Genomic DNA, 55,048 nt, shown 5'->3' with positions numbered 1-55,048 from the left:
GCGTCCATAAACCGACCAGTCAGGTTCATGTCCATCGCCTTGGACTTGCCGACAAAGCGCGTCAAACGCTGGGTGCCGCCCAACCCGGCTATGACGCCAAGGTTGATTTCAGGCTGGCCGAATTTTGCAGTGTCCGCAGCAATGATGAAATCGCAAAGCATTGCCAACTCGCATCCCCCACCCAGAGCATAGCCCGCAACCGCGGCGATGATCGGTTTGCGAATCGCCAAAACCCGGTTGTTTGCATCAGCAAAAAGATTGGTGGTGTAGACATCGACAAAGCTCATCTCGGACATTTCCCTGATGTCCGCGCCTGCGGCAAAGGCCTTGTCCGATCCGGTGATGACGATGCAACGCACCTTGTCGTTGCTGTCTGCCTCTTCCAGCGCGGTACACAACTCACCCAGCAACTGGGAGTTCAGCGCATTCAACGCATCCGGTCTGTCGAGTTTGATTAGGGCGACGTGGTCTTCGATTTCGACGATGATCGTCTCAAAAGCCATGAGAAAAAAGCTTCCGGTTGTTCCGTTCAGTTACGAGTCCTTACCACGCGAATTCTCTGGATCAAGCTATCTTTGGCATTGCGCACAGTAGAAGGATGAGCGACCGGACTGGGTGATTCTCTGGATCAGACCAGTGCAACCTTCGGTGCGGCAGGGCTTTCCTTCGCGACCGTAGACATCAAAGCTGTGCTGAAAATATCCAAGTTCTCCATCAGCTTGGCGGAAATCCCGCAGGGATGATCCGCCTGCTTCGATCGCGTCCTGCAACACCCTCCGAATGATGGGAACCAGCGATGCGACACGTGCCGCAGATATTTGCCCTGCTTTGCGACGTGGCGACACCTTGCCGCGATAAAGCGCCTCGCAAACATAGATATTCCCCAATCCGGCAACGATTCCCTGATCCAGCAGAGCTGATTTGACAGGGGTATTCCTGCCTTTAAATGCTTCAATCAGGTGTTGTTCATGGAAATCATTACCCAAGGGCTCTGGTCCCAGAACCGCCAGAAGCTTGTGATCTTCGGCCGTGGCTGTGGGCAGTAGGTCCATCGCCCCGAACCGGCGTGGGTCGTTAAAGGTGATACGCGCCCCGTTGGCCATGTGAATAACAACATGGTCATGTTTCTCAACGGCAGGATGTTCGCGCAGGAAATGACCCAGTGGGTCCCCTGACACCGTCATTCGCCCCGACATCCCCAGATGTATCAACAAGGTCTCGCCACTGCTGAGATCGGCCAGGATGTATTTTGATCGCCGCCTTAACCGATCCACCCGCTGCCCGGTCAGCCGTTCTGCCATGCGTTCGGGAAATGGCCAGCGCAGATCCGGGCGGTTCACATCGGCGCGTTCTATCACTATGCCCTCCATCGCGGGAACAAGACCCCGTCTTACTGTCTCGACCTCGGGCAATTCTGGCATTACAGGGCTCCTATTCCAAAGGGCCGCATTGTACCCCGCTTCCAGAGCCCTATAACAGAAGCGAAATTCGACAAACGGCAAGGCTTATGTCCGACAACAGCGACAACACCACTCATTTCGGGTTCGAAACCGTACGCGAGGCTGACAAGGCCGGGCGCGTGCAGGGCGTGTTCAACTCGGTCGCCTCGAAATATGACGTGATGAACGATGTCATGTCGATGGGTATCCACCGGGTCTGGAAAGATGCGATGATGGACTGGTTGGCGCCACGCCCCGGTCAGCGTTTGCTGGATGTTGCAGGCGGAACCGGTGACATTTCCTTTCGCTTTCTGAAACGCGCAGGCTATGGCCATGCCACGGTTCTTGATCTGACAGAACCCATGCTGGTCGAAGGACGGCAACGCGCCGAAGCCGACCAGATGGCCGACAGCCTGAACTGGGTGGTGGGCGACGCTATGGCCCTGCCGTTCGAAGACAACACCTTTGATGTCTACACGATCTCGTTCGGCATCCGGAACGTGACCCGCCCGCAAGAGGCCCTGAACGAAGCCTTTCGCGTGCTGAAACCCGGTGGCCGCCTGATGGTGCTTGAATTCAGCCAACTGCCCAATGAAGGGCTGCAAAAGCTCTATGACCTCTACAGCTTCAATGTCATCCCGCGCATGGGAAAGCTGATCGCGAATGATTACGACAGCTATCAGTATCTGGTGGAGTCGATCCGCAAGTTCCCCGATCAGGAAACCTTCCTGAACATGGTCCGAACCGCTGGCTTCGAAAACGCGAAATTCCGCAATCTCAGCATGGGTATCGCCGCGCTGCATTCCGGCTGGAAGATCTGACGCATGCGCGGTCCCCACAACATCATCCGCCTGATCCGAACGGGCGCCACGCTTGAGCGCACCGGTGCCATGAATGTGGTCCTCGACGCGTTCGAGGCGCCACGGGCTATTCGATTTCTTGCCCACGCTCTAGGCAAACCGTTTTGGTGGCTGGGTTACAAGGGCGACCCAAAGATGCCGCCTGCAACACGTGCGCTCACCGCACTGGGCCCGGCCTACATCAAGTTTGGTCAGGTGCTTTCGACACGCCCGGATGTTGTAGGCGATGAACTGGCTGTGCAACTTCGTGTTTTGCAAGACAAACTGCCGCCGTTCTCAAAAGCCGAGGCTTTGGCCGAAGTAGAAAGGGAACTGGGGCAACCTGTTGCCGAGATATTCAGCGAATTCAGTGAACCCATAGCTGCCGCTTCGATCGCACAGGTCCACAAGGCCAAGCTTGCGAGCACCGGAGAAGACGTGGCCGTCAAAGTCCTGCGTCCCAATATCGAACGCGCCTTTCGCAAGGATGTAGATGCATTCTACTTCGCCGCCCGCATCGTCGATTTGTTTGCGCCCGGTGCCCGCCGATTGCGCCCGATGGAGGTCATTGAACATTTCGACGGCGTTGTACGGGGTGAACTGGACCTGCGTCTGGAAAGCGCTGCTGCCTCGGAATACGCGGCCAACACAAAAGACGACACAGGGTTCTGGCTGCCGCCCGTATTGTGGTCACTGTCGGCACGACGCGTGATGACACTCAGCTGGGCCGACGGTATTCCATTGGGTGAAAACGACGCGCTCGATGCCGCCGGCCACAACCGCCGTGATCTGGCGGAACGTGTGCTGCGCCTGTTCCTTCTTCACGCCCTGCGCGACGGCTATTTCCACGCCGATATGCATCAGGGCAACCTCAAGGTCGCTGCCAACGGTGATATCATCGCTTATGATTACGGTATCATGGGCCATATCGACGAATACACGCGCCGGGTCTATGCCGAGATACTGTTCGGTTTCATCCGCCGCGACTACAAGCGCGTGGCCGAAGTGCATTTCGAAGCCGGTTACGTTCCTGCACACCAGGACGTCGATGAATTCGCCCGCGCCCTGCGTGCGGTTGGCGAACCGATCTTCGGTATGGATGCCTCGCATATTTCGATGGGCCGTTTGCTAAGCTATCTGTTCGAAGTGACAGAGCGTTTTGGCATGGAAACCCGAACCGAGCTGATCCTTCTACAGCGCACGATGGTCGTGGTTGAAGGCGTTGCCCGGTCACTGGACGACCACATCAATATCTGGGAAGTTGCCCGCCCCGTGGTCGAAGATTACATCAAACAATCCATCGGCCCGCGCGCCGCGCTTCGTGACTTTGCCAAAACCGCTATGGTTCTGGCACGCTTTGGTCCGCGCCTGCCGACATTGGTCGAAAACGCGTTGATTGCACAGACGCACAAAGAAGAACCGGAAAACTCGGGTCTGTTGCCAAAATTCCTGCCCGCCGCTCTCGGTGCGGTTGCCGGCGCAGCCGTAGTTCTGTTGATCACTACACTCGGCTGATTGTGATCCGCAGCTTCATCTGGCTAAAAATATCCTCGGGGGGAATCGCGCCTTGCGCGATGGGGGGCAGACAGCCCCCCTTTGCCCAGACCCGGATCAGAGCCGCTCGATGGCAATGGCGATCCCCTGACCACCACCAATACACATGGTGATCAACCCTTTTGATCCGCCTGTGCGCTCCAGCTCATAAAGCGTCTTCATGGTAATGATGGCGCCCGTCGCACCGACAGGATGCCCCAGCGCAATCGCACCTCCATTCGGGTTCACCTTCGCTGCATTCAACCCAAGCTCCTGGTTGACGGCCAGCGCCTGCGCGGCAAATGCTTCGTTGCTTTCGATCACTTCGAAATCTTCCGCCGACAAACCCGTCTTTTTGAACAGGTTCTGAACGGCCGGTACCGGGCCAATACCCATGACTTCGGGGCGCACGCCAGCATGTGCATATCCGATCACACGCGCTTTTGGCTTCAATCCGGCCTTTTCCGCCGCGCCCGCCGTTGCCAGAACCATCGCCGCCGCGCCGTCGTTGATGCCCGAGGCATTGCCCGCCGTCACACGCCCATCTTTTTTGAACACCGGTCGCAACCCGGCCAACGCATCGGCTGTCGTCGCTTTTGGATGCTCATCAACTTTGAAATCCACAATGTCACGCTTGACCTTCACCTGAACGGGCACGATCTGGCTTTCGAAATATCCGGCTTCAATTGCAGCTGCCGCGCGGGTCTGGCTAGTCAGGGCGAAGTCGTCCATCTGTTCACGACTGATCTGGTGTTCATCGGCAACGTTCTCGGCCGTCACGCCCATGTGCCCCGTGCCAAAGGGGCAGTTCAATGCACCCAGCATCATGTCCAGCGATGTGACATCACCCATTTTCGCGCCCCAGCGTGCCTGTGGAACAATGTAAGGGCTGCGCGACATGCTTTCTGCGCCACCTGCCACGGCGAAATCGGCATCGCCAAGCATCAAGGATTGCACTGCTGACACGATCGCCTGTGCCCCCGAACCGCACAGCCGATTTACATTCATCGCAGGGGTGCCGTTCGGAATTCCGGCCTGCATCGCGGCCACGCGCGACAGGTACATGTCCCGAGGTTCGGTGTTGATGACATGGCCAAATACAACATGCCCGATTTGCGCACCTTCTACCCCTGACCGTTCTAAGGCCGCTTCGGTGACCACCGTCGCCAGATCAATGGGTGCGGTTGACGCAAGTGCGCCACCGAAAGTTCCAATCGCGGTGCGCGCACCATCCAGCAATACGATGTCTGTCATGTCTTTCTCCTCTTGGAATCGTCGTCAGTATGCACATGCAGCATGATCCTGTCCTATAGGACGTGCCGTCACGGATGGAATTGACAAGCCGGGTCCCAACACGCATGGATTCCGTCATGACGGAGAACACAGACGATATCCTGAACCTTTTGCCTGCTCGCCTGAAAGAAGCACGCCGGGCCAAAGGACTGTCTCTGGAAGCAGTCGCAAACCTCAGTGGCGTGTCCAGGTCCATGGTTAGCCAGATCGAACGCGGGGAAAGCAGCCCGACGATCTCGACCCTCTGGAACCTGACCCGTGCATTACAGGTGGATTTTGCCGGTCTTCTGGAAGGATCAAAAGCCAGTGATCAGATCGAGGTGCTGCGCGCGTCCGAAGTGCCCAGCATCGACAATATGGGGCAGAACTGTCGCATTCGCATCCTGTCCCCACCGGAAGAGGCCGGTGGTCATGAGGTTTATGATATCGAGTTCGACACAGGCGGGGCCTTGAACAGTCAGCCCCATGCGCGCGGCGCGCACGAACAGCTGACAGTGCTGGAAGGCACCGTCAAGGTTACATCGGGCAGTGCCGTGTCGGAACTGAGCCAAGGGGACACCGCCCGCTATGCCGCGGATATCGTGCATTCCATCTCGGCCAAAGAACCAGCGCGGGTGTTCTTGATCGTAAAGAACGCCTGATGTCAGCAAATTTCCGCCTTCACGGAAAATTTTCCTGTATATTGAAATTCCCCTATTTGGGAAATTCATCCGCTATGTTAGATATGCGACTCAGTTGAACGGAGGTCGCCATGGCAGATGCATTCCTGTCCCATATCACGGACACACTCGCACAAATCGAATCCGAGGGGCTGTATAAGCGCGAACGAATGATCACCTCGCCTCAGGGCGGTGAGATTACGGTGGGCGGCAAACGGGTGATCAACCTGTGCGCCAACAACTATCTGGGTCTTGCGGATCACCCCGCGCTGATCGAGGCCGCAACAAATGCGATGGGTCCGAAGGGTTTCGGCATGGCCTCGGTCCGGTTCATTTGTGGGACGCAGGATATTCACCGTGAACTGGAACAGCGGTTGGCCAAGTTCCTGAACAAGGACGATGCGATCCTGTTCGCGGCCTGTTTTGATGCCAATGGCGGGCTGTTCGAACCGTTGCTGGGGCCTGAAGATGCCATCATTTCGGACAGTCTGAACCACGCCTCTATCATTGACGGGGTGCGGCTGTGCAAAGCCAAGCGCTATCGCTATCTGAACAATGACATGAATGACCTTGAAGCGTGGCTGAAGCAGGCGCGCGAGGATGGCGCGCGTCATATCATGATCGCAACCGATGGCGTGTTCTCGATGGATGGCTATTTGGCCAACTTGCCGAAAATTCGCGAACTGGCTGATAAATACGATGCCATCGTCATGGTCGATGATTGCCATGCAACAGGCTTCATGGGGCCGCGCGGCGCCGGAACACCGGATCACTTTGGTGTTGATGTCGACATTCTGACAGGAACTTTGGGCAAGGCACTTGGGGGGGCAATCGGCGGCTACATCGCCGGGCCGCAGCCAGTGATCGACCTGCTGCGGCAGCGGGCGCGGCCCTATCTGTTCTCGAATTCGCTGCCGCCATCCATCGTCGCCGCAGGGCTTGAGGCAATCCGCCTGGTCGAAGAGGGCGACATTCTACGCGCGCAGTTGTTCGGAAACGCAAAGTACTGGCGTGCTGGTCTGGAAAAGCTTGGTTTTGATCTGTTGCCCGGTGAACATCCGATTATCCCTATCATGCTGGGCGATGCAACGCTGGCACAAGAGATGGCCGCCAAGCTGTTTGATGAGGGCGTGTATGTCTCGGGCTTCTTCTTTCCTGTTGTTCCCCGCGGACAGGCGCGGATCAGAACGCAGATGAACGCTGCCCTGACGCGGGACGAACTGGACCGCGCGTTGGCGGCCTTTGGCAGGGTCGGCAAGGAACTGGGGGTGATTTGATGCGACCCAACACGATGAAAGCGCTGGAAAAGTCGAAACCCGAAGAGGGGTTGTGGATGGTACAGGCCCCGGTCCCGGAAATCGGGCCGGATGAGGTGCTGATCAAGATCAACAAGACCGGAATTTGCGGTACCGACATTCACATCTGGAACTGGGATGAGTGGGCCTCTCACACCGTTCCGGTTCCGATGATCACTGGTCATGAGTTCGCTGGGGAAATCGTTGAGATTGGGCGCAACGTAACCGGCCTGAACGTTGGGCAGCGCTGTTCCGGCGAAGGGCATCTGATCGGCACTGAAAGCCGTCAAAGCCGCGCAGGCAAGTTTCACCTCGACCCCGGCACGCGCGGGATCGGGGTGAATGAACAGGGCGCGTTTGCGCAATACCTGAAACTGCCTGCCTTCAATGTTGTTCCCCTACCGGATGATATCCCGGATGAGATCGGGGCAATCCTTGATCCGCTGGGCAATGCGGTACACACCGCGTTAAGCTTCGATCTTCTGGGCGAAGATGTCCTGATCACCGGCGCAGGACCCATTGGCATCATGGCCGCCGCCGTTGCCCGCCATGCAGGAGCCCGTAACGTGGTGATTACCGACATAAACGCTGAACGATTGAAACTCTCGGAACATGTCGTGCCGTCGGTGCGGACCGTCGATGTTTCCAAACAAGATTTGCACGATGTCATCGCACAGCTAGGAATGAAAGAAGGCTTTGATGTGGGGCTTGAAATGTCCGGCTCACAAGCCGCGCTTGACCAGATGGTCGAAGCGCTTGTGATGGGTGGGAAAATCGCCTTGCTGGGGATACCGCCGGGGAAATCTCCAGTCGACTGGTCGCGTATCGTTTTCAAGGCGATCACAATCAAGGGTGTCTATGGTCGCGAAATGTTCGAGACCTGGTACAAGATGATCGCCATGCTGCAAAATGGCTTGGATGTGTCCCGCGTGATCACGCATCGCTTTGCGGTTGATGATTTCGCGGATGGTTTTGCCGCGATGAAATCCGGCCTCTCAGGCAAGGTTGTCCTTGACTGGACCTAACCCGCTGGAAAGTTACGAACTCAACGCCTAGACAGGTGCAAGGATCGCACAAGGGAGGCATGAGATGGGCGCGAACAAAGACGATCGTCTGTTGCAAAGAGGTGTCGAAGACACTCTGGTCACTGATTTCGCCGAGACACATCGCAAAAGCTATGGAGATTTTCTGCAACTCAAAACACTGCTGAACCTGCAAAAGACCTTTCAGGACCCCGCGCAGCCGGACGAGATGCTGTTCATTATCATCCATCAGGTTAGCGAACTGTGGCTGAAACTGATGCATCACCAACTGGTCGAGGTGCGCCGTTTTTTGCAACAGGATGAATTTGGCCCAGCGATGAAAAACCTCGACCGCATCAAGGCCATTCAGCGGCAGCTGATTGCGGCCTGGGAAACCCTTCTGACCATGACGCCTGCCGACTATTTAACGTTTCGGCAGGCACTGGGCAGCTCGTCAGGGTTTCAGAGCTACGGGTATCGGCAGATTGAGTTCATTCTTGGCAACAAGGATGCGTCAACACTGAAGGTCCATGCGCATGACCCAGAGGTGATGGAGATGCTGAATGCCGCTCTGACCAAACCGTCGCTTTATGACGAAGTGTTGCACATGCTGGCCCGTCAAGGGTTCGACGTGCCCAAGGATCTGATCGAACGCGATTACGCCCAACCCTATTGCGGCGATTCGCGCGTGGTACAAATCTGGGTCGAGGTATTCCGCAACACTGAAAAATACTGGGATCTTTATGCTTTGGCCGAAAAACTGATGGATGTGGAAAGCCTGTTTCAACGCTGGCGCTTTGATCATGCCACCGCAGTTGAGCGCGTGATCGGGATGCAACCCGGCACTGGTGGCTCAAGCGGCGTGGCCTTTTTGCGAAAGGCGCTAGAGCTGCGGTTTTTCCACGACCTTTACGACGTGCGCACCGAATTGATGTACAGCGGGCAGACCTAAGACATGTTGTATCGAGGATTTTCGCAATCCGAGCTGGAGCGGGAGTACTCCCCCAGCACAATGATCGGCGGCGACCTAAGCCCGTATCTTGCCAGCTATAAGGCGCTAAGCGCTCAGGCGCGGGCCGACTATCCGGTACGGGAAAACCTGGCTTATGGTGACAGCCCCGTACAAGTCCTTGATTTCTTTCCCGCTCGCGATGACAAGGCACCCCTGCACGTCTTCATTCACGGCGGGTACTGGCAGGCGCTCAGCCAGAATGAATCGTCTCTGATGGCACCAGGTCTGGTAGAACACGGGCAAGCTTTTGCGACTGTAAACTACACGCTGGCACCCGATGCCCGGGTTGGCGACATGATCGACGAATGCCGTGACGCGTTGCTTTGGCTGGCGGCCCAGGCGGAGGAGCTGGGATTCGATCCGTCGCGGATCACCCTGTCAGGTCACAGTGCAGGCGCGCATCTGGCGGCGATGGTGATGGCAACCTCATCAGATGCCCTTGCCAAAGCGGGGCTTCGGGTGCGGGATGTGATTTTGATCAGCGGTATATACGACCTGGAACCGATCAGCCTGATGTCGGTGAACGATCCGCTGCAACTGACGCCGGTCGAGGTCAACGATCTGTCACCTATCCGCAATCTGCCCCGGCCCGGTCCTCGATATCATGTTTCGGTAGCCGAACGTGATACGGGTGAGTTCATTCGCCAAAGCCGCGACTATGCCGAAAGGCTGCGAAAGGCCGGACACCCGGTTAGTTTTACGCTCGCGCAAGGAATGCATCATTTCGATATAATCATGCATTCAGCTACATTTCTGCGTCGGACAAAATAAGAGCTTCGTCAAAAGAAAACAGCGGCCTGAGGGGGCCGCTGTTTTTCGTTTTCATCTTTTGCCGGGTTAGTCCAGCGTGCGGGTGACTTCTTCGCGCTCGAAAATTTCGATCACGTCGCCTGCGCGGATATCGTCGTAGTTTTCGAACGCCATACCGCATTCCTGACCCGACTGAACCTCGGCCACTTCGTCCTTGAAACGCTTTAGCGTCTTCAGCGTGCCTTCGTGAATCACCACGTTGTCGCGCAGCAAGCGGACACCGGCAGAACGACGCGCCACGCCTTCCGTGACCAGACAGCCAGCAACCTTGCCAACACCAGTAACCTTGAAGACTTCGCGAATCTCGGCGTAGCCAATGAACTTCTCGCGAATTTCGGCGCTCAACAGGCCGGATGCGGCTGCTTTCACGTCGTCTACGAGGTCATAAATCACCGAGTAATAGCGAATCTCGACGCCCTTCTGGTTTGCGGTATTCCGTGCAGAGGCATTGGCCCGCACGTTGAAGCCAAAGATTGGAGCGCCCGACGCTTCAGCCAGACCGACATCCGTTTCAGTAATGGCACCAACACCCGAATGCAGAACGCGCACGCGTACTTCTTCGTTGCCGATCTTCTCCATTGCCTGAACGATGGCTTCCGCCGAACCCTGAACGTCTGCTTTCATCAGAATGGGCAACTCGGTGACATTTTCGTCTTCCTTGGCCTTCTGCATCAACTGTTCAAGGGTCGTTGCGGCACCAGCGGCAGCGCGTTTGTCCTTGGCAGCCTGTTCACGGTAGGCGGCGATTTCACGGGCTTGTGCTTCGGTCTCGGTCACGTTCAGAACATCGCCTGCTTCAGGCGTACCGTTCAGACCAAGAACCTCAACGGGAACCGACGGACCAGCTTCCTTGACGCGCTCACCTTTGTCGTTGATCAGAGCACGGACCTTACCATACTGCTCACCCACGACAAAGATATCGCCCTGACGCAATGTACCGTTCTGAACCAGAACCGTTGCGACCGGGCCGCGGCCCACGTCCAGCTGTGCCTCGATCACGGCACCTTGGGCAGCGCGATCAGGGTTGGCTTTCAGTTCCAGAATCTCGGCCTGCAATGCGATGGCTTCCAGCAACTCGTCCAGACCCTGACCGGTGATGGCAGACACTTCTACGTCCTGAACCTCACCCGACATCTTCTCGACGATCACTTCGTGTTGCAGCAGATCGGTGCGCACCTTGTCCGGATTTGCATCATGCTTGTCGATCTTGTTGATCGCCACGATCATCGGCACCTTGGCTGCCTTCGCGTGATTGATCGCCTCAATTGTCTGCGGCATGACCGCGTCATCGGCAGCGACGACCAGAACCACGATGTCGGTCACCTGGGCACCACGCGAGCGCATCGAGGTGAAGGCCGCGTGTCCGGGAGTATCCAGGAAGGTCAGCGTCGAGCCGCCATCGGTTTTCACCTGATAGGCGCCGATATGCTGGGTGATGCCACCGGCCTCACCAGCCACAACACGCGCATCGCGGATTGCATCCAGCAGCGATGTTTTCCCGTGGTCGACGTGACCCATGATGGTGATGACGGGCGGACGAGGCTTCAGATCGGCTTCGCTGTCTTCGACCTCTTTGATGACGTCCTCAACATCCGAATCAGAGACGCGGGTGACCTTATGGCCAAACTCTTCGATAATCAGCTCGGCAGTATCAGCGTCGATGGTCTGGTTCTGCGTGACCATCATGCCCATCTGCATCAGTGATTTGACCACGTCAGCCACGCGCTCGGCCATACGGTTGGCCAGTTCCGAGACCATGATCGCCTCAGGCAGTTGTACGTCGCGGATCACCTTTTCCCGCTCGACCGAACCGCCCATGGCTTTCTGACGGGCGCGTTCCTGCTTGCGCTTCATCGCTGCCATCGACCGCTGGCGGCTGCCTTCGTCACCGGTGGCCTGACCCAATGTCAGCTTACCCGAACGACGGTTGTCTTCACGACCCTTGCCACGACCGCGCTGTTCGCGTTCGCGATCCTGCTTGCGAGGTGCGGCAGCAGGCGCAGGTTTGCTGGCCGGGCTGCGTGCAGCTTTGGCTTCTTCAGGGGCCGGCGAAGCGGCAGCAGCAACAGCGGCACGCTTGGCTTCTTCTTCAGCCTCCACGCGCTTGCGCTCTTCATCTTCGGCTTTCTGACGCGCGCGCTCTTCGGCTTCACGCTGCTCGCGCTCTTTCGCTTCCTGTTCCGCACGGCGGCGCACGCGCTCTTCTTCGCGTGCCTTTTCAGCGGCTTCGCGTTCAGCGGCCTCTTCGACCTCGCGGGCCTTGGCAGCCTGCAAAGCCTTCATACGGCGCGCCATTTCCGCGTCGGAAATACCTGCGGGACGACGCGACGGATCACCCGAAGGGGCGGCACCGCCACCCGGCTTTGCCGCGCCCGGCTTGGGGACCACCACGCGCTTGCGTTTGGTTTCCACCACGACATTCTTGGTGCGTCCGTGGCTGAAACTCTGTTTCACATTTCCGGGGCGTGCCCCGCCACGAAGACCCAATGTCTTTTTGCCGTCACTATCGCTCATAAAGCTTCTTACCCTTCCGCGCGGCCCTTGCCGCCGTCATCCGTTTCGCGCAAGCCACGCAGGCGCTGCGCTTCCTCTACAACACGTTTGGCGAGTCCGCCAGAGGCCAAGGCCGCATGAATCACCGTTTGGCGCCCAAATGCCTGCCCTAATTCGTCTGCCGTCAGCCAACCGATGTATTTTCCGAAGTGCGGCGTACTGAGCTTCGACTTGCCGCGCCCCGATCCATCAGTGGCCTGAATCAGCACCTGAGCCTCTTCCCGGTCCAGCCACGACTTGACCTTTTCATACCCGGCAACCGCGTCGCCGGACTTGCGCGCCAGACTGAGCAACTCAATCACACGGCGCGCGATCTGCTTTTCAACTTCTGTCGCCAGGTCCTGAGGCACAGTCACCTGTGCCTTGAACCCCCGCGCAAACAGTTTCTTACCAATGGCCTTGTCCAGCGCAGCACGATCCGCCGCCACATAAACGCCCCGCCCCGGCAACTTTGCCGCGACATCCGGAAAGACCTGACCGTCCGGGCCCGTCACAAAGCGGATCAAGCCAAATTTAGGCTGAACCTCGCCTGTGGCGATGCACTTGCGTTCGGGTCCGTCAGACCGATCCTTATGGACGCCACCGCGACCCATACGCGCCACCCGAGACCTGAGATCAGGCCTCGACCTCCTCGTCTGCTGCGTCGCCGTCGATGTCTTCTTCCGCCTGCTCCAACTCGGCCGGATCAACCCAACCCAATAGGATACGCGCAGTCATGACCATGTCTTGTGCTTCTTCGAGCGTGACGCCAAAGGGCTCCAGCACGCCATCATCCTTGACGCGTTCACCGTCGACCGTGGTCCAGCCACCGGCCAGTTCCCAGTCTGCACAGGTTGCGAAGTCTTCCAGCGTCTTCACATCGTCCTTGGCCAGCGCCTCTACCATCTGGGGGGTCAGGCCTTCGAATTCAATGAGGCTGTCCTCGGCACCCAGTGCGCGGGCCGCATCCAGAGCGGCTTTGGCCTGGGCTTCCAGGAACTCGCGCGCCCGGGTCTGAAGTTCCTGCGCAGTGCCTTCGTCGACGCCGTCAATGACCAGAAGTTCATCAATCTCGACATAGGCAACTTCTTCGAGGTTGGTGAAGCCTTCGGAAACCAGCAATTGCGCAAAGAACTCGTCCAGATCCAGACTGTCCATGAACAGTTTGGTACGAGATTCGAATTCCTTCTGACGACGCGCCGATTCTTCAGCTTCGGTCATGATGTCGATATCCAGCCCGGTCAGCTGGCTTGCCAGACGCACGTTCTGACCGCGACGACCGATTGCAAGAGACAACTGCTCTTCCGGAACGACAACCTCGATCTTGCCTGCTTCTTCGTCCAGAACAACCTTCGAAACCTCGGCAGGTTGCAGCGCGTTCACCAGGAAGGTCGGTTGGTCTTCGTTCCACGGGATGATGTCAATCTTCTCTCCCTGCAGTTCGTTCACAACGGCCTGCACGCGGCTGCCGCGCATACCAACGCAGGCGCCAACAGGGTCGATCGAGCCGTCATACGAGATCACGGCGATTTTGGCGCGTGAACCGGGGTCACGGGCCACGGCCTTGACCTCGATGATACCGTCATAGATTTCCGGCACTTCCATCTTGAACAGCTCGGCCATGAATTCTGGTGCGGTACGCGACAGGAAGATCTGGTGGCCACGCACTTCGCGGCGGACTTCCTTGATATACGCGCGCACACGATCATTCGGACGATAGCTTTCGCGACCGATCTTGTCATTGCGGCGCAGAACAGCCTCGGCACCGCCGAGATCGACGATAACATTGCCGAATTCCTCGCGCTTGACGGCACCGTTGATGATGGTGCCCGCACGATCCTTGAATTCTTCATACTGACGATCCCGCTCGGCTTCGCGGACCTTTTGCAGGATCACTTGCTTGGCCGACTGCGCCGCGATCCGACCCATTTCGACCGGCGGCACTTCTTCAACGAAAACGTCACCGACCTGCGGATCTTCCATGTACTGCTTGGCTTGTTCGACGGTGAACTCGGCCTGATAGTTCTCAAGCTCCTCATCCTCGACCACGGTGCGCACACGGGTGAAGGTCGCCTTGCCGGTCTTGCGGTCGATGGACACGCGGATGTCCATCTCGGCGCCGTAGCGACTCTTGGCGGCGCGGGCGAGCGATTCCTCCATCGCTTCGACAACCAGACCGGGGTCGATCATCTTTTCGCGGGCCACGGCCTCGGCAGTCTGCAGCAGCTCCAGCTGGTTGGCTGAGGTAATTGCCATCAGTTCGTCTCCTCTTCGGACCCTTCGGTCTCAATCTCGTCGAAAGCGTTTTCGTTCAGGGCACCGGCGTCCTTGCGCTGGCGCAGCATTTCCTTGATCAGGTCATCGGTCAGGACCAGCTTGGCATCACTCAGCCAGTCGAATTGCAGGCCGATGGTGATCGTCTCGGACCCTTCGGGGATATTGATCAGAACCTCTTCCCCTTCAATCCCGGCCAGTTCCCCTTTGAACCGGCGGCGGCCATCGATCAGTTCAGAAGTTTCGATCTTGGCCTCATACCCCTCGAAAGTCTCGAAATCCTTGAGGCGGGTCAGGGGGCGGTCGATACCGGGGCTGGACACCTCAAGCGTATAGGCGTCAAGGATCGGGTCCTCGACATCCAGGGTGGCGCTGACCGCATTCGAAATCTCGGCGCAGTCATCCACTTCGATGCCGCCTTCGGGTTTGTCAGCCATGATTTGCAGCGTGGTCTGCTTACCACTCATCAGCCGGACACGGACCAGCTCATACCCCAGATCTTCGATCACCGGGGTGATGATCTCGGCAAGTCGCCGGTCGATGGCAGCTTTGGCTATCAGGTCGTTTGTCATCAGGTTCTCTACCCTGTCAGTCGGGCACAAAAAAACGGGCGCGCGGCCCGTCGAATTTTCCGGTGGAGCCTTGGACCGGAAGTCCAACGCACCGCTGTTGAAACTGCATATACGCAGGATGATCCGAGTCTGCAACCCCCGACAGAAGTGTCACCCGAAATTACACGATCCACCACCGTTCAGCGATACGACCGTCGTCCAGAACCGTGCGTCCGGCAATCTGCCGCGGCAATCCCACCGCCCCAGAGACGGCCAGTGCCATATCGGTCTCGGAAGGATAGTAGCGAAGACCGCGCGTACCGCGGATCTCTGACGAATCGGGGAAGGCGGCGACATCGACATAGCCATCACGCAATGCCTCGGCGCGGACACGGGCATCGGGAATAACGATCACTTCGAATGCATCGACCCAACCGGCCTGACCGTCCTTGTAATGCCCCAAAACACGGCGACCCAGGAAATGCCGCCCGTCTTCGGCGCGTTCGACACGGTAGCAACCCGTGCCATTGGCGTTGTGTAGCGGCGTGACGCCTTCGCCATTGCGGGCAATGATAAAACGACTGTCCGCCAAAAGGAATGGAAGGCCCGGATTTGCCTCGGCCAGTTCCAGCCGCAAACGGTTGGCAGTCAATGCCTCGGTATGCCCGACCTCGGCCAATACGGCCGCAACATCTGCGATGTCCAAAAACGCGCCGTCGTGGAACACCGCATCGTTGCGCAGATCAAAGCTCCAGACCCTCGCATCGGCGTCGGTTTGCCAGCCCGTCGCAAGCTCGCCCCGCAAAGTGCCATCCGGGGCGATCTCGGTCAGCGTGTCGAAAACCGCACCGCGCGCCACCTGCTCAAGACTGTCGTCGCGCGGTACGGCCAATCGCAGCGTGCCGCCTTTCTCAGGTTTGTCCGCCAGGGACGCGCCTGTCGCGGCAAGCAGCGCGGCGGCGGCACCCGAGGCAAACAAGGCACGGCGGTCGATGCGTGTCATGCCAAACCCTCCGCTACGCGATCCATGATCCGGATGAGTTCTGCGCTGATCCCGGGTTCAGAAAGCGCATGACCGGCCTGACGTACCATCTTGATCTCGGCATTCGGCCAGCGTTCGCTCAGCGACCAGGCGGCCTGCGGCGGGCAAATCATGTCGTATCGCCCCTGCACGATGTGACCCGGGATATGAGCAATCCGGTCCATTTGATTTAGGATCTGCCCATCCGTTTCCAGGAACGCCTTATTGTAGAAATAGTGATTCTCGAGCCGGGCAAATGTACGGGCGTATTCGCCGGGGCTTTCGCCCACTGATCCGTTCGTGTGGATCGACGCCAGCGCATTTTCCCAGTGCGACCATGCCCGCGCATACAGGGTCTCGGTCGCGCGGTCCCCCGAGAACAGGCGTTTATTGTAGGCGGTGATGGTGTCCTTCAGCTCCACCTCGGGCAACAGTGAGGTAAATTTCTGCCACTGTTCCGGCCAGAAACGTCCCGCTCCGCCGCCATAAAACCAGTCAAGTTCAGCGTCAGTTGCCAGGAACACACCGCGCAGCACCAATCGGCTGACCCGGTCTGGATGCGACTGCGCGTAGATCAACGCAAGGGTCGCGCCCCAGCTGCCGCCAAAAGCAATCCATTCATCAATCTCGAACAGGTCGCGCAACCGTTCAATATCGGCCACCAAATGCCATGTCGTGTTATTTTCAACCGAAGCCGTGGGGCGAGACCGGCCACACCCACGCTGATCAAATAGAATCACCCTGTAGGCCTGTGGATCAAAATAACGCCGCATTGCGGGGCTGCAGCCACCGCCTGGGCCGCCATGCAGGATCACCACCGGTATGCCTTCGGGGTTGCCGCATTGTTCCACATAGATACGGTGCCCGTCGCCCATATCGACCATACGCTGGTCGAACGGATCGATCGGCGGGTACAGATATTGAACTGCGCGCTTTTGGTCCGGGTACTTGTCCATTATGGCCCTATATAGTCCTTAAGCGTAAAAGAGCATACGGAGACAGGAATGCAAGCGCATCCGAACACGGTGGATCCATCCGAGATCGCAAAATTCGAAGCGATGGCGGCGGAATGGTGGGATCCTCATGGGAAATTCAAACCGTTGCACATGCTGAATCCTTGCCGTTTGGATTATATCACACAGCAGATTGCCGGTGAATTCGACCGCGATCTGAAAGCGCGAAATCCGTTCGAAGGGCTGCGCCTGCTGGATATCGGTTGTGGCGGTGGTCTGCTAAGCGAACCCATGGCACGTCTGGGGGCCGAGGTCGTCGGGGCCGATGCCGCCGGAGGCAACCTGCCTGTTGCGCGTATCCATGCCGAGCAATCCGGTTTGGAGATCGACTATCGCCACACCACAGCCGAAGACATGGCCGCCGCAGGTGAGCAGTTCGACGTGGTCCTGAACATGGAAGTGGTCGAGCATGTGGCCGACCCGGAGGGCTTCCTGACCGCCTCGCAAAAATTGCTCAAGCCGGGCGGGCTGCTGATCTGCTCAACCATCAACCGCAACCCGAAATCCTATGCCATGGCCATTTTCGGGGCCGAGGTCGTCATGCGCTGGCTGCCGCGCGGCACGCATGAGTGGAACAAGTTCATCACCCCTGATGAGTTGTTCGACCTGCTGCGTCAGGCCGGGATGGACCCGGTGGACCGCAAGGGGTTCGTCTTCAACCCGATCCTCTGGAGCTGGTCGATCTCGGACCGGGACTTAAGCGTGAACTATGTGACGGCGAGTGTGAAACCGGGCTGAGGGTTATTCCCCTTCCAGCTGTTTTCTCAGATCGCGCAGCACTGGCAGTGTCGACCGAACACGGTCGTCCCCCAACTCTCCGACCACGCGGTTGATCAACGGAGCAATCGAGGAAATCGCCTGATCCCGCGCGCGTTTACCGGCGGGGCTGATCGCGACCATCTTGCGGCGGGCATCGTCCCAGTCGGGGCGGATGTGGATGTATCCGGCCCATTCCAGCTTGGCCAAGGTGTTGGTCATCGCCCCTCGGGTCACGTGGAACGTGTTGGCCAGCTGCGCCGGGCTACGCTCATCCGCGACAAAAGCCAAGTGGTTCAGAACCGAGAAATGCGAGATTTCCATGCCCTTGGGCAGCACCCGGCTAAGCCGGTTCCGCAATAGCTGGTCGGCGGTCAGGATCTCGCTGAACAGCGTGACCGCAAGGGCATTGGTGTCGTCTGTCATTGTTCCGTTCTGTCAGGGTCCGTCGAAGGAACGGCGGTGGTGCAGTGAAGGGACACGTCGCCGTGCCTCAGTCACAGAACTATCATCCAAATCGAAAATGTGAATGCCTGGATCGGTCCCTGCGTCGATCAGCACCTTTCCCCACGGGTCGACGACCATGCTGTGACCGTGAGTATAGCGTGTTTTACCGCCGGTTTTTGGATGTTCCCCTGTTTGGGCCGGGGCCAGCACCCAGCACCCGGTTTCGATTGCACGTGCGCGCAGCAAGGCTTCCCAATGCGCGGCACCTGTGACCGGCGAGAACGCGGCCGGGACGGTCAGAATGCGCGCGCCCGCCTGCGCCAGTGCCGCGTGCAAATATGGAAAGCGGATATCGTAACAGATGGTCAGACCAACCTTGCCGAAATCCGTATCTGCGATAACCGCTTTTTCGCCTGGGCGGTAATTCTTTGATTCGCGGAACGTCTCGGTCTCGGTGACCTGCACATCGAACATATGGATTTTGTCATACCGCGCCACGATCTGACCTTGCGGTCCGATCATAAAGCAACGATTGGCAAAACGACCGTCATTGTCATGAGTCTTGAGCCCCAACGAGCCGATCAGAAGCCATACACCCAGATCAGCAGCCTGTTCGCGCAGGCCCGTCAAAGTGATGTCATCTTCTTCATGTTGTAAAACCGCGCGCTGCCGTGTGGTGCTGGTCGAAACGCAATTCGTAACCTCTGGCGTCAGAACAAAGCGGGCGCCCTGTTCTGCCGCTTCGGCCATCATGCCTCGGACCATCCCGAGGTTTTCTGCCGGATCGTCCGACGAGGTGATTTGCAGCAGCGCGGTTTTCATCAGGCCGCAAGCAGACGGTCAAGCTTGCCCTGACGCTCCAACTCGTACAAATCATCGCAACCGCCGACATGCGTGGCGCCGATGAAAATCTGGGGGACCGTGCGTTTGCCTCCGGCACGTTGAATCATTTCAGGTTTGCGTTTGGGGTGCATCAGCACGTCGATCTCCTTGAACTCGACACCTTTCTGCTTCAGCAGGCGTTTGGCTGCATGACAATACCCGCACAGTGGCGATGTATAGATCTCTACCGACTTCATTTTCCGTTCCCTTCGGATTTCGCGCAATCTTGGGCGAATTAGACATCCTTGGCAACGCGCGCCAGAGCCAACACGAAAATATGATTTGCCCCCGCCGCCTGACAGGCACGAGTGCATGCGGCCAGTGTTGCCCCGGACGTCATCACATCGTCCACCAGCAAAACGTTCCGGCCCGTCAGATGGCGGGCATTTCGGGGGTGAAGGCATATCGCGTCGCCCAAAATCTGTGCCCGCTCGGCAGCTGTTTTGCCGTCCAGTACCGGCGTCTTGTTTTTGCGAATCAACAGATCGGGCACACATTCCAATCCTGTCTCGCGCGCCAGGTTCTGCGCCAACAGCGCTGACTGGTTGTATCGCCTTTTCAGCAATCGAGACCAATGCAAAGGAACCGGAACAATCACCATATCCGGTCGCAACAATGGGCGCCCTGCCTGCACCATCCACTGCGCGGCAGGGCGGGCCAGTTCGGGCCGATCACCATGTTTCAACGCCAGGATCAGTGACCGCGCCTTGCCGTCATACAAAAGCGCGGCGCGGCCTGCCCTCCAGGGGCGCGCGGTCTTCAGGCAATCATCGCACTCGGTCCGAAACTCGTCCTGCCCCCCGATCAGGGGCAGACCGCAACTTTCACAGACCGTGCCGCCAATGAATGGCGTTTCCCGCCAGCATGGACCACACAGGCCAAAATCGGACTCGGTCAGGTCGCCGCACCCCATGCAACGTGGTGGATAAATCAGCGCAAGTGCGGTTTGAATCCGTTGCGCGATGCGATACTTGCCAGCTATGAAACTGCCCGAACCCACTGCACCCTCACTTTTTGACCGTGCCGCCATTCTGCGTCATCGCAGCCGCGTGCAGGATGACGCCCTTTTTCTGCACCGCGCCGCGATGGACGAGGTTCAGGATCGGCTCTCCATGGTTAACAAAACCTTTACGGCGGCAGCGATCGTGACCGCATACCCGCAGCTTTGGACGGACGCGTTTCCCGAAGCCTCGATCATTGCGGATGACGACGTGCTGGCACTGCAACCCGGCGTACATGACCTTGTGATCCACGCCATGACACTGCACTGCGCAAACGATCCGGTGGGCCAGTTGATCCAATGCCACCGCGCGCTGAAACCCGACGGGTTGTTGCTGGTTGTTTGTCTGGGCGGCGAAACGCTGCACGAATTGCGCGCGGCGTTGGGTCAGGCCGAGATTGACGTTACCGGTGGCCTCAGCCCCCGCATCGCCCCGATGGCCGGGTTGCGAGACATGGGCGGTTTGTTGCAGCGGGCAGGTCTGGCCTTGCCAGTCGCAGACTCGGTGCCGCTCACGGCTGAGTACCGTGACATCTGGCACCTGATGCACGATCTGCGGCATATGGGTGAGGCCAATGCGTTATCCGGGCGACTGAAACACCCGACCAAACGCGCAGTATTTGAGGCCGCGCAAAACATCTACGCGTCTCATTTCACCACAGTATCGGGACGTCTGGCAGCCACGTTCGAACTGATCTGCCTGACCGGATGGTCCCCCCACGACAGTCAACCCAAACCACTGCGTCCTGGGTCGGCGCAAGCACGTTTGGCTGACGCCTTGCGCACGGACGAGGGCAAACTGCCCGATTGACGCGCGACCAAATCCCCTTATTTCAGGCCCTAACGCAAGAAATTCAGGAAGCCTCATATGTTTGATGCCACGCGACCCGCTCACGCTCCTACGGATCACCCCAAGATCAGGATGGGGCGCGTCGGCATATTGCTGGCCAATCTGGGCACGCCGGACGACTACACATATTGGCCGATGCGCCGATATCTGAATGAGTTTTTGTCGGACCAGCGTGTCATCGATTATCCAAAGTGGAAATGGCAACCGATTCTACAGGCGATCATCCTGACCAAGCGACCTTTCAGTTCCGGCGAGGCTTACAAATCGATCTGGAACCAGGAAAAAGGCGAAAGCCCGCTGATGACCATCACCAAGGACCAGACCGCCAAGCTAAGCCAGACGATGCACGCACGATACGGTGATCAGGTCATGGTCGATTTCTGTATGCGTTACGGCAACCCGTCGACCAAATCCAAAGTGCGCGCGATGGTAGCGGCAGGGTGCGATCGCATCTTGTTTTTTCCGCTTTACCCTCAATACGCTGGCGCAACGACGGCCACCGCCAACGACCAGTTCTTTCGCGCACTGATGGACGAAGCCTGGCAGCCCGCGACGCGAACCGTTCCGGCCTATTTCGATGAACCCATCTATATCGATGCGCTGGCACAGTCTGTTGAACGCGCATACGAGGCTATGGAGACAAAGCCCGACATTCTTGTCTGCTCATATCACGGGATGCCCGAGCGGTATCTTCAGCAGGGCGATCCCTATCACTGCCAATGCGCTAAAACGACGAGGCTGTTAAAGGAGCGGCTGGGCTGGACAGATGATCAATTGGTATCGACCTTCCAGTCGCGCTTCGGCCCCGAAGAATGGTTGAAACCTTACACGGTGGATCACGTGGCCGACCTGGCGAAGCAAGGCAAAAAGAACATTGCAGTTATTGCCCCGGCGTTTTCTGCTGACTGCATCGAAACGCTTGAAGAGATTAACGAAGAAATCAAAGAAAGCTTCGAAGAAGCAGGCGGGGAGGCGTTTACCTATATATCATGCCTTAACGATGACGACGCCCATATCGCGGCACTTGGAAAAGTGATCGAAGACAATCTGTGCGGGTGGCTGGAGTAAAGCGTTTACAGAACGCAACCCGCATTTCCTATGAGAACGTTAGGCTCGGCTTGATACTGGCCTGTCAGTATCCCCCGGCGCGCAACAGGCTTGAAGACCTGTTGGAATTAAAAAAGGCGGTGGATTGCTCCACCGCCTTTTTCATGAATTCCGTGTCGGATTAGCTTGCAGCAACAGCAGCAGCAACAACGACCAGCAGGATCAGCGGCAGCAGAATGCCCTGCGACGAACCCTGAGTTTCTTCAACAACAACTGGTGCTTCAACAACCGGCTCTTCCAGGTTGCCAGCATATGCAGTCGAAGCTGCTGCAGTCAGAGCTGCGGCGAGAACGAGTTTCTTCATATTAACCTCCAGAATTTGCACGGCTCCAATATCCAGAGCCGCACATCTAAGACTTACCTCGTAGTTTTTTCTAATCAGCATTAGAGCGGGAATGCAATTGCAACTTGACCGGTGAGCGGGTTCGTACACGAAAATGTCGTCAAATTAGCAACACTTGCGTGCCAACCTTCGCCATCGAAAACAGCTCGGCGATGTCTTCGTTGAAAAGGCCGATGCAGCCGTTCGAAGATCTGCGGCCGATTTTACGCGTATCATGCGTGCCGTGAATGCGATAATACTTCCAGCTCAGATATAAAGCGTGCGTTCCCAAAGGGTTATCCGGACCGGGAGGAATATAGTCCGGCCATTCCGGATTTCTCTTCTTCATCGAAGGCGTTGGAGACCAGCTTGGGCCTTCTACCTTGCGGATCACACTGGTCCGCCCGCGCCGGGTGAGTTCTTCGGTCAGCGGAACCGACGACGGGTACAATTTGTACACTGATTGATCATCCGACCAATAATGCAGCGCTCTTGAGACGGTGTCGACCAATATGGCGCCATTTCTGGTGTTCGAGAAATACGGTTGCCAATCCAATGCCCGGAACCCGGATACGTTGCGGCGAACCGCCGGTTCGGTCTCGGGTGCAGGGCGCAGCGGGTCGCCCGGGATATATTGTGCCAGCGCCGGTGTAGCCAGAGTGGCGGTAGCCCCTGCCAGAAAACCCCTGCGTGTGGGCGAATGAATGCGCTTTTTGACCATGACAACGGGTCCTGTGTTTAGGTGAGGTCTGAAATCAGAGGTATTCTATTGCCAGAATGCTTCAGTCGCAAACCAAACCGGCAGAATCACGCAAGTTGTGGCCATTGCGCGTTTGCTCAGAACAAGCAGGCACGCTATGCCCTGTTGTGATACAATAATCAGGTCGAACATGACGCGCATCGTTTCTTTACTGTTGATTTGCTTTGTCGCGCTTGCGGCATGTACCAACACTGTCTCAACCACCCTGGGATCTGATGGTCGCCCATTGCCGACCGTATATAAGATCCGCGGCAATCCGGAAAAGCTGCAGTTCCGCATGCTTGATTCGGTCAATGCCTTGCGTCAGGCCCAGGGATTGCAGCCCGTACAGCTGAACGCGCAGCTGAACGCAGCGGCGGCGACTCATTCGAAGGATATGTCGCGGCAGAACCGGCCCTGGCACTTTGGTTCAGACGGTTCATCACCAATCGACCGGGCAGTGCGTGTTGGCTATTTCGGCACGTTTCTGGGGGAAGCCATTTCCGAAACTTACGAGACCGAGACTGAAACGCTTGCCGCCTGGATGCAGGAACCCGGACCGAGGGCCGTCATAATGGACGCCAAAGCCACCCAAATGGGATTCGCCTGGCATCAGGAAGGCGGTGGTAAAATCTGGTGGACGCTGGAAATGGGAACCGGCGGCTGATCCGGCCAAACGGAAAGAAAAAAGCCCCCGGTTTTCGGGGGCTTTTTTGTTAATCAGGCGGCTTGCATAGACTGCGCCTCAGTCAGGATCGCATAGAGCTTTACCGGATCAGGGTTCGCCCGGAGCTTGGTGCAAACCGAAGTATCCCGCAATGTGCGAGACACCAGTGCCAGAGCTTTGAGGTGATCAACGCCCGCCTCTTCCGGTGCAAACAACGCGAAGGCAATGTCCACAGGCTGGCGATCAACCGAACCGAAATCGATCGGCTTCTCAAGCATGACAAAAACACCTGAAACCGAATCAAGATCGGGCAGGCGCGCATGTGGCAACGCCACACCATGGCCGACACCGGTCGGTCCAAGGCTTTCCCGCTCCAGCAGGAAATCAACCGCTTCCTGAGGATCGATACCCAGCGTCGCCGCGGCGACGTCACCGATTTCCTGAAACAGCCGCTTCTTGCTGGAAGCCGCGGACAAAACACGCACCGCTTCGGGCTTCAGTATGCTCGAAAGCTCCATGATCACGCTCCATGGCACGCACCCGCATCAGCGGGCGCGGCCCCGTATCCTTGCCTGTTACGGATCAATCCAGCCGATATTACCGTCATCGCGACGATAAACGACATTCAATCCGTCCTTGTTTTCATTTCTGAACACCAGTACTGGCGCACCGGCAAGTTCCATTTGCATAACGGCCTCTCCGACGCTCAAAGATGGGATTTTTGTTTCCATCTCGGCCACAATCATTGGCTGAAGCGATTCGGGTTCATCGGCCGACTCCGATTCGTTAGAAGCGAGGATATAAGAGGACGCCCCAAAGAGTTCAACCGGTTCGACCCGATCCTTGTGGTGGTCCTTCAGGCGACGCTTGTAACGACGCAACTGTTTTTCCATTTTATCACAGCATGCCTCAAATGCCGCGTAGATCTCGGTTGCATGGGCTTTGGCCTGAGCCGTCAGGCCAGTGGACAGGTGCACTGTTGTCTCGCATACATATTCATGCGCCGAACGGGAAAAGACGACGTTTGCATCCGTAGGCCGCTGCGCATATTTGCCCACGACCTCATTCAGTTCGGTCTGCACGTGTGTCTGCAACGCCGCACCGATGTCGATCTGTTTTCCGCTGATTTGGTAACGCATGTGATCTCCTTCACAATTCACACCCATTCTGACGCCGCGAAACGCGACGAGCTTGTTTTTATCGGGTGGGGGGTCGAGACATTTTCCGCGGTTGCCTTTTTTCCAGCCCTTCGAAGAAGGGACATCGAGATCCAGACTGGAGCCGGGTAAATGCCATAAGCCAATTGAGGCAAGAGACGAGGGAAGAGTCAATCAAAACAGATGTGTATATACGCGATTTCCGCCATGCAATTGGCACAACTCCGCGCAAGATTATGAAATGCGGAAATTCTCGCCCAGATAGACGCGGCGCACATTCTCGTTTTCGACAACCTCATCAGGTGTGCCGGACATCAAAACCTGACCGTCATGCAGGATATAGGCCCGGTCGACAATTTCCAGCGTTTCCCTGACGTTGTGATCGGTGATCAGCACACCAATACCGCGTTTTTTCAGATCCGCGACCAGATGGCGAATATCCCCGACACTGATCGGGTCAACGCCTGCAAACGGTTCATCCAGCAGCAGGTATTTGGGGTCTGCGGCCAAACAGCGCGCGATCTCGACCCGGCGGCGCTCGCCGCCTGACAACGCCAATGCCGGGGCCCGGCGCAAGTGTTCGATCGAGAAGTCCGACAGCAGCTCTTCCAAACGCTCTTTGCGCTTATGCGCATGAGAGACCGTGATATCCAGAACAGCAGCAATGTTGTCCTCGACGCTCATGCCGCGAAAGATCGACATCTCCTGCGGTAGATAGCCGATCCCCATCCGCGCCCGCCGGTACATCGGCAAAGTAGTCACATTCTGGCCGTCGATCGTGACTTTTCCCGCCTCGGGGAACACAAGGCCCGCAACTGAATAGAACGTTGTGGTTTTACCAGACCCGTTCGGCCCCAGCAGCGCCACCACTTCGGACCGACCCAACGTCATCGAAACATCGCGGATCACCGTCTTTTTTTTGTAGGACTTCCGCAGCTTTTCGATGCGCAGCCCGGAACTGCCCTCGGTCAGTTTCAGGTCGGGACGCGCCATCAGTTGTTTCCCTGCTGCAAGATCGTTTTGACCCGCCCGGTCATTGTCGCTGTGCCCGATGTCAGGTTGGCGTTCATCTGATCGCCACTGATGATGCTTGGGCCTTGTGTCAGCAGGACATTGCCCTTCATGACAATCTCACCCGCGCCGATCTTGTATTCAGCCCAGTCGCCTTCCGCTGCATCCGGCGGGCTGACCAGAACCACATTCTCGGTGGCCTCCATTCGCTCGATCGCCGAACGCTCCTGATTGTAGATAACCAGCACGCGTTCGGCTGTCAGTCGCATTTCACCCTGTACGACGATGACATTCCCGATGAACTCGGCCGATCCGTCCTCTTGATTGACGTTCAGGGTTTCCGATGTCACCTCGACCGGCAGGCTCGGATCGGCATTCGCGGACCCAAAAGCCACCTGCGCCTCTTGCGCAGTCACGGGCGCGGCGCCCGCGATCAAGGCGAGGCACAAAGGAACAAATCGAAAATCGAACACAAGTTATCTTTCTGCTTTTTCAGGCTCGTATACCAGCTTCACACCATCTGTAAAAACAATATGGACCGGCCCGTCCGTTTTTTCAGTGCCAAAGGTCATACGCCCCGCGGAAAAGTTACCGATCGGACCGGTTCCGTTCACCTGCCCCGGCGTATCGCCCCGGACTTCGTCCAACGAGGTATTGAGCAGATCCGTCGTGACCTTGAGCCCATCCGCCGTGGTGATGACCACGTCACCAACAAAGGTTGCTGTTCCACTATCCGGACGGATCAGGCCGGAATTCGAATCCAGCGTAATTGTGCCGCCATTGAGCAGCCCAAAGCGGCCGCGAAACTCGGAAGCGGTCGGAACCGACGCCTCGGTGCCCTGCGTGGCTTGCACCGCCTCGATATGCACGGTCTCTCCCTTGCGGGTCGTTCCGCGGTAATCCGGCCGCGTTACCACCTGTTGTGCCAGTCTCTCATCAATGTCTTTCTGCGCGAAAGGCACGGAAACGTTTGTTTCGATACTGCGGGACAGCAGGAATACCGTGGACAACATCACAATAGCCGCAAGCGGCAACAGCACCTTCAGGAACTGCACCATGCGGGAATACCTGTCCACTTCAGCCTCCCTCAGCCCAGACCGACGCGCAGGCAGTCGTGGATATGAAGCAGCCCCAAAGCCTGACCTGATGTCGCCTCGTCAACCACGAAGAGCGAGGTGATCTTACGGTCATTCATGATTGCTACCGCTTCTTCCGCCAACGCATCCGGGGATATGGTTGTGGGGTTGGGGGTCATGACCTGCTCGGTCGTTTTGTTCAGCAGCCCATCCATGTGGCGCCGCAAGTCACCGTCTGTAATGATCCCTGCCAATTGACCCTGCGGGTCTGTTACGCCAGCAACACCAAACCCCTTCTGGCTGATTTCGATCAGCGCATCGCTCATCGGAGTATGTGCCGCAATCAGAGGCAGGGCCTCTCCGACATGCATCAGATCCTGTACTGTGCTCAGCCGAGCACCCAGTTTGCCGCCGGGATGGAAGGCACGGAAATCCTCGGGCCGGAAATCGCGGTATTTCATGAGGGCAATCGCCAGTGCATCCCCCATGGCAAGGGTCAGCGTTGTGGAGATCGACGGCACCATACCAAAACCGCAGGCCTCGCCCATCGACGGGATCAGAAGATGTACGTCGGCCTGTTTCATCAATGTGCTGTCAGGTTTGCTGGACAATCCAATCAGCGGAATGCCAAAGCGGCGCGTAAAGGCCAGCAGATTGGCAAGTTCCGGTGCCTCGCCCGAATTCGAAATCGCCAAAACCACATCACCCTTGGAGACCATGCCAAGATCACCATGGCTGGCCTCGGCCGGATGCACGAAATAGGCAGGCGTTCCGGTGCTGGCCAGCGTGGCCGCAATCTTGTGACCTATGTGGCCTGACTTGCCGATACCGCTGATTATGATGCGCCCGGTGGCCTGAAGGATCAGCTGCACGGCTTCAGCAAAATGCGCGTCCAGACTGTCGGCAAGTACGTCCAGCGCGCGGGCTTCGTCAGTCACCACCTGACGGGCGGTTTTCAGGAATGCTTCGGTATCGGTCATGAGTGCGCAAAGATATCCGTTTCGGGCCAACCGGCGAGGTCCAGTTTCGCACGCATCGGTAGGAAGTCAAAACAGGCCTGCGCCATTTCAGTCCGATCCTCGCGAGCCAGCCGAATGTTCAGCGCATCGCGCAGCTGATGCAGATAAAGAACGTCAGACGCAGCATAATCCAATTGAGCGTCCGTTAATGAGGCTGCGCCCCAGTCGCTCATTTGTTGCTGTTTGGAAATATCGACACCGATGAGTTCCTGACACAGGTTCTTGAGCCCATGCCGGTCGGTATAGGTCCGCACCAGGCGGCTGGCGATCTTGGTGCAATAGACCGGCGCGGCCAGAGCACCAAATGTATGGTACATGGCGGCGATGTCGAAGCGCCCGAAATGGAACAGCTTCAGGATGTCAGGGTTTTCCAGCATGGCACATAGGTTCGGCGCCTCAGTCTGGCCTTTTTCCACCTGCACGATATGGCTGTTGCCGTCACCACCCGACATCTGAATCACGCACAAGCGGTCCCGATGTGGGTTCAGACCCATGGTTTCACAGTCAATGGCCACAACAGGGCCCAGATCCAGCCCGTCCGGCAGGTCGTTTTTGTACAAATGGTTCGCCACCCGACTATTCCTTTGTGCGGTATCGCCTCCGAGATAGGCGGTTTGGTCCATAAACTCAACGCCGTCCAAAAGTCACGGGCAAATCCCCGCAACAAGATTGACAATATCCTCATGGGGGGGATAGGGATACATCATGACAAATGTACCCCGCGAGTCGCATCCGCATATCACGGCAAGGCTGAAACGGGCCCACGGGCATCTGGCAAAGGTCATTGCCATGCTTGAAGGTCAGGCGCCCTGTTCTGACATCGCCCAACAGCTGTTTGCCGTTGAAAAAGCGGTCACCAACGCCAAGCGCGCCTTGATCCATGATCACATCGACCATTGCCTGTCTTCCGATGGCGATAGCGGCGGGATCGAGGATTTCAAAGCCATTACGAAATACCTCTGAACCATGCTGAGCATTCTAAAAAACCGGACCTACCGCCACCTGTTTGCTGCCCAGATCGTCGCCCTGACCGGAACCGGGCTGGCCACAGTCGCGCTTGGGCTGCTGGCCTTTGATCTGGCCGGAGACGCTGCTGGCCTTGTGCTGGGCACCGCGCTAACGATCAAGATGGTGGCCTATGTCACCGTGGCCCCCCTGGCCGCTGCATTTGCCGAGCGGCTGGACCGTCGGAAAATGCTGGTTCTTCTGGACCTGATCCGCGCCGCAGTCGCTGTATGCCTGCCTTTCGTGACCGAGGTCTGGCAAATCTATGTGCTGATCTTCGTGCTACAATCCGCCTCGGCGGGCTTTACGCCCGCCTTTCAGGCAACGATCCCGGACGTGTTGCCGGACGAAAACGAATATACCCGCGCTTTGTCACTGTCACGTCTTGCCTACGACATGGAAAGCCTGCTGAGCCCGATGTTTGCCGCGGCTCTTCTGTTGCTGGTCAGCTTCAACAGCCTGTTCTGGGGCACAGCGCTGGGATTTGTTGCTTCGGCATTGCTGGTGGTCTCGGTCGTCCTGCCCTCGCCCAAGCCCAGCAAACCACGCGGAATCTATGACCGCACGACACGCGGAATTCGCATCTATCTGAAAACGCCCCGGCTGAGGGGGCTGCTTGCGCTTAATTGGAGCGCCGCAGCGCTGAGTTCGATGGTAATCGTCAACACAGTGGTCATCGTGCGGGCCACCCTTGGCCTGTCAGAAAGCGCCGTGGCCATTGCACTGGCCGGATTTGGCGGCGGGTCGATGCTGGCGGCGTTTACTCTGCCCCGACTGCTGAATCGGATTGAGGATCGCAAGGTTATGCTGTCCGGAGCCATTCTTGCGTCGGGCGCTATGGCCGTCGCCTCGGTTCTGACCGCGACGATCCCGCTTACGCTGGGTGTCCTTGCCGTTTTTTGGGCTTTTACTGGCTTTGGATATTCTACAACCCTTACGCCTTCGGGTCGTTTGTTGACCCGTTCCGCCCATCCCGAAGACCGCCCCGCTGTCTTTGCTGCACAGTTTACTCTGTCACACGGCTGCTGGCTGGTGCTGTATCCGCTGGCTGGGTGGATAATGACCGTTTATGGGCCGACTGTTGCGCTCGGCAGTATGTCTATTCTGTCCGTGGCAGGCGTGATTGTGGCAGTCAGCCTTTGGCCGCGTGACGATCAGGAACCGGTTGTTCACACTCACCCCGATCTGCCAGCCGATCATCCGCATCTGGCCGGGGCGGGCCCGCACGCGCACCCGATCATAATCGACGACCTGCACCCACGCATACCGCGTGAGCCTTGAGAAAGGATGTCCATCTGATCTAAACCCGGACTTACCGCAAACCGGAGCCCCAATGGACCAGCTTGACCGCCGTATCATCGCCGCCCTGCAAGCCAATGCACGTGCCTCGACCACGCAGATCGCGGCCTCGCTGGGTGTGGCCCGCACGACTGTGCATGAACGGATCAATCGTCTGGAACATCGCGGCGTAATCACCGGATACACCGTGCGCCTTGGGTCCACGGAAGACACGCCCAAAGTGCAGGTCATCGTCATGCTGGAAGTGCAGCAGAAGGAAACCAACCGGATCCTTAAACGGCTCGAGGCTTATCCCGAGGTCAAACTATGCCTGTCGATCAATGGTGAATTCGATCTGATGCTGACCGCAGATGCCCCGAGGCTGGAGGATCTGGACATTCTGGTGGACGATCTGGCGAAGATCCCCGGCGTCCTGCGCACCAATACAAGCGTTGTTTTCGGGCGCAGGATCGACCGAAACTGAGGCTGCGATAACTCTCTGTAAACCGATCGGCGGCTAGCTTGGCCGGGAACACCAGAATCCCGGACCGGCAGAATGCCAATTCGCAGAATACCAATTGCTTTCATGATACTGCATGTGCTGTTGGCGCAGGTGGGTTCTGCCATGCACGCAGCACCGACAGGCGGGCTTTGTGATCAGGCCGCGCGCCGTGCGGCACTGTCCGAAGATGTTCCGCTGGACGTGCTGCGCGCCATAACTCGCGTTGAAACCGGGCGAACAGTCGACGGGCTGTTGCAGCCCTGGCCCTGGACAATAAATGCCGAAGGTCAGGGGTATTGGTTCAAGTCCGAGGCCGAGGCCAAGGCCTATGTTTTCAAAATTTTCAAAGCGGGCTCTCGCAGCTTTGACGTCGGGTGTTTCCAGGTCAATTATCGCTGGCATGGTAAGGCCTTCCGCTCGATCGATGCGATGTTTGAGCCGGATGCGAACGCAACCTACGCCGCCCGCTTCCTGAAAGACCTTTATTTCGAACTTGGTTCGTGGCCTGCTGCGGCCGGGGCGTATCATTCCCGCACGAATGCTCTGGCCGAGGCTTATCGTGGTCGGTTCCAGACAGTGATGGCTCAATTGGACAACCCGCCCTCGCACGGGTTTTCTGGCAAGTCACGCGATCCGTTCACAAGGGCCGGAACGCCCTTGATTCCGGTGCTAGTGGCTTCACCCGCCACCACTGCCTTGGGCTCTCTGGTCCCGACCAATAGCACAGCAACTGCTTTCATCCCTTTCAATTAGGAAACCTGCGTGCCCCAGATTGACATCCGGTCCCTGTTTTCGCCCACTGTCCTGTTGGCACTGGCGCTGATGACCGTCATCGTCATGATGATCCTGCCCATGCCTGCCTGGGTGCTGGATGTGGGGCTAGCCGCCTCTTTCGCGCTGGCCATCCTGATTTTCACTCTGACGCTGTTCATCGAACGTCCGCTGGATTTCTCGTCCTTCCCAACGATCCTGCTGGCATCGCTGATGCTGCGCCTGTCGCTGAACGTCTCGTCGACCAAACTGATCATCGGTCAGGGGCATACTGGACCCAACGCAGCTGGTGACGTGATTGAAGGGTTCGCCAATTTCGTCATGGGCGGCAGCATCTTTCTGGGTCTTGTGGTTTTCGGCGTACTGCTGATCGTGAATTTCATGGTCATCACCAAAGGGGCCGCCCGTATGGCCGAGGTCGGCGCGCGCTTTGCCTTGGACGGGATGCCGGGCAAGCAGCTTGCCATCGACAGCGACATGTCAGCCGGGGCCATCGACCATCAGCAAGCCAAGGAACGGCGGGAACGCGAACAGCAGGAAACGACATTCTTCGGCTCGCTCGACGGTGCGTCGAAATTTGTCAAAGGTGATGCCGTTGCTGGCCTTCTGATCACTCTTTTGAACCTTGTTATGGGTTTGGTCATGGGGGTGATCGTGCACGGAATGCCGGTGGCTTCGGCGTTCGAGACTTATGCAATCCTGACCGTCGGTGATGGTCTGGTCTCGCAGATCCCCGCGGTTATCATCTCGATTGCCTCTGCATTGCTGCTGGCGCGCGGCGGAACACAGGGTGCCACCGACAATGCCATTTTCTCCCAACTTGGGCGTCATCCGGCTGCGCTGTCTACCGTGGCGGTTCTTATGGTCCTGTTTGCGCTGGTGCCCGGCCTGCCTTTCCTGCCGTTCATCCTCGGTGCAGCTGTACTTGGTTATGCGGCCTACAGAATTCGGAAAAAGCAGAAAGAAACAGATCCGTCATTGCATTCGCAGGCGACCGAAACCGAGGTGTCGGTCTCGCAGGCTATTGGTGATATTCTGGACCTGGATGACGTGCACCTTGAATTCGCACCCGATCTGGTAAGCTTGGTTTTGAATCCCGGAACTGGGTTGGATGCCCGCATTGCCAATATGCGCAACTACGTGGCGTCTACCTTCGGATTGATCCTGCCCGAAATTCGCCTGACTGATCGAGCCGACCTGCCAACCGGAACCTACGTGATCAAGGTTCAGGGGGTCGAACAGGCGCGCGGCGTTCTGAACCCCGATCTGGTTCTGGCTCTGGTTCAGGACGGGTTCGATCTGTTGCCCGAAGGCAATGACGTGACCGAGCCGGTTTACGGCGCGCCTGCCCGCTGGATCCTGCCCAAACATCAGGAGGACGCAGCGCTGAACGGGGCCACTATCGTCTCACCGCCCGAGATCCTGGCCACGCATCTGCTAGAGATTATCAAGCAGAACTTCTCGCGCTTGCTGACGTTGAAATCCCTGCGCCGCCTGCTGACCGAAATGACCCGCCTGAGCGACCCAGTTCGGGCTGAGGCAAACCGCAAGTTGCTGGATGAATTGATCCCCGACAAAGTGCCAATGGACACATTGCACGCCGTTCTGCGACTGCTTCTGGAGGAACGGGTTTCGATCCGGAACATGGCCCTGATCCTTGAAAGCGTTGCCGAAGCACGGCTGACAACCACCCAGCCTGAAGGCATCTGCGAATTGGTGCGCCAGCGTCTCGGATTTCAACTGGTCGCCGATATGAAGCGTGAGGATGGCTCGATCCCGCTGATCCAACTGGCCCCCGAGTGGGAGGAAACGTTCACCACCTATCAGGTCGACGCGCCCAGCGCCGGACTGGATGTCGCGCTACCGCCGAACCTGTTTAACAAGCTGGCCGACGGCATGGTCAGCAGTATCGCCAGATCTGCTGATAACGGTTTGTTTCCTGCTGTCGTGACCTCGACCCGGCGACGCCGGTTGTTGCGTACGATCATGCATGCGCGCGGCGTTCCAAACCCGGTCCTTTCTTTTGAGGAAATCGGGTTGGAAGCCAAACCCGCGCTGGTAGGAACTGTTCCCGCGTGATCGCTCTGCCGCCAGAATTGTTGACGCAGCTGGCCGAACCGCTCTGGCAGGCCTTTGCGGTTTTTCTGCGCGTCTCTGCTTTGGTTTCGCTGCTGCCTGCTTTCGGCGAGCGCAGCATTCCAACACGGATGAAACTGGGGATATCCGTCGCCTTTACCCTGATCATTTTTCCGGCAACCCAACCATTGGACCTGTCTCTCAACCTGTGGACGCTGGGGCGGTTGGTTGGGACAGAAATCCTGATTGGGCTGGCGCTTGGAACCGGGCTGCGGCTGTTTGTTTTGGCGCTGCAAACCGCCGGATCCATTGCCGCGCAATCCACGTCATTGTCGCAATTGCTGGGTGCGGCGGCCACTGATCCTGTTCCGGCAATGGGATACCTGCTAACGATCGCGGGGCTAACGCTTGCCGTCATCATGGGCTTGCACGTACGGGCCGCGCAATTCCTGATCCAGAGTTATGCCCTATTCCCCATGGGGTTGGTGCCAAGCTCGGCAGATTTGTCCTATTGGGGTGTGCGACAAATCTCACGCAGCTTTGGGTTGGCCTTCTCGCTGGCAACGCCATTCGTCATCGCCTCGTTGATCTACAATCTTGCACTTGGGGTTATCAACCGGGCCATGCCGCAATTGATGGTCGCCTTCGTGGGCGCGCCAGCAATAACATTTGCCGGGCTGTTTCTGCTGTTTACGGGCGCACCATTGATCCTCTCTGTTTGGTCTGACGCGCTGATTGCCTTCTTCATGAACCCGATCGGAGGCCAGCGATGAGCGGTGCCGATGACGACAGCGACAAGTCATACGAGCCGACGCCGCAAAAGCTCCAGAAAGCCCGTGAAAAGGGTGAAGTTCCCAAGTCCAACGACTTGTCGGTTGTTGCGGCATATACCGGACTGCTGATCGCATTGTTGGCGGCAGGGCAGTACGCCGTCGCGCAATTGGGAACTCTGTTCATGGTCCTGATCGACCAATCCGACCAGATCGCGAACCTTCTGAAAATGGGACCTGCGACAGCGACGGTTGCCGGAATTCTGAGTGGCGCGGTGACACCCATTGCCGTGCTTTTCTGCCTGCCCGCGGTGGCCGTTCTGCTAAACCTGATTGCCCAACGCACGCTGGTGTTCGCCCCCAGCAAACTGAATCCAAAGCTTTCGCGGATTTCCCTTGTTTCGAATGCCAAAAACAAGTTCGGGCGCGGTGGCTTGTTCGAGTTCGCCAAGAGCGCAACCAAACTGGCGATTTACAGCCTGTGCCTCGCACTTTTCATCAAGTCGAATCTGGCCGAAATTCTGTCTGCCAGCGCGGCCCCGGCAAAGTCATCCATACTGCTGATGATGAACCTGTTGTTTCGCTTCCTGTTCATTGTGGTTGCCATCGCACTCGGCATCGGCGTTATCGACTTTCTGTGGCAATACGCCGAGCACATGCGCAAGAACCGCATGTCGCGCAAAGAGATCCAGGATGAAACTAAGGACGCCGAAGGCGACCCGTATGTAAAGCAACACCGCCGTCAACGTGCACAGGAGATCGCCTCGAGCCAGATGATGGCAGATGTTCCGGGCGCGGATGTTGTTATCGTAAACCCCACCCATTTTGCCGTTGCACTGAAATGGACCAGGGCTACTGGCAGCGCACCTGTTTGTGTTGCCAAAGGTGTGGATGCAGTAGCCGCTTCCATCCGTTCTGCTGCGGCTCAGGCCGGCGTTCCGATCCGCTCGGATCCTCCGACGGCGCGTGCGCTTCACGCAACTGTCGACATCGGGCAGGAGATCTCCGAAGAACATTTTCGCCCCGTTGCCGCTGCAATCAGGTTCGCCGAAGCGATGCGGAAACGTGCAAAGGAGCAGATCCGATGAAGGACACTCAGTTAAGCGAGCTGGACAAAATAGCCGACGTCGCTTTCCAGAAGCAATTTCAGACACTCCGCCCAATCCTCGAGGCCGAGGCCAGAATTCAGAACCAATTGGCGAAACTGGATCATCAGCTTGACCAGGTGCGCAAAGCCAGCGGTTGGACAGAAGGATATCAGATATCGGGGGCCGACATTCTTTGGAATGGCTGGGAATCTGCCACGCGCCGCGCGTTGAACATGCGACTTGCCCAAACGCGCGCTCAGAAACTGGCCGGTCTGGAGGCGCTCAGAATTGCATTTGGCCGCAAACAAGCCGTCGCAACCCTGCGGGAGCAGCAGCTGAAAAGCCATCGGCAGGCCGTTGCCCGAAAGCAAACCCGTTAATGCTGACCGGATCCGTGCCGTGAAGCGACCTTCGTCAGGTATCTTGACGGTTCACGCTCATGATCAGCACTTTTGAAACATCTTCACCCAGCTCTTTTTTCGCCACTTCCAACAAGGACTTACGCAAGACATCCAGATTCCGGGATTCTGTGAACGTCCCATCAAATCCCCCGGTATTTGCGTGATCAAACAGAACCTGAAGAAAGCCATCCCGCAACTTGGGCTCAATGGAATAAAAAGTTTCTTCAATTGCTGTGTTCGCCTCAAGGCTGAGGGACAAAGTGACCATCGCTTCGATTTCGTCATCCCCAACCACCGGAACGACAAAATGCTTGGTCAACTTTAGATACCCATAGGCTGGCTTTTTTTCCTTGGACTTTTCAGACTTCTCGTGACCGGCCTTCTCTTCTTTTGCCACTTCTTTTTCGGCGGCTGTTTTGTCGGGCTTGCCCGAAGGTGACAGAAACAGCCCGGCACCGACACCCGCACCCAGGCCGACAATCAGGAGAACGACTGGAACCAGTTTTGCAATCACGGTCGCACCTCAGAATGGCAAGAGTGAATCAAGAACTTGCTGGCCGTATCGGGGTTGCTGGACATCCGTAATCTGACCTCTTCCACCATAAGACACCCGCGCAGAGGCGATCTTGTCGTAGGTAACTTCGTTTTGACGCGAGATATCCTGAGGGCGGACATACCCGGCCACCAAAAGCTCGCGCAGTTCAAAATTGACCCGCAACTCCTGCGAGCCGGAAATCGAAAGAACCCCGTTCGGCAGAACATCCAAAACCGTCGCGGCGACACGCAGGGTTAGTTTCTCGTTTCGCCTCACAGATCCCCGCCCGGAACTTGTGGAATCCGCTTCGATGGACACGGCTTCATCCAGCGATGCCCCGTCAGGTAAGTGTTTTTGCACGCGCTGGGGCAAACCAAAGAGGCCAGGAACCTCAAGGTTTTCCGAGCCTGATCTGGACCGTCTGGTGTTGTTTGATATCTCAGCTTTTTCATCCAACTCGATGACTACAGTCAGAATGTCACCTTTCTTGATCGCCCGCTGATCGCCCAGCAAGGATTGCTGCCCTCCGCTCCAAAGAGATGAGCGGTCAACGGTGCGTTGTGGTTGCGTGTGCAAAGGCAGACCCGGCCACAGCATGGCAACCTGCTCGGGAGATTCTTCGTTTGGTGTAAAACTCGGGGGCTTGCCAAGATGATCCAGACGACCACACGCGGCCAAAGACAAAGCTATGAGAAGGAGAGTTTTCGACAGTCCGGTCATTACTTAACCTCGACTTGGCCATCCGCGCGGATTTGGCCGGTTACAGTTGTTCTGGACGACAGGTTCATGACCCGGATGCGATCCCCAGCAGCGCCACGCCCCAAGGCGCGGCCTTCCGCGGTTATCGACAAGGCTTGGCGGTCGAATATCAGGACGACCAGATCGTTGCGGTCAACGATGGCGGGGGGGCCTACATCAACTTCTCGGACCGGCCTGCCGGGATACAGTGCCACCCGCGCCTCTTGCCCGATCAGAAAATCAGGGTCAGTCACCGCACCTAGGACATCCGTCGGGCTTGTTTTCAAGTCAGTTGCAGAAATGATTTCTTTGGCTCGGATCGTGCGGGTTGGAACCACAATGTCAGCCTGTGCTGTGATTGGAGCCAGTAGTGCCAAACATATGCCGATCCCTCGCATCATCGCACCTGCGTTGTCGCGCTCATCATTTGATCCACAGCCGAGATGACTTTGGCATTCATCTCATAGCCGCGCTGCGCCTCGATAAGTTCGGTTACCTCGCGCACTGCGTCGACCGAGCTGTCTTCCAGATAACCCTGCCGCAATGTGCCCAGCCCATCACTTCCCGGAGTTCCCAGCACCGGGGCACCCGACGCCTCGGTCTCCTTGAACAGATTGCTGCCAATGGCTTCCAGCCCCTTGGCGTTCGAAAAGCTGGCAAGGACAAACTCACCCAGCAACTGCCCCTCGGGAGAGTCGTCGAAATAAGCATAGACCTCACCCGCGGCATTGATCGAAATTGACCGTGCGTCGTCGGGAACGGTGAGTTCCGGCGAAACCGCATAACCATCGGAGGTTACAATCAGACCCTCTGCCGACCGCTTGAGGCTGCCGTCACGCGTATACGCGGACTGACCGCTGGGCAGCGTGACTTCCAGATATCCGCGCCCCTCAATCGCCACGTCCAGATCACTGCCGGTGGCTGACAAAGCACCTTGTTCCAGTTGCACGGTAACAGCTGCGGGCCGCACACCCAGACCAAGTTGAATACCCGTCGGCAATACTGTTCCGTCCGAGGCGTTTACGGTTCCGGCGCGCGCCATCTGTTGATAATGCAAATCGGCAAATTCGGCCCGACGGGCATTGTAGCCGGTGGTGTTCATGTTTGCTAGGTTGTTCGAAATCGTTTCGACCCGCATCTGTTGCGCGGTCATTCCGGTGGCGGCAATTTTCAGGGCTCGCATGTCAAACTCTCCTTTTACCGTTCAGCGCATCAGCGCCTTGAGCGCCCCGCGCACGCGTTCGTCTTCGCTGTCAAGAAAGCTTTGTCCCAGCTCATAGGCGCGCTGGATTTCCACCAAGCGGGTCACCTGCTGAATGGCATTGACGTTTGAACCTTCGAGAAAGCGATGCAAAACAACGGGTTCATCAACCGGGTTTATCGCACCATTGGCACGAAACCGCGTATTTCCTTCGCGGATCAGCTCCTGCGGATCAGCGACATTGAAAACGCCCAACTGGCCCAGAAATTGGCCGTTGACACTCAACGTCCCATCACTGCCGACATCAATCGTAGCTGCATCGGGTGGGATAAAGACCGGGGCACCGTTGGCATCCAGAACACGCGCACCATCCATCGCAACCAGATCGCCTTCGGCATTTGGCGAGAAGCTGCCCGCACGCGTCAGCCGGTTGCCATCCGGGGTTTCAACCATGAAAAACCCGTCCCCTTCGATGGCGAAATCAAACTGCCCTCCGGTTTTCGTAAGCACACCTTGTTGCAACGATGTGTTGCGCGCCTCGGCCCGGCTCATGGAGAGGGACGGATTGTTCGGAATGTCGCGCACGTATTCCGAAAACACCAGCCCCTGCTGTCGATATCCGGTCGTGTTTGCGTTTGCGATGTTATTCGCCACCAGCCGCATTTCATTCATCAGCCCGGACTGGCGGGACAGGGTGACGTAAGCCGTGTCCATCAGCGGCCTCCTGCAATCAAGGGAACAAGCGTTCCGGTAAAAAACGTAACAAGGGTCTGAGTCATGAACCCCATCGAAATCCAGAACACGATGACAATGGCGATCAATTTGGGAACGAAGGTCAGGGTCATCTCTTGTATCGAGGTCAGCGCCTGGAACAGACCGACAATCAGGCCAGAAACCAGAGCAACGGCAAGGATCGGGACGGATGTAATGACCGCAACCCACAACGCCTGACGAACGATGTCATAGAAAAGCCCTTCGCTGAGCATCGGGTCAGACCGGCATTCTTAGGATTTCCTGATAGGCTTCGACCACTTTGTTGCGGACGATCACTGCGGTTTCTACCGCAAGTTCGGTCTGGGCCAGCGCCTGAACAAGTGCATGGGGATCAGCCTGACCGACCATCGCAGACTGAGATATCTGTTCGCTGTGTCTCAGCGTGGCTGCAAAGTCCTGAAAGGTCGCTCTCAATCCTTGTGCCGCCCCGCCATGATCGGGATCGGCCTGTGTGGCAGAGCGTGCGCCGGCATAATTCTGCGCGGCGTTCAGTGATCGGATATCCATTCTGGCTGTCCTTATTTTCTGAGCAATTCCATCAGCGACGACGACATCTGCCGCGTCTGATCAAACATCTTTAGGTTGGCCTCATAACTGCGCTGGGCTTCCCGCGCGTCCGCGATTTCAATCATCAAATCGACGTTTGAGCCCTGGTAGTGACCACTTTCATCTGCCAACGGATGACCGGGGTCGTAGATGCGGCTCAGCGAACGCTGGTCAAGCGTCACACGGCCAGCCTGCACCATGTCCCCACCGTTTTTCTGCACGGTTTCAAACGGTACGGTTTTGCGTCGATAGCCGGGCGTGTCCGCGTTCGAGATGTTTTCGGACACATGCCGCAACCGCGCGGATTGCGCGCGCAAAGCACTGGCTGACGCAGCAAGGGAATGGGAAAAATCGCTCATACCTGTCGCCCCTTATCCGCGACCCAAACTGGTGCGCAGAATGTCCATTGAGGATTTGTAGATCGCCAGCGCTCGATCATGCTGTCGTTTGACCTCGACCGATTTAAGCATCTCTTCCTCAAGCGACACACCATTGCCATTGGGATCACCTGATGGGACAGCTTCAACCTCAGCCCAGTTTTGCGCACCCATACGGCCGTGCAGATGGCCCGGCCGCGTGGCGTCCATGGTCACGTCATGCCCGGTGGTTTCGAAAGCTTTCTGAAAGGCCTCGATATCGCGCGGCTGATAGCCCGGCGTATCGGCATTCGCCATGTTGCGTGCAATGACCGCCTGCCGTTGCCCGGCATGGGTTGCCATTGCGTACGCTGTCTTAAAGACGTTCAGGTCATAGAACATCGGGGCTTCTCCCTCGATCAATTTCAATCAAGGCTTAACCCTGATTCCTTTAGAAACCGTTTTCAGAACTCAGTTGGAGACTCCACGATGTCTGATCTCGACCCGGTACTTCTGAAACACGAACTCGACAGGATGACCGCAGTCCGTCACGTGGGGCTGGTCACCGGCGTCGCGCAGGGTCTGATCGAAATCGGTGGTTTGAACACGCATGCCCGGGTCGGGGATTTGCTGACATTGCGGCGGCGCGTCGGGTCCGATCTTGCGGGCGAGGTGCATCATGTCGGTTCTGGCCATATCAAAATGCTCCCCAATGCGGCCCCCGATGGGGTCAGCCTGGGGGATCGCGTCTACCTTGACCCATCACCGGATTTTGCACCGGGATTGCACTGGCTTGGACGGGTAATCGACCCCTTTGGCAGGCCCTTGGATGGAAAACCGCTGCTGAGCGGATCGCAGACGCGCGATATCATGCAGGCCCCTCCACCAGCCGTGGCACGCAAACCAATGGGGCAGAGGATGGCCACCGGCTTGTCGGTTCTCAACACTGTGTTGCCCGTCGTACGCGGGCAGCGAGTGGGGTTGTTTGCCGGGTCGGGTGTCGGTAAATCGACCCTGCTTTCCACACTGGCCCGGTCCATGCAGTCCGATGTCGTCGTAGTCGCTCTGATTGGCGAGCGCGGACGCGAGGTGAATGAATTTGTCGCGCAGGCCATTGGCCCCGAAGCCATGAAACGCACAATCGTGGTCGCCGCCACCTCTGACCAGTCGGCATTGGCGCGCAGGCGGTGTGCCTGGTCGGCCATGTCGACAGCCGAGTATCTGCGGGATCTGGGTTTGAACGTTCTTTTTCTGGCTGATTCCGTGACCCGCTTCGCCGAGGCGCATCGTGAAATCGCTGTTTCTATGGGGGAATCCCCGTCTTTGCGGGGATATCCACCCTCTGTCACCCCCCTGATCGCCAGTCTTTGCGAACGCGCAGGTCCCGGAACGCAGGAACAGGGGGATATTACCGCGGTATTCAGCGTTTTGGTGGCCGGCTCGGACATGGATGAACCCATCGCTGACATTCTGCGCGGCGTTTTGGACGGGCACATTGTACTCAGCCGCGACATCGCCGAACGGGGGCGTTTCCCGGCCATTGACGTCAGCAGATCTGTGTCGCGGAGCCTGCCGGGAGCCGCATCCGAGGCCGAGAACCAGATGATCACAGAAACCCGAAAACTCGTGGGCAGTTACGAGCAGTCAGAAGTGATGATCAAGGCCGGGCTATACGCCGAAGGGTCTGATCCGCTGCTGGATCAGGCCGTTCGCGTTCACGAGGAATTGGACGCCTTTTTTGCCAAACCGGAAGCTGAGGGAATCGAAAACAGCTTTAACCGCTTGTCATTGATACTGCGTCGTGCATCGATCAGCTTGCCACGCTAGGCAGAATTCCAAACAGTTTTAAGTATTAAGGCCACCTTAAGACCTGCGCTGCTAGGCAAAAAGTCGGGTGATAATATAGGTGGTGGAGATGGGTGCGCAGACCAATGCGGCGCCAATCATCATCAAGAAGAAGCGTGTGTCGGGTGGTGATGGTCACCACGGCGGTGCGTGGAAAGTTGCATATGCCGACTTTGTCACGGCCATGATGGCCTTCTTCATGTTGATGTGGCTGCTGAACGCGACAACTGAACAGCAACGCAAAGGGTTGGCGGATTACTTCGCCCCGACAATCCCCCTGAGCCCCGAATCCGGCGGCGGAGACGGTGCTTTTGGCGGCGACAGCATGTTGTCGGAAAAGACATTGCTGCGGGATGGTGCCGGGGCCAGCACCAAACACGCAACTGAATCCCGTCAGGCACGCGGGTCAACCGGTTTGGATGCCATCGGTGGTGGCAAAGGTGACACCGAAGACTTCTCGACGCTTGAAGCTCAGCTTTTGGGGCGAACCGGTGAAAGCGAGGTGTCGGACAAGCTTCTCAGGCATATCGTGACACGCGTCACCGACGAAGGATTCGTTGTTGAGCTATTCGATACGGACACCCAGCCACTGTTCGACCCCGGTTCAGGGAAACCAACCGGGATCTTGCGGGCGCTTGCTTTGATCATAGCGCGTTCTTCGGATCTCGTGACCAACCCGATTGCTGTCACAGGCCATGTCAGCGCATCTCCTGTTGTGCAGGTTCGCAATACCGCCTGGGAACTGTCCACTGCCCGGGCGCAATCAGTCCGCCAGCTGTTACAGGACAAAGGCGTAGCGGCAAGCCGGATGGATCGCGTCACAGGTCATGCTGACCGAAAACTCTTCACCGACAATCCGATGGCGGTTCGGAACAACAGAATCGAAGTGATATTTCTGCGGCGACCCTATCTGCGGCGACCCTAAAGGATAGAACGCATTTTACCTGTTAGCGCGCTGTTAAGGGGCAGCGCGTTACCTGTTGCATCGAAGCTTGACGCAACAGAAGGGCGCGCCAATGACAATTTCCTCTTCGCTGAATGCCGGTGTGGCGGCGTTGAAGGCCAACGCCAACAGGTTGGCAACGATTTCCGACAACATCGCAAACTCTTCGACCTACGGATACAAACGAGTGGAAACTGACTTTCATTCGATGGTCACGTCTGGCCAGGGTGGCAGTTACTCGGCAGGGGGCGTGCGCACGACCAGCCAGCGCATGATTGATCAGCGCGGATCACTGGTGACCACCAGCAACTCTACCGATCTTGCAGTGCGCGGACGCGGCATGTTGCCGGTACGATCCAGCTCGCAGGTCGGCGCAAATTCGAACGAGATGTTGCTGACGACCACGGGTTCCTTCCGGACCAACGACGAAGGATATCTGGTGACCGAATCCGGCCTTGTTCTTTTGGGATGGCGTGCTGCGGCAGACGGGTCCATCCCGCCCGTTCCACGCGACACGCCCGCCGCGCTTGAACCAATTCAGTTGAGCGTCAACCAGTTGTCCGGTGCCCCGACGACAAAGATGAACCTGCGTATGAACCTTCCCGCAACAGCAACAGATGCGGGTGCGCCGGGCGACACACAGCCTTTATCGGTCGAGTATTTCGACAATCTTGGGAAATCCGAAAGTATTGATATTCAGCTGATCCCGACCGTTCCCGTAACTGGCAGCAGCAATGAATGGACCATGGTTCTGCGCGATTCAGCATCCGGTGGCGCGATTATCGGGGAATACACTTTGACCTTTACCGATAATCGAACGGCTGGTGGTACGCTGGCCAGCGTCACTCCTGTATCCGGTGGCGCTTACGATCCGGTAACCGGCAGTGTCATGGTCAATGTCGCTGGCGGCCCGATGGAGGTCAATATCGGACTGATCGGCGATTCCGATGGCATTACTCAGCTGTCCGACACCTTCGCGCCAGTTTCAATCACGCGGGATGGCTCTGCCGTTGGTACGATGACCAGCGTTCAGGTCGATGAAAGTGGCTATGTCTATGCATTCTACGATACCGGCGTCAGCCGCCGAATGTTCCAGATCCCGCTGGCCGATGTTCCTAACCCCAATGGCCTGACGGCACTGGACAGTCAAACCTACGCGCCATCCCGCGAAAGCGGCACGTTCTTTCTGTGGAACGCGGGCGAAGGCCCAACCGGTGATATCGTTTCCTTCGCACGCGAAGAATCCACCACGGATGTGGCAACCGAGCTGACATCCCTGATCCAGACACAACGCGCCTATTCATCCAGCGCCACGGTGATCCAGACGGTGGACGAGATGCTTCAGGAAACGACCAACCTGAAGCGCTGATCTAGGCACTGACCAAAGGAAAGGAGCGGCCTCATGAATATGTCGACGGCACTCAATAACGCATTGGGCGGGCTGACAGCGGCCAGTCGCGGGGCCGCTGTAGTGTCGGGGAATATCGCGAATGCCCTGACACCGGGCTATGCGCGCAGGTCCCTTGAACTGGCGACAAGCCCCATATCTGGCAATGGCGTGCGTACGGTTGGAGTGATCCGGCATCAGGACCCGGTTCTGACGGCCAACAGACGGTCGTCAGACGCCGAGCTTGCCTTTCAATCCGCCATTTCGGATTTCCGTTCACGGTTCGAAAACTTTGTCGGAACAGCAGACGGCACGCCATCCCTTGCCAGCCGTATGTCTGCCTTGGAAAACAGCTTCATCACCGCAGCCAGTCTCCCCGACTCGATCGAAAGGCTTGATCAAGTGGCGCGCGCGGCGCGCGATCTTACGGCAGAGCTTAACGCGGCTTCTGAGGGTGTGCGACAGGCACGCTCGGACGCGGACCGCAAGATAGGCGCTCAGATCGAAAGCCTGAACCTGGTTCTGAAAGATATCGAAGTTCTGAACGCAAAGATTCCGGCCATTCAAAATTCCGGCGGCGATATCGAGGCCTTGCTGGATCAACGGCAAGTCCTGATCGATCAGGTCAATACTTTGATCCCAGTCAACGTTGTGCCACGTGCCAACGATCAGGTATCGCTCTATTCAGACGGCGGTTTGATACTTCTTGAAGGTAAGGCGTCCGAGTTCACCTTTTCCACGACCGGTGAGACGAAACCCCACATGACGGTTGCAAATGGTCTCCTGTCCGGATTGGCTATGAACGGCAACCCGGTACGCACCAGCAGGGACACTGCGCAAATCCGTGGCGGCGCGTTGATGGCCCAGTTTTCAATTCGCGATGAATTGGCGGTTGAGGCGCAGCTGCAGCTTGATACCGTTGCCCGCGATCTTATCGAACGATTTGAAACGCCGGGCTTGGATCCCACGGCACTTGCGACAGATCCCGGTCTGTTCACAGACAACGGAAATCGGTTCGACCCGACAATCTTTGTCGGGCTGTCATCGCGCATTTCGGTGAATTCGGTTGCGGACCCCGACAACGGCGGGAACAGCTGGAAGCTCCGCGCCGGGCTGGGTGCCGCAACGCCGGGCGATCCCGGACAAGCGTCGCAACTGCGTGCTTTCGGTTCCATTCTGAATGATGCGCGCACCGTACCTGGCGGGCTGTTTGGCACTGGAAACATGCGCGCCGCCGAGTTGACCGAGGCGCTTATGTCGAAAGCCGGGGCGCAATCTCACGCTGCAGAGCAGCGGAAGGTTTTTGCCAGCAACAGCCAACAACAAATGTCACAGATTGAGGCCGAACAAGGCGTCGATACGGATCAGGAATTACAGCGCCTCATGCAGATCGAGCAGACATACGCAGCAAACGCGCGTGTCATCTCGGTCGTCGATGAGCTTATGGAAACGCTTCTGAGGTTATGAGCATGAACTTGACTGCTATCGGCGATCTGGCGCGCGGTATGACCCTTCGCACCCGCGCCACTGAAATCAAAACACAGATTGAAACCCTCTCTTACGAGATGTCCACCGGCAAAGTGCAGGATATATCTGGTCGGCTTGGCGGAAATTACTCTCAGATCCTGGATCTGGATCGCTCGCTTGCCAGGCTCGACGCCTTTGGCATCGCCACAGCCGAAGCGGCCCTGTTCACGGATGCCATGCAGTTGAGCCTGAAGACATTTGGAGATTCGGTTGGCGAAATGACCGCGTCTCTGTTGACCTACGGAACGGCCAATCAGCCGGTAAATCATGCGCAGGCGTCAGATCATGCCAGGAATGAGCTCGACACGATGGTATCGGCGCTCAACACGCGAGTTGGTGGGCGCAGTCTGTTTTCGGGTACAGCCACGGATGTCTCGCCACTGCCCTCGACTGACACGCTGTTGGCTGCGTTGAAGACACAACTGACGGGGGCTGTGACCGTCGCCGACATACGCTTGGCTGCCGACACATGGTTCAACAGCCCTGCCGGGTTTGACGCCATGATTTATCAGGGCGCGAGCACCACACTCTCTCCTATGCAGATCTCGGAAAATGAAAGCGTTACGCTGCCACTCACGGCAACCGACCCGGCATTCAAGGCGGCCCTAAGGGATGTTGCAATAGCGGCATTAGCCACCGACAATACGTTGGCTCTTTCTTCCGACCAGCGCACCGCCCTGTTCACCCAGCTGGGCGTCGATCTGGCCAACGCACAGGATGCCACGGTAAACCTGCGGGCCCAGGTCGGCAGCGCCGAGGCCCGCATCGAACAGGCCGCCACGCGAAATTCGATGGCCCGAACCAGTCTGGAATTCAGCCGGAACGAACTGATCGCGGCCGATCCTTATGAAACAGCGGCGAAATTGCAAACGGTGCAGTTTCAGTTGGAAAGTCTCTATTCGGTAACCGTTCGCAATGCGAACCTTTCGCTGGTGAATTTCCTGAGATGAGGGCGCTGATACTTCTCCTGATCCTTGTTCCCGGTATAGCCTGGGCGGGGGCGATCCGCCTCAAGGACCTCGTGGATTTCGATGGTGTCAGAGGCAATGATCTTGTGGGTTATGGCCTGGTTGTCGGTTTGAACGGAACCGGTGACGGATTGCGCAACTCTCCTTTCACCGAAGAGATCATGTCCAACATCCTGGAGCGTTTGGGTGTCAACGTAACGGGCGAGGATTTCCGGCCCAAGAATGTGGCAGCGGTTTTGGTGACAGCCAGTCTGCCGCCTTTCGCCAGAGTCGGCGGCCAAATTGATGTAACGGTTTCGGCGATAGGCGATTCAAACAGTCTGTTGGGTGGGACACTGGTTATGACCCCGCTAAACGCAGCAGACGGGCAAATCTATGCGGTTGCACAAGGCACAATCCTTGCAGGTGGCGTTTCCGCTGAAGGAGAGGCTGCGTCGATCGTGCGTGGGGTACCAACCTCGGGTGTGATCCCGTCCGGCGCGCGTGTTGAGCGTGAAATTGAGTTCGACTTGTCAACTTTAACCCAAATGCGCCTTGCGTTGAGAGAACCCGATTTCACCACGGCCGCGCGTATCGAATTCGCCATAAACACCGAGTTCAACAGAGCTGTGGCAATCATGCGCGATTCAGGCACGGTTGAACTCAACATTGCTGCAACTCAGGCAGTGTCGACGGCCCATGCCATTGGGCGTATCGAGAATATTCTGGTCGAGCCGGAAGCAAAGGCGCGTGTGGTGGTCGATCAGCGCTCTGGCACCATCGTAATGGGGCAGGAAGTCCGGATATCGCGTGTGGCTGTCTCTCAGGGTAATCTGACCCTGACAGTTCAGGAAGCACCGATTGCCGTGCAACCCAATCCGTTTGCCAGGGGCGAAACAGTGGTCGTTCCGCGCACTATTGCAGGGATCGAAGAGGAAGAAGGAACCGGCCTTGCCGAAATCCCCGAAGCTACGACCCTGTCCGAGGTTGTCGCAGGCCTGAATGCGCTGGGGGTATCGCCCCAGGATATGATCGATATCTTGAAAACCATCAAAGCGGCGGGCGCCTTGCACGCAGAATTTGTTGTCAGGTAGCCGATATCTTTGGTCCTACGGGCGTGCCACAAACACGCCCGTGACGTTAAGGCCTATTTCGATTTCCAGCTGTCCAGCCAGCGCTGAAATCTGTTTCGGCGTTCTTCAATCGCGTCACCGGCCGCATAAAAGCCGTCTTCCACATTCTCGATCATCGGATCAATTCGGGCCTTTCGGAACCTGCGCCAGCGCACCCAAACCGCCCAGACCAGCGCGGCGAAAATTGTCAGGAAAATGATGTTGAACCAGGGAATGACCTGCACATCCGGCCCTTCCACATGTTTGATGAAAATGGCGTTGGGAAAGATCGACATGAACTCGTTTCGCCATCCGTAATGGGTCACGACCACCCATTTCGGGTTTTCCTTGGTCGATTTCGCATCATTGGCTTCGGTGTAAAGGTTCGCCGTGTCGAACTTGAAGTAGGGTGGCCACCCCCACCCGGTGTCTTCGTTTCGGTACACGATCGGCTTGCCATTTTCGCGCACGGCCTGAATGAATTGCACATCCCGGTTGGACAGGCTGGTGGATTGGTCTTCGGGTTCGGACCAGAAAATCCGTGTCCAGTCGTTCAGATCCTGCCGCTCTTCGTAGGTGTTTACGATACGCACAACATCATGTTGCGGCAGCGAGTATTGCAGGACCGCCGCGATCGTTCCCCAGAAGATGATGATGAACGCCCATTTCACATAGGCCATGCCTAAACCCTCACATGTAATTCACGATGTAGATCAGCGCGCCAATCGCCACCCATGGCACAATATAGACACCCAGGATCAGTTTGCGCCGGAACGAATTGTCATACACATGCAATCCGCGTTCGACAAAAGCGTCCTTGTTGCCCGTCTTGCCCTTCTCATCCCACCAGCTTTCCAGTTTGCGACGGCGTATCCCGCGCGAGTAGAAAGACAGCGCGGCATAGGCGATCGTCTGGATCACCAACAAGATCAGCAAAAGGCGCAATAACCCGAACATTTCAGCCTTTCCTTACCGAACCCCACGGACCGACCCGCGCGATTATGTCATCGCTGACCCGGTCTTCGCCGCTCATATCCGGCTCATGGCCGAACAGCGCGGCACGGGCCCCTTGCTTGTCCACCTGATACTCGCGCGCGAGGAAGTCGGCAACATAGGCTTTCTTGCTCTCGGGCCATCTGGAATAGGTGCTATAGAACAGCTCTTTGTGGCAAATGAACATCTGGCGCGGGTCCAGCGGGGCCAGTTCGGCCAGCAGCATGTTCACCAGATCACGGTTCGGCGTGTCAGCGGCGCGCAAAGTGTAGAAATAAGCCGGATGATCCGACGTGATACGCGGCCACGGCCCCCCGTCGCTTGCCCAGCGCAACAGTTGCGCAAGGCCGTGATAGGCTTCGGGCAAGCCATCCGAGTGATTGCGCGCCAACCGCCGCATATCGCTTCGGTCCAGCCCGGTCAGGTCGACATCCGCATCCGCCGCCGCATCGACAGTCAGGAAATCCATCTTCTGCTGCAGGATTGCGGCGGCGTCTACACCGCGCGCCTTGACGATGGGTTCGACCAGATCATTGTAATCCAGAAACTTTGCAACCTGGTTCCGCTGCGACGGGTCAAAAACGTATTTGATCGGCAAATCGTCAGGCTTGTCACCCATACAGATCGCCGCCGGGTGATCCAGGTCCGGGAACAGGTACAGCCCGCCGAAATGCGCCGTCCAGAAGTTGCGTTGCTCAAAATCCGTGTGGCGCAGATGGACGGGGTTGCGCGTAACGTCGCCGGTCTCCTTGGCGGTCTCGATCATCCTGGCGATCAGCACATCGTCGAACCAGGCGTCCTCGGCGGTTTTGAACTGTTCGACCATGCCCGCCAGCTGCTGCGCCTTGCGCAAGGTGCCGCCTGCGGTGTCGGCCTCAATCTCGATTTTGCGCAGATTAAACAAATCACGGGGACTGCTGAGCTTGAAGACCGAGTTCACCAGCTCTCCGGCCACCGCGTCGGTGGCGGTCAGGGCAAACAGTTGCGCCTCATTCATCTCGATGAATTCCCGCAGGATATCGCGCGAGGTCGAGAATTTGACGTTCAGCAACGGTGCGCGTTTCTGCTCGGTCGTCAGCAGGATAAACTGCCGGTTGACCCCGTTGGGGTTAAGGTAGAGCTCGTCCTCCAGCTCAATCCCCACCTCCGGCGAATAACCCGAGATATCGACATGGAAATCCGAAAGCTGTGTGGTCTTGCCCGCCAGATGCTGCAGCGCGCGGTTATACCGCTCGACTAAGGCCGGGCTGGAGATGTGGACGAGGTTGCCAAACATCAGGCCTTTTTCGATGAGGCGGATCATGCTCTTTTCTCTCTAAGGAAAATCGGCGCAAATGACTTATTCAAGTCACCGACCACATCACCTTCCGGCCAGTACATCTGATTTCGCTTTATTCGACTTGTCGCACTGTCAGGCAAAACCAAAAACACGAACTCTGCACAGATGTTTTTTAGCCACTTTACGGCAGACAGCGTCCAGTCCATCCAAGTCTCAAAGGGATTGGTGTCATCATTTTCGCCTTTTGGTAGCGTTCCTACGCGGAATCGTTCATCAAAAACCACCCGTTCACCCGCGAGGGCGAAGGAGTTACCTTCCGTCTTATGAATAAAGAACGTGAGATCTAGGTCATCTTCCAAGCTAGAAACACTTTTTCGCGCAGCGGTCAGCGAGTAGTGGTTAGTGCATTCGCTCCGTAGGGTACGAGCGATGCGATAGCCATCATCGCTTTGCAGTTTTTGGAACTGGTCAAGACTATTGGTCGAAAAGTTCTTAATGATTAGATCATCGGTCTTATTCCACTTTTGCTTTCCCTTCAAAAGCTCAACAACTTCAAAGAGTTTCGCGGAAAGAGTCCTAGCTAAAAACATCTTTGTGCTGAGTGAAACCAGATAAGCAGGTTTTGGGTCGGAGATTTCGCGGGCATTCAATGAATACAATCTGAGAAGCGTGTTCACCTCATTGTAAGCGCAAAGAAGAAGAGACATGAATGCTGCCTGATCAGCAGGCACACCTTTAAGGTGCCGCCCCTCGATCAGCATTTCATCGAAACGGAGAAACCCTTTTACTTCCGTCACCCCTTCCCCTCCAGAAACCGCCGCTTGGCCTCTTCCATCCGGCCCATCTCACGCACCGCGTTTTCGATGGCGACCTCGTCGCTCTTGTCGGCATAGCGGAATTCGCTGTCGGCGTAGCGGTTGATCTCCTGCATCACCATTTCCACCGTGATCGGCTGGCGCAGGTCCTCGATCATCGCCTTCTTGGTATCGTAGTCGCGGAACAGGAACAGGTCGGGGTTCTCCATCCATTCGTCGGGCAGTTCGAAATCCATCGCGCGGACCTTGACCGCGTCGGTGATGTTCTTGATCGCGCGGCCGGTGAACCGCTCATCCGCTTGCTGGATCGCCTTGAGGTAGGTGCCCAGCTTGGCGATCGTGTCCATCTGACCGATCTCGCCCGAGACCCGGTCGTAGACCTGCAACAAAGCATCCTCATGCGGGCGGGAATGGCTTTCGAAACTGGCGGCGACGGCTTTCTTGATTTCCTGCGCGGCATAGGCCTCGTGTTCGCCCAGTGGAATGTCGTGATTGCGGCCCATCAACAGGTGCAGGATGTCGATGTAATCCTCGCGCGTTTGCGGCCCGTCCACCAGAAACCGCGCGCCCGCCCGCTGGCGCAGGGCGTCGTCCACATTCTCGGGGTAGTTCGAAAACATACCAAAGGTGCAGTTGCCGCGCACGACGGTGTTGGCACCGGCAAAGCTCTCCATCAGAACGGCGGTGATCTCCAACTGCCCGGCTGACGACTGCCGGTCACCGCGCTTACCCGCCAGCTGGTCGATATCGTCGATGGTGCCAAAGCCGATGACCGAGGGGTCGATGATCGTGTTGATAAACGCCTTGGCGTTCTGGCCGGATTTGCCCTGATAGCTGTCGATATTGTCGGTGCTCAGGTTCTGATAGCGGAACGGATAGCCTGCGTTCTGGCAATACTCGTTGATCAGCCCGGCCATCATCTGGATCAGCGTGGTCTTACCGGTGCCCGGCTTTCCGTCACCCATGAAGGTAAAGATGAACCCGCCAAGTTCCGCAAACGGGTTCAGGCGGCGGTCGAAATCATAGGCCATCACCATCTTGGCAAGCTTCATCGCCTGATATTTGGCGATATGGTTGCCGACCACTTCGTTCGGCTTCTTGAACGTCATGGTCAAGGTGGTGGATTTGGCCTTGGAGGCCGGCTCGAACCCCCGGATCGTCAGATCGTCGGCTTCTACATGCCAGGCTGCGTTCTGGAACGGGGCCAGGTAACCTGCGGACCCTGCGCGCAGGGCTGACTTCTCCATCAATTGCTCGGCATAGGCACTGGTGGCGGCGATCAGGTGGGCATCGTCCGAGGCGTATTTGGCCAGCGTCTGGTCCAGTTCCCACAACGCGCCGTGCAGGGCAAGTTGGCCGTTGTCTGTCAGGACCTCTTCGATCTCACCAATATCAACCGTGGTCTCACCCAGATGCGAGGACAACAGATAGGCCAGCGCATTGCCGAACGTGTGCATCGTGATCAGCGCTTCGGCTGTCAGAACCGCCGAAAACTCGGTCTTCCGCGCGGCGGGCAGATCCCCGGCAAGGTTTGCGCGTTTCAGATCCGCAAGCGGGGTCTGTTCCGCATAAGTGTCGGCCACGGCCAAAGCGATTGCGATGGCGCGGCGGATCGCCTGTTGTGCAGTTGCCTGCGGCGGCGAAACCAAGGCGTCACCATCGTCCGAGGCTTCGATCCTCTCAACCAGATGCACCCCGTCTGCGCGCACGGTCCGGCGTGTCACCAACCCCGGTGTCGTCGAGCGAAACCGCCGACCAGTCGAAACACCTGGTGAGCGTTCAACGGTAGATTCCACGGCTTTGGCGATCCGCGGCGCGTGTTCGAACCCGTTCAGCAAAGCGGTCGCTGCCGGATAATGCTTGCGAATGTCGTCTTCGCGCAATTCCATCTGATCTGACGTCAAACTCATCTAACAAACCGCCCTTGCTTCATCTTTTCAAAAATACTCTCGCCGAAGGCGAAAATTAGTACCTCAATACCTGCCCGGCATTGCTGACGACGAACTTGCGCACATCTGCAAACCCCGGCGGGTTACGTTCGGCCAGCACCTGAAACGGGCGCTGTGGCAGGATGATCGACCGTTGGGTGCGGGTGGCGCCGGTTTCGGCCCCCTGCCCGCCGAAAGGATCCAGCGCAAAGACCTCGCGCTCGACAGTTGAAAACCAGCCCGCGCGCTCCTCGATGACCTCTTCGCTGTGCAGCTCTTCGGTTGTCCAGGCCAGCGCCCAATCCTGCCCTTGCGGAGATTGCGCATCCTCCAACACCTGCCGCAAAGGGCCGGATTGTTCGGTATAGGCCGAGGAATACATCGGCCCCACATGGATTCGACGAAGGTGTTTGGGATGCAGGTCATCGAAATCTTGATCAAAGCCCTTGGCGATGGTCACCAATTTCAGACCGCCCAGCGATTGCGCCATCAGATGTGCCTGCACCTCGGGCCAGCGGCGTTGGTCCTTGGGCAGGGCGGTTTTGCCTGTGTCCTCCAGCTGCATCAGATAGATGACGGGCAGGTTGACCTGACTGTCGTAGACCGCCCAGTGGATCAAGAACTTGCGCCGCTCGCCCTCATTCCCGATCCAGTGACATTCGGGATCGTTGCGGGCCCAGAACAACTGACCCTTAAGCAACTCTTCGTAATAAAGCCTTTGCGACAGCGCAAATTGCAGCTTGGTTGGAATTTCCCGGTCGCCAATGATCGTGCGGACCATGTCGGTTTTCAGGTCATCTTCCGAGGGCATATTCGCCAAATGCACCTGCGCCTGTTGCGCGTCATTGGCCATGGTCAGCAACTCGGCAGCCACCGGAAACCCGCTGTCGCGCTTGTCCATGGCGAGGCTGCCAAAGAACCGCCCCGTATCGCGCCCAACCAGCAGGTATTTCATGCTAAGCGCGCGAAAGGTGTAGAGCAGCCCCGAGAGGTAGCGCGACACGATCCGCACCTCTTGCTTGCTAATCGCGCCCTCGGCCTCCATCGTCGCCGCCACGCGCAACAGGTGGACGGTGATCACCTCGAATTTGCGGAAATACCGGCGCGAGGCGAAAGTGTCGGTCAGGCCAACATGGTCTTTGGTGGGGTTACTCATTGGCAGATTTATTACACCCGTTTGTGCGGCATTGCTGAAACCGCCAAGGCAAAAGAAGAACTTCCGAGATTAGAGGTTGAACCACCTCATCCGCCATACAAATTCTTGTCATGCTTCTCGACAATCGAGGCAAACCGGCGGGCAAAGCGTTCATCCGCCTTGGCCTTTTTCTCCAGCACGTCGCGGGCAAAGACCATGTGGTCTTCATGCGCCTCTAGCATGTCGGCCATCTTCTGGTTGGTTGCGGTGCCGATGGCGGCCATGGCGGTTTGCGCCTCTTGGTCGGTCTGCACGCCGATCTCGTTGATGCGGTGGGCCACGTCCTGCTGCTGCGCGGTTTTCAGCGATTTGGTCAGGGCGTCATACAGGACCACACGTTGCTGGGTGTCTGTCTGCAGCTTGTTGATCAGCACCATCTGCGTCGCCGCCTGGTTCTGCAGTGAATCGACCCAGGTCTTACCCTTTTCGATATAACGCTCCAGCGTCTGAGACTTGGCCAACTTGACCTGCTCTTCCTGAACCTTGGCGTTGTATTGCTTGTTCAGCTCGGCCAGCTGAGTTTCCAGCTGGGTGCGCGCGGCGGCGTCCTGTTCGACACTGATCTTGTTTTCCAGCGTGATAATCGCCGGGTCCATGCCCTGGATCTCGGCCCGCAGTGCTTCCAGTTCGGCCACGGTTGCCTCGCGATCGTCCAGCGTGCCTGTCAGGTTATCCTCGACCTTTACGCGTTGCTCTTCCAGCACAGTCAG

Annotated in this window: 63 protein-coding genes (2 of these 63 only partly in view); 25 read left to right on the top strand and 38 right to left on the bottom strand. The window is 57.4% G+C overall.

Annotated features, from left to right (window positions below):
- Together ACR0M9_RS15115 and mutM are read right to left on the bottom strand one after the other, a co-directional pair.
- Positions 1–503 carry the 5' portion of an enoyl-CoA hydratase gene (locus tag ACR0M9_RS15115; RefSeq protein WP_267363125.1) on the bottom strand. The gene continues 274 nt to the left of window position 1, outside the view, so the window shows 503 of its 777 coding nt (coding positions 1–503); its start codon is at positions 501–503; its stop codon lies beyond the left edge, outside the window.
- A gap of 66 nt (positions 504–569) precedes the next feature.
- Positions 570–1,421, bottom strand: a complete 852-nt coding sequence (gene mutM / locus ACR0M9_RS15110) for a bifunctional DNA-formamidopyrimidine glycosylase/DNA-(apurinic or apyrimidinic site) lyase (protein WP_480773995.1) — start codon at positions 1,419–1,421, stop codon at positions 570–572.
- Between the two features lie 86 nt (positions 1,422–1,507).
- Here mutM and ubiE point away from each other — a divergent pair, with 86 nt between their 5' ends.
- Both ubiE and ubiB read left to right on the top strand, forming a co-directional pair.
- The gene (gene ubiE, locus ACR0M9_RS15105) at positions 1,508–2,260 is read left to right on the top strand and encodes a bifunctional demethylmenaquinone methyltransferase/2-methoxy-6-polyprenyl-1,4-benzoquinol methylase UbiE (RefSeq protein ID WP_480773994.1); all 753 of its coding nucleotides are present in this window, start codon (positions 1,508–1,510) and stop codon (positions 2,258–2,260) included.
- Between the two features lie 3 nt (positions 2,261–2,263).
- Entirely contained in the window at positions 2,264–3,793 is a 1,530-nt protein-coding gene (gene ubiB / locus ACR0M9_RS15100) for a 2-polyprenylphenol 6-hydroxylase (protein WP_480507235.1), read from the top strand.
- Between the two features lie 96 nt (positions 3,794–3,889).
- On the opposite strand, the gene ACR0M9_RS15095 is transcribed toward ubiB, so the two are convergent.
- Positions 3,890–5,065 carry an acetyl-CoA C-acyltransferase family protein gene (locus tag ACR0M9_RS15095; RefSeq protein ID WP_480773993.1) on the bottom strand — a complete coding sequence of 392 codons (1,176 nt, stop codon included), beginning with the start codon at positions 5,063–5,065 and terminating at the stop codon, positions 3,890–3,892.
- A gap of 116 nt (positions 5,066–5,181) precedes the next feature.
- Between ACR0M9_RS15095 and ACR0M9_RS15090 the strand changes: the two genes are divergently transcribed.
- The 5 genes from ACR0M9_RS15090 to ACR0M9_RS15070 all read left to right on the top strand — a co-directional run bounded on the left by ACR0M9_RS15090 (position 5,182) and on the right by ACR0M9_RS15070 (position 9,863).
- Positions 5,182–5,745 (top strand): helix-turn-helix domain-containing protein, encoded by a 564-nt coding sequence (locus ACR0M9_RS15090; protein ID WP_209507187.1) that lies wholly within the window; start codon positions 5,182–5,184, stop codon positions 5,743–5,745.
- Between the two features lie 110 nt (positions 5,746–5,855).
- Positions 5,856–7,040 carry a glycine C-acetyltransferase gene (locus tag ACR0M9_RS15085; RefSeq protein WP_480773992.1) on the top strand — a complete coding sequence of 395 codons (1,185 nt, stop codon included), beginning with the start codon at positions 5,856–5,858 and terminating at the stop codon, positions 7,038–7,040.
- 14 nt (positions 7,041–7,054) lie between these two features.
- Entirely contained in the window at positions 7,055–8,083 is a 1,029-nt protein-coding gene (gene tdh, locus ACR0M9_RS15080; protein ID WP_480476882.1) for an L-threonine 3-dehydrogenase, read from the top strand.
- Between the two features lie 64 nt (positions 8,084–8,147).
- Positions 8,148–9,032 carry a tryptophan 2,3-dioxygenase gene (locus ACR0M9_RS15075; protein ID WP_480483938.1) on the top strand — a complete coding sequence of 295 codons (885 nt, stop codon included), beginning with the start codon at positions 8,148–8,150 and terminating at the stop codon, positions 9,030–9,032.
- 3 nt (positions 9,033–9,035) lie between these two features.
- Positions 9,036–9,863, top strand: a complete 828-nt coding sequence (locus ACR0M9_RS15070; protein ID WP_480773991.1) for an alpha/beta hydrolase — start codon at positions 9,036–9,038, stop codon at positions 9,861–9,863.
- A 66-nt stretch (positions 9,864–9,929) separates the two neighbouring features.
- On the opposite strand, the gene infB is transcribed toward ACR0M9_RS15070, so the two are convergent.
- From infB to pip, 6 genes are all read right to left on the bottom strand, one after another.
- The gene (gene infB, locus ACR0M9_RS15065) at positions 9,930–12,416 is read right to left on the bottom strand and encodes a translation initiation factor IF-2 (RefSeq protein WP_480488111.1); all 2,487 of its coding nucleotides are present in this window, start codon (positions 12,414–12,416) and stop codon (positions 9,930–9,932) included.
- 8 nt (positions 12,417–12,424) lie between these two features.
- Complete coding sequence (locus tag ACR0M9_RS15060) at positions 12,425–13,048, bottom strand: RNA-binding protein (RefSeq protein WP_480773990.1); 624 nt, start codon at positions 13,046–13,048, stop codon at positions 12,425–12,427.
- Between the two features lie 22 nt (positions 13,049–13,070).
- On the bottom strand, positions 13,071–14,690 hold the full coding sequence (nusA, locus tag ACR0M9_RS15055; protein ID WP_480488115.1) for a transcription termination factor NusA: 1,620 nt from the start codon (positions 14,688–14,690) through the stop codon (positions 13,071–13,073).
- Complete coding sequence (gene rimP, locus ACR0M9_RS15050) at positions 14,690–15,280, bottom strand: ribosome maturation factor RimP (protein WP_267363111.1); 591 nt, start codon at positions 15,278–15,280, stop codon at positions 14,690–14,692. The genes nusA and rimP overlap by 1 nt, the downstream gene beginning before the upstream one ends.
- 160 nt (positions 15,281–15,440) lie before the next feature.
- Complete coding sequence (locus tag ACR0M9_RS15045; protein WP_480773989.1) at positions 15,441–16,262, bottom strand: ABC transporter substrate-binding protein; 822 nt, start codon at positions 16,260–16,262, stop codon at positions 15,441–15,443.
- A complete protein-coding gene (gene pip / locus ACR0M9_RS15040) occupies positions 16,259–17,236 on the bottom strand; it encodes a prolyl aminopeptidase (protein ID WP_480773988.1) in 978 nt (325 codons plus the stop codon). The genes ACR0M9_RS15045 and pip overlap by 4 nt, the downstream gene beginning before the upstream one ends.
- Positions 17,237–17,284: 48 nt before the next feature.
- Between pip and ubiG the strand changes: the two genes are divergently transcribed.
- The gene (gene ubiG / locus ACR0M9_RS15035) at positions 17,285–18,031 is read left to right on the top strand and encodes a bifunctional 2-polyprenyl-6-hydroxyphenol methylase/3-demethylubiquinol 3-O-methyltransferase UbiG (RefSeq protein WP_480773987.1); all 747 of its coding nucleotides are present in this window, start codon (positions 17,285–17,287) and stop codon (positions 18,029–18,031) included.
- Positions 18,032–18,034: 3 nt separating this feature from the next.
- Here the strand turns inward: ubiG and ACR0M9_RS15030 are convergent, their stop codons facing one another.
- Genes ACR0M9_RS15030 through ACR0M9_RS15015 form a run of 4 tightly spaced genes read right to left on the bottom strand, consistent with a single transcriptional unit; the run spans position 18,035 to position 20,378 of the window.
- Positions 18,035–18,475, bottom strand: coding sequence for a MarR family winged helix-turn-helix transcriptional regulator (locus tag ACR0M9_RS15030; RefSeq protein WP_267363106.1), 441 nt, complete (start codon positions 18,473–18,475; stop codon positions 18,035–18,037).
- Positions 18,476–18,487: 12 nt separating this feature from the next.
- Positions 18,488–19,318 carry a carbon-nitrogen hydrolase family protein gene (locus ACR0M9_RS15025; RefSeq protein ID WP_480773986.1) on the bottom strand — a complete coding sequence of 277 codons (831 nt, stop codon included), beginning with the start codon at positions 19,316–19,318 and terminating at the stop codon, positions 18,488–18,490.
- Positions 19,318–19,575, bottom strand: coding sequence for a glutaredoxin 3 (grxC, locus tag ACR0M9_RS15020; RefSeq protein ID WP_480483930.1), 258 nt, complete (start codon positions 19,573–19,575; stop codon positions 19,318–19,320). Before grxC ends, ACR0M9_RS15025 begins: the two co-directional genes overlap by 1 nt.
- A gap of 38 nt (positions 19,576–19,613) precedes the next feature.
- Positions 19,614–20,378 (bottom strand): double zinc ribbon domain-containing protein, encoded by a 765-nt coding sequence (locus ACR0M9_RS15015; RefSeq protein WP_480488121.1) that lies wholly within the window; start codon positions 20,376–20,378, stop codon positions 19,614–19,616.
- Between ACR0M9_RS15015 and ACR0M9_RS15010 the strand changes: the two genes are divergently transcribed.
- Positions 20,359–21,189: a methyltransferase domain-containing protein gene (locus tag ACR0M9_RS15010; RefSeq protein WP_480559427.1), complete on the top strand. Its 831-nt coding sequence runs from the start codon at positions 20,359–20,361 to the stop codon at positions 21,187–21,189. The two genes, ACR0M9_RS15015 and ACR0M9_RS15010, sit on opposite strands and share 20 nt — an antisense overlap.
- 57 nt (positions 21,190–21,246) lie before the next feature.
- Positions 21,247–22,296, top strand: a complete 1,050-nt coding sequence (gene hemH, locus ACR0M9_RS15005; RefSeq protein WP_480488125.1) for a ferrochelatase — start codon at positions 21,247–21,249, stop codon at positions 22,294–22,296.
- A 160-nt stretch (positions 22,297–22,456) separates the two neighbouring features.
- On the opposite strand, the gene ACR0M9_RS15000 is transcribed toward hemH, so the two are convergent.
- Positions 22,457–22,639, bottom strand: a complete 183-nt coding sequence (locus ACR0M9_RS15000; protein ID WP_117870963.1) for a hypothetical protein — start codon at positions 22,637–22,639, stop codon at positions 22,457–22,459.
- 139 nt (positions 22,640–22,778) lie between these two features.
- On the bottom strand, positions 22,779–23,378 hold the full coding sequence (locus tag ACR0M9_RS14995) for a L,D-transpeptidase (RefSeq protein ID WP_480507212.1): 600 nt from the start codon (positions 23,376–23,378) through the stop codon (positions 22,779–22,781).
- Between the two features lie 169 nt (positions 23,379–23,547).
- On the opposite strand from ACR0M9_RS14995, the gene dalA reads away from it, so the two are divergent.
- A complete protein-coding gene (dalA, locus tag ACR0M9_RS14990; RefSeq protein ID WP_480773985.1) occupies positions 23,548–24,063 on the top strand; it encodes a divisome-associated lipoprotein DalA in 516 nt (171 codons plus the stop codon).
- A gap of 53 nt (positions 24,064–24,116) precedes the next feature.
- Here dalA and ACR0M9_RS14985 read toward each other — a convergent pair whose 3' ends face one another.
- From ACR0M9_RS14985 to ACR0M9_RS14955, 7 genes are all read right to left on the bottom strand, one after another.
- Complete coding sequence (locus ACR0M9_RS14985) at positions 24,117–24,581, bottom strand: PTS sugar transporter subunit IIA (protein WP_267363095.1); 465 nt, start codon at positions 24,579–24,581, stop codon at positions 24,117–24,119.
- 57 nt (positions 24,582–24,638) lie between these two features.
- Entirely contained in the window at positions 24,639–25,202 is a 564-nt protein-coding gene (gene hpf, locus ACR0M9_RS14980; RefSeq protein ID WP_480474777.1) for a ribosome hibernation-promoting factor, HPF/YfiA family, read from the bottom strand.
- A 252-nt stretch (positions 25,203–25,454) separates the two neighbouring features.
- Positions 25,455–26,213 carry an LPS export ABC transporter ATP-binding protein gene (gene lptB, locus ACR0M9_RS14975; protein WP_480474775.1) on the bottom strand — a complete coding sequence of 253 codons (759 nt, stop codon included), beginning with the start codon at positions 26,211–26,213 and terminating at the stop codon, positions 25,455–25,457.
- Positions 26,213–26,704, bottom strand: a complete 492-nt coding sequence (locus ACR0M9_RS14970) for an LptA/OstA family protein (protein ID WP_480773984.1) — start codon at positions 26,702–26,704, stop codon at positions 26,213–26,215. Before ACR0M9_RS14970 ends, lptB begins: the two co-directional genes overlap by 1 nt.
- A gap of 3 nt (positions 26,705–26,707) precedes the next feature.
- On the bottom strand, positions 26,708–27,307 hold the full coding sequence (lptC, locus tag ACR0M9_RS14965) for an LPS export ABC transporter periplasmic protein LptC (protein ID WP_267363092.1): 600 nt from the start codon (positions 27,305–27,307) through the stop codon (positions 26,708–26,710).
- 11 nt (positions 27,308–27,318) lie between these two features.
- Positions 27,319–28,287 carry a KpsF/GutQ family sugar-phosphate isomerase gene (locus ACR0M9_RS14960; protein WP_480773983.1) on the bottom strand — a complete coding sequence of 323 codons (969 nt, stop codon included), beginning with the start codon at positions 28,285–28,287 and terminating at the stop codon, positions 27,319–27,321.
- A complete protein-coding gene (locus ACR0M9_RS14955) occupies positions 28,284–28,898 on the bottom strand; it encodes a ribonuclease D (RefSeq protein ID WP_267363090.1) in 615 nt (204 codons plus the stop codon). Before ACR0M9_RS14955 ends, ACR0M9_RS14960 begins: the two co-directional genes overlap by 4 nt.
- A gap of 133 nt (positions 28,899–29,031) precedes the next feature.
- Between ACR0M9_RS14955 and ACR0M9_RS14950 the strand changes: the two genes are divergently transcribed.
- The 8 genes from ACR0M9_RS14950 (at position 29,032) to ACR0M9_RS14915 (ending at position 36,196) form a co-directional block, all read left to right on the top strand.
- Entirely contained in the window at positions 29,032–29,289 is a 258-nt protein-coding gene (locus tag ACR0M9_RS14950; RefSeq protein ID WP_480546232.1) for a metal-sensing transcriptional repressor, read from the top strand.
- Positions 29,290–29,292: 3 nt separating this feature from the next.
- Positions 29,293–30,612: an MFS transporter gene (locus ACR0M9_RS14945; RefSeq protein ID WP_480773982.1), complete on the top strand. Its 1,320-nt coding sequence runs from the start codon at positions 29,293–29,295 to the stop codon at positions 30,610–30,612.
- A gap of 52 nt (positions 30,613–30,664) precedes the next feature.
- Positions 30,665–31,093 (top strand): Lrp/AsnC family transcriptional regulator, encoded by a 429-nt coding sequence (locus tag ACR0M9_RS14940; protein ID WP_267363085.1) that lies wholly within the window; start codon positions 30,665–30,667, stop codon positions 31,091–31,093.
- A gap of 72 nt (positions 31,094–31,165) precedes the next feature.
- A complete protein-coding gene (locus tag ACR0M9_RS14935) occupies positions 31,166–31,864 on the top strand; it encodes a transglycosylase SLT domain-containing protein (protein ID WP_480773981.1) in 699 nt (232 codons plus the stop codon).
- 9 nt (positions 31,865–31,873) lie between these two features.
- Positions 31,874–33,961, top strand: coding sequence for a flagellar biosynthesis protein FlhA (gene flhA / locus ACR0M9_RS14930; RefSeq protein ID WP_480773980.1), 2,088 nt, complete (start codon positions 31,874–31,876; stop codon positions 33,959–33,961).
- On the top strand, positions 33,958–34,731 hold the full coding sequence (locus ACR0M9_RS14925; protein WP_267363081.1) for a flagellar biosynthetic protein FliR: 774 nt from the start codon (positions 33,958–33,960) through the stop codon (positions 34,729–34,731). Before flhA ends, ACR0M9_RS14925 begins: the two co-directional genes overlap by 4 nt.
- A complete protein-coding gene (locus ACR0M9_RS14920; RefSeq protein WP_480773979.1) occupies positions 34,728–35,816 on the top strand; it encodes an EscU/YscU/HrcU family type III secretion system export apparatus switch protein in 1,089 nt (362 codons plus the stop codon). The genes ACR0M9_RS14925 and ACR0M9_RS14920 overlap by 4 nt, the downstream gene beginning before the upstream one ends.
- Positions 35,813–36,196, top strand: coding sequence for a hypothetical protein (locus tag ACR0M9_RS14915; protein WP_480773978.1), 384 nt, complete (start codon positions 35,813–35,815; stop codon positions 36,194–36,196). The genes ACR0M9_RS14920 and ACR0M9_RS14915 overlap by 4 nt, the downstream gene beginning before the upstream one ends.
- Before the next feature lie 34 nt (positions 36,197–36,230).
- Here the strand turns inward: ACR0M9_RS14915 and ACR0M9_RS14910 are convergent, their stop codons facing one another.
- Genes ACR0M9_RS14910 through ACR0M9_RS14870 form a run of 9 tightly spaced genes read right to left on the bottom strand, consistent with a single transcriptional unit; the run spans position 36,231 to position 40,769 of the window.
- Positions 36,231–36,731, bottom strand: a complete 501-nt coding sequence (locus ACR0M9_RS14910; protein WP_480483917.1) for a flagellar basal body-associated protein FliL — start codon at positions 36,729–36,731, stop codon at positions 36,231–36,233.
- 9 nt (positions 36,732–36,740) lie between these two features.
- Positions 36,741–37,472, bottom strand: a complete 732-nt coding sequence (flgH, locus tag ACR0M9_RS14905) for a flagellar basal body L-ring protein FlgH (RefSeq protein ID WP_480483916.1) — start codon at positions 37,470–37,472, stop codon at positions 36,741–36,743.
- The gene (gene flgA, locus ACR0M9_RS14900; protein ID WP_480483964.1) at positions 37,472–37,888 is read right to left on the bottom strand and encodes a flagellar basal body P-ring formation chaperone FlgA; all 417 of its coding nucleotides are present in this window, start codon (positions 37,886–37,888) and stop codon (positions 37,472–37,474) included. Before flgA ends, flgH begins: the two co-directional genes overlap by 1 nt.
- Positions 37,888–38,673: a flagellar basal-body rod protein FlgG gene (gene flgG, locus ACR0M9_RS14895; protein ID WP_480483915.1), complete on the bottom strand. Its 786-nt coding sequence runs from the start codon at positions 38,671–38,673 to the stop codon at positions 37,888–37,890. The genes flgA and flgG overlap by 1 nt, the downstream gene beginning before the upstream one ends.
- A 21-nt stretch (positions 38,674–38,694) precedes the next feature.
- A complete protein-coding gene (locus tag ACR0M9_RS14890; protein ID WP_480773977.1) occupies positions 38,695–39,405 on the bottom strand; it encodes a flagellar hook-basal body complex protein in 711 nt (236 codons plus the stop codon).
- Entirely contained in the window at positions 39,405–39,677 is a 273-nt protein-coding gene (locus ACR0M9_RS14885) for a flagellar biosynthetic protein FliQ (protein WP_480488141.1), read from the bottom strand. Before ACR0M9_RS14885 ends, ACR0M9_RS14890 begins: the two co-directional genes overlap by 1 nt.
- Positions 39,678–39,681: 4 nt before the next feature.
- Positions 39,682–39,972, bottom strand: a complete 291-nt coding sequence (gene fliE / locus ACR0M9_RS14880; RefSeq protein WP_480773976.1) for a flagellar hook-basal body complex protein FliE — start codon at positions 39,970–39,972, stop codon at positions 39,682–39,684.
- A gap of 11 nt (positions 39,973–39,983) precedes the next feature.
- Positions 39,984–40,370, bottom strand: a complete 387-nt coding sequence (gene flgC, locus ACR0M9_RS14875) for a flagellar basal body rod protein FlgC (protein ID WP_480520033.1) — start codon at positions 40,368–40,370, stop codon at positions 39,984–39,986.
- 12 nt (positions 40,371–40,382) lie between these two features.
- Positions 40,383–40,769, bottom strand: coding sequence for a FlgB family protein (locus tag ACR0M9_RS14870; protein WP_480587263.1), 387 nt, complete (start codon positions 40,767–40,769; stop codon positions 40,383–40,385).
- Positions 40,770–40,856: 87 nt separating this feature from the next.
- Here ACR0M9_RS14870 and ACR0M9_RS14865 point away from each other — a divergent pair, with 87 nt between their 5' ends.
- The 6 genes from ACR0M9_RS14865 to ACR0M9_RS14840 all read left to right on the top strand — a co-directional run bounded on the left by ACR0M9_RS14865 (position 40,857) and on the right by ACR0M9_RS14840 (position 48,110).
- Positions 40,857–42,194 (top strand): FliI/YscN family ATPase, encoded by a 1,338-nt coding sequence (locus ACR0M9_RS14865; protein ID WP_480773975.1) that lies wholly within the window; start codon positions 40,857–40,859, stop codon positions 42,192–42,194.
- A gap of 88 nt (positions 42,195–42,282) precedes the next feature.
- Entirely contained in the window at positions 42,283–43,137 is an 855-nt protein-coding gene (locus tag ACR0M9_RS14860; RefSeq protein WP_480773974.1) for a flagellar motor protein MotB, read from the top strand.
- 91 nt (positions 43,138–43,228) lie between these two features.
- Positions 43,229–44,524: a flagellar hook protein FlgE gene (locus tag ACR0M9_RS14855; protein WP_480773973.1), complete on the top strand. Its 1,296-nt coding sequence runs from the start codon at positions 43,229–43,231 to the stop codon at positions 44,522–44,524.
- A gap of 33 nt (positions 44,525–44,557) precedes the next feature.
- Positions 44,558–46,009, top strand: a complete 1,452-nt coding sequence (flgK, locus tag ACR0M9_RS14850; RefSeq protein WP_480773972.1) for a flagellar hook-associated protein FlgK — start codon at positions 44,558–44,560, stop codon at positions 46,007–46,009.
- A 2-nt stretch (positions 46,010–46,011) separates the two neighbouring features.
- Positions 46,012–47,019: a flagellin gene (locus ACR0M9_RS14845; RefSeq protein ID WP_480773971.1), complete on the top strand. Its 1,008-nt coding sequence runs from the start codon at positions 46,012–46,014 to the stop codon at positions 47,017–47,019.
- Positions 47,016–48,110 (top strand): flagellar basal body P-ring protein FlgI, encoded by a 1,095-nt coding sequence (locus tag ACR0M9_RS14840; protein ID WP_480488149.1) that lies wholly within the window; start codon positions 47,016–47,018, stop codon positions 48,108–48,110. The genes ACR0M9_RS14845 and ACR0M9_RS14840 overlap by 4 nt, the downstream gene beginning before the upstream one ends.
- Positions 48,111–48,163: 53 nt before the next feature.
- On the opposite strand, the gene ACR0M9_RS14835 is transcribed toward ACR0M9_RS14840, so the two are convergent.
- The 7 genes from ACR0M9_RS14835 to ACR0M9_RS14805 all read right to left on the bottom strand — a co-directional run.
- The gene (locus ACR0M9_RS14835) at positions 48,164–48,808 is read right to left on the bottom strand and encodes a DUF1523 family protein (RefSeq protein ID WP_480488151.1); all 645 of its coding nucleotides are present in this window, start codon (positions 48,806–48,808) and stop codon (positions 48,164–48,166) included.
- Positions 48,809–48,818: 10 nt separating this feature from the next.
- The gene (locus tag ACR0M9_RS14830) at positions 48,819–49,085 is read right to left on the bottom strand and encodes a hypothetical protein (RefSeq protein WP_480488153.1); all 267 of its coding nucleotides are present in this window, start codon (positions 49,083–49,085) and stop codon (positions 48,819–48,821) included.
- A gap of 1 nt (position 49,086) precedes the next feature.
- Positions 49,087–50,424, bottom strand: a complete 1,338-nt coding sequence (locus ACR0M9_RS14825) for a DUF6638 family protein (protein ID WP_480773970.1) — start codon at positions 50,422–50,424, stop codon at positions 49,087–49,089.
- On the bottom strand, positions 50,421–51,197 hold the full coding sequence (locus ACR0M9_RS14820; RefSeq protein WP_480520049.1) for a hypothetical protein: 777 nt from the start codon (positions 51,195–51,197) through the stop codon (positions 50,421–50,423). Before ACR0M9_RS14820 ends, ACR0M9_RS14825 begins: the two co-directional genes overlap by 4 nt.
- Entirely contained in the window at positions 51,194–53,125 is a 1,932-nt protein-coding gene (locus ACR0M9_RS14815) for an AAA family ATPase (RefSeq protein ID WP_480773969.1), read from the bottom strand. Before ACR0M9_RS14815 ends, ACR0M9_RS14820 begins: the two co-directional genes overlap by 4 nt.
- A gap of 55 nt (positions 53,126–53,180) precedes the next feature.
- A complete protein-coding gene (locus tag ACR0M9_RS14810) occupies positions 53,181–54,299 on the bottom strand; it encodes a hypothetical protein (protein WP_480773968.1) in 1,119 nt (372 codons plus the stop codon).
- An 86-nt stretch (positions 54,300–54,385) separates the two neighbouring features.
- Positions 54,386–55,048, bottom strand: the 3' portion of a protein-coding gene (locus ACR0M9_RS14805; protein WP_267365200.1) for a coiled-coil domain-containing protein. It continues 417 nt past the right edge of the window; only the last 663 of its 1,080 coding nucleotides appear in the window; the start codon falls outside the window, past its right edge — the gene reads right to left on this strand; its stop codon occupies positions 54,386–54,388.

The sequence above is a fragment of the Ruegeria sp. CH2 genome, assembly GCF_056537065.1.
Note: the sequence above shows the minus strand (reverse complement) of the source record. Positions and strands in the feature narration are given on the sequence as shown.

Bases quoted from the DNA above. Each gene is read 5' to 3' on its own strand.
- ACR0M9_RS14890 (WP_480773977.1), bottom strand. From the start codon at position 39,405: ATGGACACGGCTTACGTCACCCTGTCCCGCCAGTCCGGGCTGATGAAT.
- hpf (WP_480474777.1), bottom strand. From the start codon at position 25,202: ATGCGTTACCAAATCAGCGGAAAACAGATCGACATCGGTGCGGCGTTG.
- rimP (WP_267363111.1), bottom strand. From the start codon at position 15,280: ATGACAAACGACCTGATAGCCAAAGCTGCCATCGACCGGCGACTTGCC.
- ACR0M9_RS15070 (WP_480773991.1), top strand. From the start codon at position 9,036: ATGTTGTATCGAGGATTTTCGCAATCCGAGCTGGAGCGGGAGTACTCC.
- ACR0M9_RS14870 (WP_480587263.1), bottom strand. From the start codon at position 40,769: ATGTTCTATGACCTGAACGTCTTTAAGACAGCGTACGCAATGGCAACC.
- ACR0M9_RS14810 (WP_480773968.1), bottom strand. From the start codon at position 54,299: ATGAGTAACCCCACCAAAGACCATGTTGGCCTGACCGACACTTTCGCC.
- infB (WP_480488111.1), bottom strand. From the start codon at position 12,416: ATGAGCGATAGTGACGGCAAAAAGACATTGGGTCTTCGTGGCGGGGCA.
- ubiE (WP_480773994.1), top strand. From the start codon at position 1,508: ATGTCCGACAACAGCGACAACACCACTCATTTCGGGTTCGAAACCGTA.
- ACR0M9_RS15095 (WP_480773993.1), bottom strand. From the start codon at position 5,065: ATGACAGACATCGTATTGCTGGATGGTGCGCGCACCGCGATTGGAACT.
- ACR0M9_RS14920 (WP_480773979.1), top strand. From the start codon at position 34,728: ATGAGCGGTGCCGATGACGACAGCGACAAGTCATACGAGCCGACGCCG.
- ACR0M9_RS15030 (WP_267363106.1), bottom strand. From the start codon at position 18,475: ATGACAGACGACACCAATGCCCTTGCGGTCACGCTGTTCAGCGAGATC.
- mutM (WP_480773995.1), bottom strand. From the start codon at position 1,421: ATGCCAGAATTGCCCGAGGTCGAGACAGTAAGACGGGGTCTTGTTCCC.
- ubiB (WP_480507235.1), top strand. From the start codon at position 2,264: ATGCGCGGTCCCCACAACATCATCCGCCTGATCCGAACGGGCGCCACG.
- ACR0M9_RS15045 (WP_480773989.1), bottom strand. From the start codon at position 16,262: ATGACACGCATCGACCGCCGTGCCTTGTTTGCCTCGGGTGCCGCCGCC.
- flgK (WP_480773972.1), top strand. From the start codon at position 44,558: ATGAATATGTCGACGGCACTCAATAACGCATTGGGCGGGCTGACAGCG.
- ACR0M9_RS14940 (WP_267363085.1), top strand. From the start codon at position 30,665: ATGGACCAGCTTGACCGCCGTATCATCGCCGCCCTGCAAGCCAATGCA.
- grxC (WP_480483930.1), bottom strand. From the start codon at position 19,575: ATGAAGTCGGTAGAGATCTATACATCGCCACTGTGCGGGTATTGTCAT.
- ubiG (WP_480773987.1), top strand. From the start codon at position 17,285: ATGCAAGCGCATCCGAACACGGTGGATCCATCCGAGATCGCAAAATTC.
- fliE (WP_480773976.1), bottom strand. From the start codon at position 39,972: ATGGATATCCGATCACTGAACGCCGCGCAGAATTATGCCGGCGCACGC.
- lptB (WP_480474775.1), bottom strand. From the start codon at position 26,213: ATGGCGCGTCCCGACCTGAAACTGACCGAGGGCAGTTCCGGGCTGCGC.
- ACR0M9_RS14830 (WP_480488153.1), bottom strand. From the start codon at position 49,085: ATGTTCGGGTTATTGCGCCTTTTGCTGATCTTGTTGGTGATCCAGACG.
- ACR0M9_RS14845 (WP_480773971.1), top strand. From the start codon at position 46,012: ATGAACTTGACTGCTATCGGCGATCTGGCGCGCGGTATGACCCTTCGC.
- ACR0M9_RS14825 (WP_480773970.1), bottom strand. From the start codon at position 50,424: ATGATCCGCCTCATCGAAAAAGGCCTGATGTTTGGCAACCTCGTCCAC.
- flgC (WP_480520033.1), bottom strand. From the start codon at position 40,370: ATGAGCGATTTTTCCCATTCCCTTGCTGCGTCAGCCAGTGCTTTGCGC.
- ACR0M9_RS15000 (WP_117870963.1), bottom strand. From the start codon at position 22,639: ATGAAGAAACTCGTTCTCGCCGCAGCTCTGACTGCAGCAGCTTCGACT.
- ACR0M9_RS14860 (WP_480773974.1), top strand. From the start codon at position 42,283: ATGGGTGCGCAGACCAATGCGGCGCCAATCATCATCAAGAAGAAGCGT.
- ACR0M9_RS14855 (WP_480773973.1), top strand. From the start codon at position 43,229: ATGACAATTTCCTCTTCGCTGAATGCCGGTGTGGCGGCGTTGAAGGCC.
- ACR0M9_RS15010 (WP_480559427.1), top strand. From the start codon at position 20,359: ATGAAACTGCCCGAACCCACTGCACCCTCACTTTTTGACCGTGCCGCC.
- flgG (WP_480483915.1), bottom strand. From the start codon at position 38,673: ATGCGAGCCCTGAAAATTGCCGCCACCGGAATGACCGCGCAACAGATG.
- ACR0M9_RS14945 (WP_480773982.1), top strand. From the start codon at position 29,293: ATGCTGAGCATTCTAAAAAACCGGACCTACCGCCACCTGTTTGCTGCC.
- nusA (WP_480488115.1), bottom strand. From the start codon at position 14,690: ATGGCAATTACCTCAGCCAACCAGCTGGAGCTGCTGCAGACTGCCGAG.
- ACR0M9_RS14865 (WP_480773975.1), top strand. From the start codon at position 40,857: ATGTCTGATCTCGACCCGGTACTTCTGAAACACGAACTCGACAGGATG.
- ACR0M9_RS14815 (WP_480773969.1), bottom strand. From the start codon at position 53,125: ATGAGTTTGACGTCAGATCAGATGGAATTGCGCGAAGACGACATTCGC.
- ACR0M9_RS14960 (WP_480773983.1), bottom strand. From the start codon at position 28,287: ATGACCGATACCGAAGCATTCCTGAAAACCGCCCGTCAGGTGGTGACT.
- ACR0M9_RS14985 (WP_267363095.1), bottom strand. From the start codon at position 24,581: ATGGAGCTTTCGAGCATACTGAAGCCCGAAGCGGTGCGTGTTTTGTCC.
- ACR0M9_RS14935 (WP_480773981.1), top strand. From the start codon at position 31,166: ATGCCAATTCGCAGAATACCAATTGCTTTCATGATACTGCATGTGCTG.
- ACR0M9_RS15075 (WP_480483938.1), top strand. From the start codon at position 8,148: ATGGGCGCGAACAAAGACGATCGTCTGTTGCAAAGAGGTGTCGAAGAC.
- ACR0M9_RS14885 (WP_480488141.1), bottom strand. From the start codon at position 39,677: ATGCTCAGCGAAGGGCTTTTCTATGACATCGTTCGTCAGGCGTTGTGG.
- ACR0M9_RS15060 (WP_480773990.1), bottom strand. From the start codon at position 13,048: ATGGGTCGCGGTGGCGTCCATAAGGATCGGTCTGACGGACCCGAACGC.
- hemH (WP_480488125.1), top strand. From the start codon at position 21,247: ATGTTTGATGCCACGCGACCCGCTCACGCTCCTACGGATCACCCCAAG.
- ACR0M9_RS14950 (WP_480546232.1), top strand. From the start codon at position 29,032: ATGACAAATGTACCCCGCGAGTCGCATCCGCATATCACGGCAAGGCTG.
- pip (WP_480773988.1), bottom strand. From the start codon at position 17,236: ATGGACAAGTACCCGGACCAAAAGCGCGCAGTTCAATATCTGTACCCG.
- ACR0M9_RS14995 (WP_480507212.1), bottom strand. From the start codon at position 23,378: ATGGTCAAAAAGCGCATTCATTCGCCCACACGCAGGGGTTTTCTGGCA.
- ACR0M9_RS14840 (WP_480488149.1), top strand. From the start codon at position 47,016: ATGAGGGCGCTGATACTTCTCCTGATCCTTGTTCCCGGTATAGCCTGG.
- dalA (WP_480773985.1), top strand. From the start codon at position 23,548: ATGACGCGCATCGTTTCTTTACTGTTGATTTGCTTTGTCGCGCTTGCG.
- ACR0M9_RS14835 (WP_480488151.1), bottom strand. From the start codon at position 48,808: ATGGCCTATGTGAAATGGGCGTTCATCATCATCTTCTGGGGAACGATC.
- flgA (WP_480483964.1), bottom strand. From the start codon at position 37,888: ATGCGAGGGATCGGCATATGTTTGGCACTACTGGCTCCAATCACAGCA.
- ACR0M9_RS15085 (WP_480773992.1), top strand. From the start codon at position 5,856: ATGGCAGATGCATTCCTGTCCCATATCACGGACACACTCGCACAAATC.
- ACR0M9_RS14915 (WP_480773978.1), top strand. From the start codon at position 35,813: ATGAAGGACACTCAGTTAAGCGAGCTGGACAAAATAGCCGACGTCGCT.
- flgH (WP_480483916.1), bottom strand. From the start codon at position 37,472: ATGACCGGACTGTCGAAAACTCTCCTTCTCATAGCTTTGTCTTTGGCC.
- ACR0M9_RS15025 (WP_480773986.1), bottom strand. From the start codon at position 19,318: ATGAAAACCGCGCTGCTGCAAATCACCTCGTCGGACGATCCGGCAGAA.
- ACR0M9_RS15090 (WP_209507187.1), top strand. From the start codon at position 5,182: ATGACGGAGAACACAGACGATATCCTGAACCTTTTGCCTGCTCGCCTG.
- tdh (WP_480476882.1), top strand. From the start codon at position 7,055: ATGAAAGCGCTGGAAAAGTCGAAACCCGAAGAGGGGTTGTGGATGGTA.